Here is a 56,532-nt window from a genome sequence, read left to right as displayed (position 1 = left end):
CTGGATAGCGTGGCCGATGTCGCCGGTGGTGGCGCCGGGCTTCACGGCGGCGATGCCGCGCATCATCGCTTCATAGGTCACTTCGATCAGCCGCTCGGCCTTGCGCGCGATCGGGCCGACCGCATACATCCGGCTGGAATCGCCGTACCAGCCGTCGACGATGAAGGTGACATCGATGTTGACGATGTCGCCTTCCTTCAGCGGACGGTCGCCGGGCATGCCGTGGCAGACCACGTGGTTGAGCGAGGTGCAGGTTGAATAGCGATAGCCGCGATACATCAGCGTCGCCGGATAGGCGCCGTGGCTGAAGGCGAAGTCGCGCACGAACTCGTCGATACGGTCGGTCGGCACGCCCGGGCCGACGATGTCGGTGAGCTCGTCGAGGCACTTCGCCACCAGAGCACCCGCCTTGCGCATGCCGGCAAAGGCGGCCGGCCCATGCAGCTTGATCTGTCCGGTCTTGCGCAGGGAGGTATCGGTGGCTTCGACGTAGCTCATGCGGGCTGGTTCTTCTGGCTCGGGCCCGTTACGGGCGGAAAGGCTTGATTTCAGGCCCTAATTTAATGATTGCGGGCCTTGGTGCAAGCTTGGCTTACCCGCCATGCGCCCGAAAGCAGGCTCAATTCGGGACTTCTACGGTGGTTTCGACCGGCAGCGCCCCGCCGCGGACGCGGATTTCGCGGACGGGGTAGGGAACCCGGATGCCCTCGCGCTTGAAGGCATCCCACAGCGCCAGCATCACGTCGCTCTTGACGGCATCCATGCCGTCGGGGTCCGCAAGCCAGAGCGTCAGCGAGAACTTCATGCCGGCCTCCGCGAACTCGGTCAGCAGGCAGTTCGGCGGCTTGCCCTTTTGCGCGCGCGGATGGGCGGAGGCGGTCTCGATCGCGAGCCTGCAGACCAGCTTGGGGTCGGCGTCGTAATTGGTGCCGAAGGTGATCTTCACCAGCGTGTTCTTGTCGGTATAGGTCCAGTTGACGACCTTCTGCGTCACCAGGTCCTCGTTCGGCACCAGGAATTCGCGGCCGTCGCCGGCGGCGACGGAAATATAGCGCGTCTTCATCGCGCTGATGCGGCCGGTATTGTCGCCGATGGTGACGAGGTCCCCCGGCTTCACCGATTTGTCGGCGAGCAGGATGATGCCGGAGATGAAGTTGGCGACGATCTTCTGCAGGCCGATACCGATACCGACACCGACCGCGCCGGAGAACACCGCAAGCGCCGAGAGGTCGATGCCGACAGTGCCGAGCGCGATCACGATCGCGACCGCAAGCAGCCCGATGCGGATGATCTTGATCAGCAGCACCTGGACCGATGGCGTCAGATCGGTCGTCGAGTTGATCTTGCTCTCGGCGAAATTGCTGGCGATGTTGGTGAGCCAGAGCGCGAAAATCAGCAGTGCGCCGGCCTTGAGTAGCAGCAGCGGCGTCAGCCTGAGTCCGCCGAGCACGATGGCGTAGGAGTCGAGCAGGTCGACCGTGCTGTCGAGCTGGCCGAGGATGGACAGCGCGGCGACGAACCAGGCCACGATCGACACCAGCCTGACGAAGAAGGCATTGCGCAGCACCGAGGTGACGAGCCGGATCGCGAGCCAGGCGAGCCCCAGCTTGGCGGCGACCATCAGGAGATAGGAGCGGCTCGGCCAGGTCGCGTGATACATCACCACCCGCGAGATGATCACCAGCAGCGTGAACACCGCCGTCGAGGCGCTCGAGACCATCACGCGGGCGAAGTGCCGGAGCGGCAGCGGCCAGCGGTTCGCCACCGAGCTCATGTCGACGCGGTTGTGAACGCCGGCGTCCGCCGCATAGGCGATCCCGGCCGCCGCCAGGATCAGCCCGAATTGCAGGTAGAACCAGGGCGAGGAGATCTCCGCTCCCACGCTGCGCGCAGTCGTCTGCACGAACTCCATGAGGTCTTTGAGGTCCATGTCCATTTGGTGGTCTCGGGGAAGCGGTCGGGCGGGTTTGATTCGAAGGCGCTGCAGAATCCCACAAAGGCTGCAGCCGAGCCATCGATACACCGTGAAGTGAAGCGCGTTAAGGCCGCAAAATACGGGCAGATTGCCGCGAGCAGCGAAAATGGGTTGGCGCAGGAGTGTGGCGACGATAAGGATGCAATTCCAGCGATTTGTACCCGGAAGGTGGATGGCCTCCCTCGACTCTTTCAGCATCGCCATTCTGCTCGGCGCCGTCCTCGTCATGGCCGGCATCCTGTCGAGCCTGCTCGCGCTGCGCTTCGGTGCGCCGCTGCTGCTTGTCTTCCTCGCGATCGGCATGCTGGCGGGTGATGCAGGTCCCGGCCAGCTCCAGTTCAACGATGTCGGCACCACCTATCTGGTCGGATCGGTGGCGCTCGCGCTGATCCTGTTCGACGGCGGGTTGAAGACGCGCTTTGCCAGCATCCGCACCGTGCTCGCACCCTCCGTGGTGCTCGCGACCGTCGGCGTGCTGCTGACCGCGCTGATCACGGCGCCGTTTGCGAAATACGCGCTCGACCTCAACTGGACGGAGTCGCTGCTGGTCGGCGCGGTGGTGGCCTCGACCGACGCGGCCGCGGTGTTCCTGCTGGTGCACACCCAGGGGCTGCGCCTGCGCCCGCGCGTCGGCGCGACACTGGAGGCGGAATCCGGCACCAACGATCCCTTCGCGATCTTCCTGACGCTCATGCTGGTCGAATACATCTCGCTGGGGTCGAGCAGCCCAGGCCATGTGGTGATGGAGTTTGTCCAGGAGGCGTTGCTCGGCGCCGTCGTCGGCGTGATAGGCGGACGCCTCGTCGTCATCGGGCTCAACAAGGTCGCGCTGCCGCAGGGCCTGCACGCCCCGTTCGTGACCACGGCTGCGCTGGTCATCTTCGGCGGCTCGCAAATCATGCACGCCTCGGGATTCCTTGCCGTCTATCTCGCCGGCATCATCATCGGCAACCGGCCGACACGCGCGCACAATTCGGTGGTGGCGTTCCTGGATGCCGCGACCTGGCTGGCGCAGATCGTGATGTTCGTGTTGCTGGGCCTGTTGGTGTCGCCGAGCCGGCTGGGCTCCAGCGTGCTGCCGGCGATTGCCGTCTCGCTGGTGCTGATGCTGGTGGCGCGGCCGATCGCGGTGTTCGTGTGCCTTGCGCCATTCCGCTTCAACTGGCGCGAAAAGATATTCATCGCCTGGACGGGCCTGCGCGGCGCGGTCGCGATTTTCCTGGCGTCGATCCCGATGCTGGTCGGCCTGTCCAAGGCCTATCTCTATTTCGACGTCGCCTTCGTCGTCGTGATCATCTCGCTGCTGCTGCAGGGCTGGACGCTGGCGCCCGCCGCGCGCAAGCTGCACGTGGCGCTGCCGCGCGCCGAGCGCGGGCCGCGTCGTGTCGAGCTGGATCTGCCGGGCCAGCTCGAGCAGCAGCTCGTCGGCTATCCGGTGCGGCCGAAGAGCCTGTATTTCCGCCGCGGCCTGATTCCATCCTGGTCGAAGCCGACGCTGGTGATCCGCAACGAGCACATCCTCACGCCCGCGGAAGCCGAGCCGGTCGCGCCCGGCGACTACATCTACCTGCTGGCGCCGCCAGAGAAGGCCGAGGCGCTCGACCGCTTCTTCGTCGACATGCAGCCGAGCACGGCACCCGATCCGCATCTGCTCGGCGACTTCGTGGTCTCGGGCGAGCACACGCTCGCCGAGCTCGCCGAGATCTACGGCGTGAAGGTGACCGAGGACGAGGGCAAGCTCACGCTTGCCGATTATTTCGACGTCCATCTCGACCGCGCGCCGAAGGAAGGCGCGGAGCTGCCGCTCGACGAGATCGTGCTGGTCGCACGTAGCATCTCCGGCGGCCGTGTCAATGTCGTCGGTCTGCGCCTGCCGGAAGACGACGAGACGCCGGCGCCACTGACGCGGCGGCAGGCGCTGCGGAAGAAGCTCGCGGAGATCTGGTCGTCGGTGGCGGGGGTTTAGGCCGCTCTCGTTTTTGGCGAACCGCTTCCACACCCTCGCTGTCATTGTCCGCGAAGGCGGGCAATCCAGTATTCCAGAGGCCGTGCTGGGACACGGAGAGGCCGCGGCGTACTGGATGCCCCGGTCAAGCCGGGGCATGACAGCGGTGAGTGGGGCTGCTGGTGCCTCTACGTCAGCACCTTCACCCCGCCGAACGACGTCACGCGGCCCTGCCTCAGCATCACGATCTGCGTCGCGAGCTGGCGCAATTCGGCGACGTCATGGCTGACATAGACCATGGGGATATTGGCCTCGTCCCGCAGCCGCACCAGGTAGGGCAAAATCTCGAGCTTGCGGGCCTCGTCGAGCGCGCCGAGCGGCTCGTCGAGCAGCAACAGGCGCGGCTTTGACAACAGCGCGCGGCCGAGCGCCACGCGCTGGCGCTCGCCGCCGGAAAGTTTTCCGGGACGACGGTCGAGCAGCGCGCCGATGTCGAGCAGCTCGATCACGCGCGTGTGCTGGGCAGCATCGGGCGCGAGGCGGTTCATCCGCCTTCCATAGTCAAGATTTTGCGCGACGTTGAGATGCGGAAACAGCCGCGCATCTTGGAAGACGTAGCCGATGCGGCGGCGCCAGGTCGGCACATGAATGCCGGCCGCGGTGTCGTCGACCGTCTCGCCGTCGATGATGATGGTGCCGCGGTCGGGCCGCAAGAGGCCGGCGATCATGTTGATCAGCGAGGTCTTGCCGGCGCCGGACGCGCCGAACAGGCCGGTGACGCGGCCCTCGCTGGCGAAGGTCGCGTGCAGCGAGAACTCGCCAAGCTGCTTTTCGACGTCGACACGCAGCATGGTCAATTCCCGTGCAGGCGCGCGGTGGCGCGGCGGGCGAACCATTCGGCGCCGATGAGCGCGCCGAGCGCGAGCACGATCGAGACGATGACAAGGCGGCCCGCCGCCGCATCGCCGTCAGGCGTCTGGATCAGCGAATAGATTGCCGACGAAATCGTCTGGGTCTCGCCGGGAATGTTGGAGACGAAGGTGATGGTGGCACCGAACTCGCCGATCGCCTTGGCAAAGCCGAGCACCATGCCGGCGAGCACGCCGGGCAGCGCCAGCGGCAGCGTCACCGTGAAGAACACTTTGAACGGCGCGGCGCCGAGCGTCTCGGCGGCCTGCTCGAGCTTGCGGTCGATCGCCTCGATCGACAGCCGCATCGGCCGCACCAGCAGCGGAAACGACATCACGCCGCAAGCGAGTGCTGCTCCAGTCCAACGGAAGGCGAAGACGATGCCGAGATGATCGGCGAGGAAGGTGCCGACAAGGCCGCGACGGCCGAAGGTGAGCAGCAGCAGGTAGCCGGTGACGACAGGCGGCAGCACCAGAGGCAGATGCACGATCGCATCGAGCACCGACTTGCCCCAAAAATCCCTGCGGGCGAGCAGCCACGCCAAGGCAATGCCGAATGGCGTTGCCACCAGCGTCGCGATGATTGCGACCCTGAGCGAGAGCAGGATCGCCGTCCATTCAGCGGGAGAGATGTCGAGCACGAAAAATCAGGTCGTCGGGCTGATCAGGAATTTAAAGCCGTATTTTTCAAGAATGGTCTTGGCCGCCGACGTCCGCAGGAAGGCGAGATAGTCGTTCGTCTCCTGCTTCGCGGTGGTGGTTGCCGCGACGGGATAGATGATCGCGGGATGCGAATCCGCCGGGAAGGTGCCGACGATCTTCACGCCGGGCTCGACCTTGGCGTCGGTGGAATAGACGATGCCGAGATTGGCTTCGCCGCGGGCCACCAGCGTCAGCGCGGCGCGCACGCTCTCGGCCATGGCGAATTTCGGCTCAGCGGCCTGCCAGGCCCCCAGCTTCTCCAGCGCGGCCTTGGCGTATTTCCCGACTGGCACGGATTTCACATCGCCGGTCGCGATCCTGCCGTCGCCGGCGAGTTTTGCGAGGTCGAAGCCTTGCGCGATGGTGACGTTGTCGATCTTGGAATCCTTCGGCGCGATCAGCACGATGCTGTTGCCGAGCAGGTTGACCCTGGAAGCCTCGTTGATGGTCTTCCTGGAGGCGGCGTAGTCCATCCAGTCGGTGTCGGCGGAGACGAATACATCGGCCGGCGCGCCTTGCTCGATCTGCTTGGCCAGCACGGAGCTTGCGGCATAGCTGACACTGAACTTGATGCCGGTCTTGGCGGTGTAGGCGGCGTCGATTTCGTCGAGCGCGTTCTTCATCGAGGCGGCAGCGAAGACCGTGATGGTCTTGTCCTCGGCGCTCGCAGGCGCGAGGCTCGCGAGCATGACGAAGGCGGTGAAAAGTCCGGCGATACGATACATGGATGGCGCTCCGTGCGAGCCCGCGCGCGCAAACGTACGCGCAATTCTGGCGTTGGGTGGATGAGGCGACGGGCGGAAGCGCTGTTCCCGCGTCCCCGCAACGGCTTACGGCCGGCGGGGATATCGCAGCTCTCGAAGATAGCAGGTGAAGGCCTCACGTCAAAGCCGACGGTTTGTCTGACCAGACCCGCTTATTGGGCGGCCGGCAGGATCGAAATCGACAGCGAATTGTCCTTGGCGCCGCTGATCTGGAGCACGAACGGCTTGTCCGACAGCTCGTATTTCATGGTCTTGCGGATGCCGTCGCAATCGGTCGCGCCGCTAAAGGCCACAGGCTTGAGGAAATGCCCGTCCTGGACCAGATCGACCCAGGCGCCCGAGGACAGGCTGATCGCGTAGAGCCCGGCTTTCGCCGCCTTGATGCTGGTGAAGCCGGCAAAGGTGCCATCCTTCGGCGCGCGCTCGGGCGGCGAGGGCAGCTTTGCGTCCTGCGGCGCGACCAGCCCCAGCGTGACCGCCGAGGACGGCACCGCCGCCTGCTCGGCTCCCGAGGCGAGCTTGGCACGGTCAGGTGCGGTCAGTGCGGCCCGGTCGCGCTCGATCGGCCATTTGAACTTGTCGCAGCCGCTGGGCTCCTCCGCGGCGAAGGCGGAGGTCGCGCCGATCGAGAGCACGGCAAGGAGAGTGAGGACGCGCATGGCAAATTCTCATCGTTGGCCACGCGTGGGCGCGGCTTGCGGTCAGGTTTTGTCGGAGGCGGGATGCGCATCCCGAAAATGCCGCGGACTTACGGCCGCGCGGCGAGTGCCGATATTAGCGCATTTGAATGGTGCGTACCAACCAACTCATCGTCATCCCGGATCTGCGCGCGCCTGCGGCGCGCTTGTCCGGGACGACGGCGGCGGGTGAGGCGGGACGCTGCCTCCCCACACGCCCTACGGCTTCGCATCGGCCGCGTGCAGCACGGCTTTGCAGGCCGCCGGCATCTGCGCCAGCGTCATCGGCGGTTTCGGCTTCGGCGGCTCCGGCGGCGGCTTGGGGTGCAGCACGCCCTCGCTGAACCAAAACGCGAAGTCGGAGGGCTTGCAGCCCTCGTCCTCGGATTGCGACGGCTGGCCGTGGCAGTCGCTGGCGCCCGCCGGGCAGCGCATGCGGATGTGGAAATGATAGTCGTGGCCCCACCACGGCCGGATCTTCGACAGCCAGGAGCGGTCGCCCTTGGCCTCGCGGCACAGCGCCTTCTTGATTGCGGGATTGACGAAGATGCGCTGCACCGCCGGCTCCTGCGCGGCATCGCGCAGCACCAGCACATGGGCGGGCGTGAACACTTTCGGATCGATGTCGAGGCGATCCTCGCGCACCATCATCACCGCGGACATCTCCTCGCGCTCCTCGCGCGAGAGACGGTGGTCCGGCATCGGCGTCAGCCAGATGTCGGCGTCCAGCCCGATCTGATGGCTGGCATGACCCGACAATGCCGGGCCGCCGCGCGGCTGGCCGATGTCGCCGACCAGAATGCCCGGCCAGCCCGCATCCTTGTGCGCCTTGGCGGCCAGGCGCTTGATCAGCGCGATCATATCAGGGTGGCCGTAGTTCCGATTGCGCGACAGCCGCATCACCTGCCAGGTGTCGCCGTTGAGCGGCATCTGCTCGGCGCCGCCGATGCAGCCCTTCACATAAGAGCCGATCACGTGCGCCGGCCCTTTCGAGGGCAGCAGCTTTCGCGCGAACAGCTCCTTGGCGCCGATCTTGGGATCGTTGGGATTGGCAAGCGGCGGCAGCGGCTTCGGGTTCACGCTGCCCTTGTCCTGGGCCAGCGCGCCGTTGGCGGCCAGGAGCGTCATCACAAGCAGGAGAGGGGCGATGCGGCGGGGACTCATGCTGCATCCTTATAACCCAACGCGGAGCCGATGCCGCATGCGGCGACGCGCCCAACACGACATTTAATTTTCCAATCGGATCATCCCAAAGTCGCATGCCGGGCCGTTCTTTAACGGTGCGATAACGCTATCCTGCATTGACCAAAATTCGTGCGCTGCTCGAGATGCATTTGCGTCCTGCATGCAAGCAGCGTCTGTTCCGGAATTGATTCATGGAGACTGCGCGTTTTTGCAGCTCGGCTCTCGCCGATGGCGAGGCGGAAGCAGGTTCGACGCGCCTGACGACGCTTCTCACGCCTCGCAAACAGGCAAAGCGGTCCTGCGCCAGGCCGCGCCGTCGGTGCCGCCGCTGGCCAAGATTACTTTTCTTTCAGACACTTGGAGCAAGAGTTGCGGCCGCTGGGCGCGGTTAAGGCGTGTGAAGTTGAGTTTGGGGTCCAAAAAAACAAGAAAGCGAAAGCAGGCCGTGATCGCGGGACGACAACCGCGCAAGCCGCGCTTTGCGCGCGCGACTCATCCTTCCGGCGCGCGTGACCAGCTCGTGCAAAGCCGCGCGGAAACTGAAGCCGCCATCGCGGAAGCCCGCAGGTCGCATGAGCGGCTGCGCCAGGCCGTCGATCTCCTGCCGCAAGGCATCGTCATCCTCGATCCCGAAGGCCGCTACGTTCTCTGGAACAAGCAGTATGCCGAGATCTACAGCAAGACCGCCGACCTATTCCGGGAAGGCGCGCGGCTGGAAGACACGCTGCGTGTCGGCGTTGCCCGCGGCGACTATCCAGAAGCGGCCGGTCACGAGGACGAATGGATCGCGGCGCGGCTAAAGAAGCTCTACGAGCCCGGCAAGCGCCACGAGCAGACGTTGTCCGACGGCCGCGTCATCCTGATCGAAGAACGCCGCACCGATGACGGGGGCGTGGTCGGTCTGCGCGTCGACATCACCGAATTGAAGCAGCGCGAGGCCTCGTTCCGCCTGCTGTTCGACGGCAATCCCGTCCCCATGATCGTCTGCGCGCTGGATGACGAGCGCATCCTCGGCGTCAACGACGCCGCGATCGTGCATTATGGCTACAGCCGCGCCGAATTCGAGAAGCTGAAGATCCGCTCGTTGCAGGCCTTCGACAGCGAGCCGCCCTGGACCACCGACGGGTCCAGCGACGAGCAGGCCGCGCGCACGTGGAAGCACGTCAAGGCCGACGGCGCGCTGATCGATCTTGCGATCTATTCCCGCGAATTGACCTATGCCGACCAGCCCGCGGTGCTGCTGGCGCTGATGGACATCACGGAGCGCAAGCGCGCCGAGGCGCGGCTCGCCTTCATGGCCCAGCATGACGCCCTGACCGGCCTGCCCAACCGCAACCTGCTGCGTCAGACCGTGGACGAAATGCTGCTGCACACGCGCCGCAGTCCCGAGAAGGTCGCAGTGCTGATGCTCGGGCTCGACAATTTCAAGTCGGTCAACGACACGCTGGGTCATGCGGTCGGCGACAAGCTGTTGCGCGGCGTCGCCAAGCGGCTGCGCTCGACCCTGCGCGAGGAAGACGCGTTGGCGCGGCTCAATTCCGACGAGTTCGCGATTGTCCAGAGCGGCCTGACGCGGCCCGAGGACGCGGTCGGCCTCGCAAAACGCCTGCTCGAGGCCATCGCCGATCCCTATCTGCTCGATGGCCATTCCGTGGTGATCCGCGCCTCCATCGGCATCGCGATGGCGCCGGGTGACGGCGATGAGTCCGAAAAGCTGCTCAAGAGTGCCGGCATGGCGCTGTCGCGCGCTAAGCTGGACGCGCGCGGCAGCTTCGCCTTCTTCGAGGCCGCACTCGATGCCAAGGCGCAGAGTCGCCGCAAGATCGAGGTCGAGCTGCGCGATGCCATCCAGCACGACGTGCTGCGGCCCTATTACCAGCCGCTGATCGATCTCCAGAGCGGCCGCATCACCGGCTTCGAGGCGCTGGTGCGCTGGCCGCATGCCGAGCGCGGCATGGTCTCGCCGGCCGAGTTCATTCCGGTCGCCGAAGAGACGGGGCTGATTAATCCGCTCGGTGGGCTGATGCTGCGCCGGGCCTGCCTGGATGCTGCGACCTGGCCGGACGACGTCCGCGTCGCCGTCAATCTGTCGCCGCTGCAGTTTCGCAGCGGCAACCTGCTCTCGATGGTGACCGACGCGCTGAAACACTCCGGCCTGCCGCCGCGAAGGCTCGAGCTCGAGATCACCGAGACGCTGCTGCTGGAGAAGAGCGCACAGGTGCTGGCGACGCTGCATGCGCTGCGGGCGCTCGGCGTGCGCATCTCGATGGACGATTTCGGTACCGGCTATTCCAGCCTCAGCTATTTGCGTAGCTTTCCCTTCGACAAGATCAAGATCGACCAGTCCTTCGTGCGCGATCTCGGCGCCAACCGCGAGGCGCAGGCGATCATCCGCTCCATCGTCAGCCTCGGCAAAGGCCTTGGGGTCATCATCACCGCCGAAGGCGTCGAGACCGAAGCAGAGCTGAGCTGCCTCCGCGCCGAGGGCTGCGACGAGGGGCAGGGTTTCCTGTTCAGCAAGGCGCGGCCCAACGCCGAGATCATCAGCCTCCTGGCCGCGCAGCGCGGCATCGACGCCACGGACGAGGAGGACGCCGCGCTGGTGGCGTGAGTTCACCTCTCCCCGCTTGCGGGGAGAGGTCGAATTCGATCGGAGATCGAATTCAGGTGAGGGGGTACAGGTCTCTCGACGATCTCGCGTGGAGAGAGAGGCCCCTCACCCCAACCCTCTCCCCGTAAGAACGGGGCGAGGGAGCGCACCTCTCACGCGGCTGCTATCTCAGCCGACATCATGCAGGCGTCTAGTAGCCGGAGTAGGGGCCGGAGGGCAGGCAGGAATCGTCGACGTAGCGGTAGCCGCCGCCATAACCGTAGCCGCCGCCATAGCCGTAGTACGGCTCAGAGCTGTACGCGGGATAGCCGCCGCCATAGTACCCGCCACCATAATAGCCGCTTCCGTAATAGGCGCTCGCAATTCCGGCGCCGACGACGGCGCCTGCGACACCGTAACCGAGGCGACGGTAGCCATAGCCGCGATAGCCCCAGCCACCGCGATAGGCGAGGCCACCACGATAGCCATAGCCACCGCGATATCCCAACCCGACGCCGCGATAGCCGTAACCGCCGCGGTAGCCGTAGCCCCAGCGCACTTCGGTGGTGGCGGGATCGACCATCGATTTGATCGTCGCCACTGAGGTCGGCATCGGGCCGGCCTGAGCACCCGTGGCGAGCAGGGCACCGGTCGCGGCGAGAACGGCAATACGCAGAGAGTTCGAAAACCTCATGACCATCTCCGTGCTGTGCGGCGGCGCTCTGGCGCGGCCATCGACAGCCTATTCAGAGATAGGCGTGCTGTCGTGTGCTTGATTTAGGTCAAATAGATCGAGGCCGGCTCGCGCGGGCCGCCTTACGCCGCACGAAGCCCGGCCAGGAAAATATCTACGCTCTTTATCAGCACCGAAGCGTGCTGGCCAAGCTCGCCCGAGGCGACCATGACATTGCCGGCGAGCGCCCGCGACTGATCGGCGGCCTGGCTCGCACCGGCGACGTTGGCCGAGACCTCGGTCGTGCCTGTGGAGGCCTGCTGCACGCTGCGGGCGATCTCCCGCGTCGCCGAGCCCTGCTCCTCGACGGCGGCGGCGATCGTGGTGGCGATGCCGCTGATCTCGCGGATGGTGCCACTGATGTCCGAGATCGCGGTGACGCAACTGCCGGTCGCGGCCTGGATCGCGTTGACCTGGGCGGCGATCTCGTCGGTCGCCTTCGCGGTCTGGCTCGCCAGCTCCTTCACCTCGGAGGCGACCACGGCAAAGCCGCGGCCGGCCTCGCCGGCGCGGGCCGCTTCGATGGTGGCATTGAGCGCCAGAAGATTGGTCTGGCTCGCGATCTCGCTGATCAGGCGCAAGACGTCGCCGATGCGCTCGGCGGAAGCCGCAAGGCTCGTGACCATCTCGGTGGTCTCGGTGGCCTTGACCACTGCACCGCTCGCGACCTGGCTGGAATGGGTGACCTGGCGGCCGATCTCGGTGACGGACGAGGCGAGCTCCTCGGTCGCAGCCGCGACCGCATTGACGCTGGTGGAAGCTTCTTCCGATGCGCTCGCTGCGGCGGAGGCGCGCTGCGAGGTGCCGTTGACGCTGGATGTGATCTCGCCGGCGACATGCTGCATGCCCTCGGTCGCCTTGGCGACGGCGGCGACCACGCCCTTGACGTCGGCCTCGAAGCGGTCGGCCATCTGCCGTTGCAGCGCCTGCTTCTCGATCGCGGCCCGGGCCTTGTCGGCCTCCTGCGCCTCGCGTAGCGAGCCTGCCTCGAGCATGCTCTGGCGGAACGTTTCGACCGCCTTCGCCATGGTGCCGAGCTCGTCCGGCCGTTCGCTGCCGGGAATGGTGACGCTGGTGTCGCCGCTCGACAGCCGGTTCATGATCGCGGTGATCGCAGTGAGCGGCCGCGACAGGCCGCGTCCGAGCAGGAACGCCAGCACGATGGCGGCGGCTAGGATTGCGACCGTGCCGAGGATCAGATGGCGCTCGGAGGCCGCGAAGGCGGCCTCATACTCGGTCGTGTCCTTGATGATTTCGAGCACGCCGACCGGTTGCCCGGCATAGTTCTTGATCGGCCCGACATAGACCTCGGCCGGATGGCCGTCGAGCTCGGCCTCGCGCAGCAGCGGCGCGCCTGATATCACGGCCTTCAACTCGTCCGGCTTGGCGACGGCGTTCTCGCCAAAGGTCGAGGACAGCTTGTTGAGCGAGCCGCCGTCGACGGAATAGACCGCAAGGTCGATGCCGAAGCGCTTCTTGGCGCGGTCGACGAACTCCTTGCCGAAGGCGGCGCCGATATCGACATTGGCGATGTTCTTGCCGTCGCGCACGATCGGCGTCATGCCGAAGATGCCGAGCGCTTCGCGGCCCGGCTCGACGCCGACGATCTGGCGGCCGGTCTTGAGCGCCTCGACCACGGTGGCGCGGCGCACGGAGACGTCGTCGCCGAAGGTCTTGGGCGCGTGGACGCGATAGAACGAGATCGCCGGTGGAAGCTGAAAGGTGATCAGCGGGATGCCTTGGGCTTTCAGCGCCTTGTTGGCGTCGCCGAGCAGGGCGCCGAGAGCGTCGCGGTCGCCCCGAGCGATGGAGTCGCCCACTGGCGGCAGCGCCGCGATCACGGCGGAGACGGCGAGTGCCGAACGTCCCTCATAGTCGATGGCTGCGATCACGCTCTCGTATTGCAGCTTGAGCTGCTGATCGAGCGCCATTCGCGTCAGCGCCCGCTGCTGGGTAATCGAGAAGCCGGAGAGGATGGCGCAGGCCACTGCAACGGTCAGTGCAATGGCGAGAATCAGGCGGGCCGCAATCGACTTGAGCTTCAGCATCGAGAATTCCCGGGCATTCCAAAAGATTGATTCTTGGTCTTGCCGAGACGGTCCCAGAAATTGCTTAACAACAATGGCGGTGTGCGTCCGTGTTTCGGCGGAGCCGCCAGCACGCTTTTGCATGACTCATCGCCATGAGCGGACGGAAGTTGCGAAAGCGCTCGGCCTGCATGGTTTGAGATGCCCTGGAACGAGACAAGGCGCCGCAGGCTGCTAGCGATTTTCGGCGAGGATCATCTTACCGACATCCTCAAAATGCGTGTCGCGCGCCTGGATCTGCTGGGTGATGGCGTGCATGTCACGAAACCGTCGCTCGAACGGATGGCTGCGGAAGACGGCGGTGGCGCCGGCCATGCGATAGGCGGTGTCGACCACCGCCGCTGATTGCTGGATGGTCCAGGTTGCGGCGAGCCTGACAGCGCTGCGATGCGCCGGGCTGAAGACGCCAGTCGCCGAGAGGTCGCGCCACATCGCATGCGCTGTCCCGTAGAGATAGGCGCGCGCGGCGCGCAAGTCGCCCTCGGTGCGGCCGATCAGGCCCTGGATCGCCTGGTTGTCGCGCATTGCGCTGGCGGCCAATGACTGATGCTTGGCGCGCGCCAGCGCAATCGCTGCATCCAGCGTCGCGCGCGCGACGCCGAGCGAGACCGCGGCAAAGCCGAGGCTGTAGGTCGAGCCGGTCGGCAGCCGGTAGAGCGGGCCCGGCTCCCGCAGGGCGTCCGGCACGTCGCGGAGCGCGGCGAAGCGATCGGGAATGAAGAGGTCTTTCACCTCGTAGGAATTGGTGCCGGTGCCGGCGAGGCCGATCGCCTGCCAGACGTCGTGCATCACGGCGCTCGCCAGCGGAAACAGCAGGGTGCGCAGCTCCGGCGACCCATCTGCAGTTTTCCGAGGCGTGCCGTCGGCATTGACGATGCGGACATGCGCGCCCAGCCAGCTTGCCTGCGGCGAGCCCGAGGCAAAGTCCCACCGCCCAGTGACGCGGTAGCCGCCCTCGACCGCGCGCGCCTCATGCGCCACCGCGCCCCAGGCGAGAATGCCGGGCGCGGTGTTGAAGATCTCGTTCGCGGTGTCGTGGTCGAGCGCGGCTGCGATCATCGCGCAGACGCTGTTTTGGCCGAGGCACCAGGCGGTGGACGCATCGGCCTTCGCGATCTCCTCAAGCATCTCCATGAAGATCTCGGGCGACGCCTCCGATCCGCCCAGGCTCTGCGGCAGCAGCGCGCGGTAGAGCCCGTTCCCGATCAGCGCGCCCACGACGTCAGGCGTCAACCGTCGCGTCCGCTCGATCTCGTTGGCCTCATCGGCAATCAGCGGCGCGATGGCCCGCGCCCGGGCGACGAGATCGACTTCGACAGTTCCATCCATATCAGCGTTTCCTCGCCCATTCTGCTGTGAGCGGTGAAACCCGATGGTGGTCTATCTGGTGGAGAGGATCAAGGTGGCTCGTGTCCTTCGGCCCCGCGCATAGAGATGAACGACCCGATCTGCTGCCTTGCTGATCAGCTTGTCGCGTGATCAGGATTAATGCTACGTTTTGTAGCATATAAAAGCCCAAGAGGCACGTCATGAAGAAGCCGACCCGCGGCAATGCCGTGCCGCCCGAACTGAGGCTCGAGGACGCGCCGATGAGCGATATCATCGAGGCCCTGGCCGGCGGGCGCGTCACCGCGACGGCGCTCACAAAAGCCTATCTCGCGCGCATCGCGGCCTATGACCGTGGCGGACCGGCGCTGAACTCCGTTCGCGCGCTCAATCCGGACGCGCTCGCAATCGCCAGCGCGCTCGACGGCAGCAGGCCGTCCGTCAAACGGCCGCTGGCCGGCGTGCCGATCCTGGTGAAGGACAACATCGCGACATCGGACAAGCAGCCGACCACGGCGGGCTCGCTGGCGCTGGAGGGCGCGCGTGCGAGGCGCGATGCCACCGTCATCAAGCTGCTGCGCAAGGCCGGCGCGGTGATCCTCGGCAAGGCGAATTTGACCGAGTTCGCCAACATCCTCGCGGTCGAGATGCCCTCGGGCTACTCGTCGCTGGGCGGCCAGGTGAAGAATCCTTTCGTGCCTGATCTGGTGGACGAGCGCGGCATTCCGATCGTGGACCCGGGCGGCTCGAGCTCGGGGTCGGCGGTCGCCGTGGCAGCAGGCCTGTGCGCGGCCTCGGTCGGCACCGAGACCTCGGGTTCGCTGCTGCATCCCGCCAGCCGCAACGGCATCGTCACCGTGAAGCCGACCGTCGGGCTGATCAGCCGCGCCGGCATCGTGCCGATCGCGCACAGCCAGGACACCGCCGGGCCGATGACGCGCTCCGTGCGCGATGCAGCGGTCCTCCTGAACGTTCTGGCCGCCAAGGATCCGCTCGACCCGGCGACGGAGCGGCAGCGTAGGCCGGCCGATTACACCGCCGATCTTACGCGCGATGCGATGAAAGGCGCGCGCATCGGCGTGCCGAGCGATCCCGCCGATCCCTTGAACGATTGCTACTACGGCAAGCTGCCGACTGACGGGGCCAAGCTGATGGCCGAAGCCATCGAGGTGATGGAGGATCTCGGCGCCGTCATCGTGCGCGCCAACATGCCGACGCGCGGCTGGCTTGCCGGCCCTGGCACCAACATGGCCGTGCTCAACCGCAATCCGCTGAGTCCCAACAAGGGCAATCCAACCGGTGCGCCGATCGTGTTCCTCTACGAGCTGAAATACGGCCTCAATCTCTATCTCAGGGATTGGGCGACCAAGACAGACATCAAGACCATGGCCGATGTCATCGCCTTCAACGCCGCGAACCCAGAGAAGGCCTTGCGCTTTGGCCAGGATCTGTTTCTCGCCGCCGACCTCACCAAAGGCGACCTGAGCGAGCGCGAGTACAAATCCGCGCGTGCCATGGATTTGCTCGCGGCCAAGAGGCACGGCATGGATGCCTATATGGACCAGCACAAGGTGGACGCCGTCCTGTTTCCCGGTGCGACTGGCGCTGCAATTGCAGCCAAGGCGGGCTATCCCAGCGTCATGGTGCCCGCAGGCCTCGTCGCGGGCGCCGGCGGCAAGGACACGCCCGATTATCCGCTCGGCATCAGTTTTGCGGGCCGTGCCTGGAGCGAGCACAAGCTGTTGCGGCTCGCCTATGCCTATGAGCAGGCGTCGAATGCGCGGAAGCCGCCGCCGGGCCTGCCGGCGCTGTGAACCTCGGCGGCGGGCGCGCGACCAATGGTGATGCCGATCGTCAGAATTCTCCTGGTCCTGCTCGCATTCGCTTCGCCAGCCTTCGCGCAGGATGGCATCCACGAGCTGAATGCCGCGCGCGATGCCGCCAAGACTTTCAAGGTCTATATCGACGGGATCGCGAAAAAGGGCCAGCGGCCCGACCTGACCCGGCCTGATGTCGGCGCCATGCTCGGCCACATCTACGACCTGGAAGCGCTCGCCGCGCTGCCGCCCCCGGAGGCGAGCGACATGAACTGGCTGCCGGATTGGTTCGACGCTGCCAACACAACCCACAAGCTCTTCATCTTCTACGGCGCAAAGCCGGGACCGCAGCCTGATCTGGCCGCGCTTCAGCGCAACATGATCGAGTATGGCGACCAGTACGCGACCGCGATCAGCTTCATGATCCGCGCCATGGCCCGAGAGGCGGTTGCGATGCCGATGTTCTGGAACGAGCTCCCGCCGGAGCATCGCACCCGCATCCGCGAAGAGGGCATTACGGGCGTTCGCAAGAATAGCGCCCTCTTCATCCTGACCACGGTCTGCGCGGCGATCCAGGGCGCCAGCAAGCCCGCCAACGCCCGCCTGGTCGCGGCTTCGCTGCGCGACACGCGCGAGATTTGGGCGGATTTTCTGTTGCCGGAGGACCGGGCCCGTGTGATCGCCGAACTGGCCGATCTTCCGAAATGGGCGCCGGATGAAATCGCCCGCGCCGATCTCGCCAAATTCACAGCTGCGCTTCAGGCGGTGAATTAGGCGCTCACGAAACCGGGCTGCTCTGCCCGAGGCGCGGCTCCGTGCCTGCCAGCAGCCGCTGAATGTTGGCGCGATGGCGAACGATCACGTAGAGGCTGCCGGCGATCACCAGCAGCCGATAGGGCAGCGGGTGGTCGAAACCGCAGACGAGAGCGATGGCGGTGAATGCCGCGAGCATCGAGCTCAAGGAGACGATCCGCGACAGCGCCAGCGCGATGCCGAAGACTGCCGCTGCCCCCAGTCCCACCGGCCACGACATCGCCAGCAAGACTCCGAGACCGGTCGCCGCGGATTTGCCGCCGGTGAAATTCAGCCAGATCGAGCGGCCATGGCCCAGCAACGCGGCGATGCCGGCGAGGCTCACCGCCCATGGCACCCAGGCTTGCAGATCGGCCGCTGTCGGTGCGCTCGGAGACAGCACGCCATACAGCCAGGGACAGAACGTGCGGGCCACGAAGATCGCCGCCACGCCCTTCAGCACATCGACGACGAGCACCGCCAGGGCGGGCCATTTGCCGAGGGTCCGCAGCACATTCGTCGCGCCAGTCGATCTGGAGCCGTGCTCTCTGATGTCGATACCCCCAAGCAGTTTTCCGGCCAGATAGCCGGTGGGTATCGAGCCGAGCAGATAGGCGATCACCAATCCGGCTGCGCTCGCGATCCAGAAAGTCATAGAGATGTGTCCAATGTCCCGTGAGACCAGTCTATCGCGGACTTCGCTTGATCGCCATGGGGTAGGACCTTGGAGCCACCTTCGCGTTGTAGTAGAAAGCGCCGTGGTTGAGGTGGAAGCTCATGCGTCGCCCGCTCAGGATTTTCGGTGTCGTCGTCGGCCTTTTGGCGCTGACGATCGTGGGGTTAGGCGCCTGGATCGTCATCGCCCGCCAGGACATCTTGCAGCTCGTTACCGCTGGTACGGCGAAGACCGTCTGCTCGAATGTCTTCATGGCCGGGCGCGAGGTGGACGCGATCGTGCAAACCGACCTGCTGGCCCTCGGCTATCGGATCTTTCATCTGGTGAAGGTCGACGTCAGCCCCGCTGAACACCGCGTCGATGCCGCCCTTCTCGGGTTCATCGCCAGGCGTCACGCCCAATATGTCGAGGGCCGGGGTTGCACCAACGTCATGGACGACCAGTCCTGGAAGCGCCCTGCGGCACAGCCGCTTCCGCCCAGGGCGAGCGCGGATGCGCTCTGGCCCGCCGGCGAGAAGGTGGAGCTGTCCGAGAACACACGCTTGCAAGCGGCGGTGAACGATCCGGCCCTGCAAGGCCCGGGCATGCGCGCCATCGTCGTCGTGCAGGACGGGCGTATCATCGCCGAAACCTATGGCGAGGGATTTGGCGCGACAACGCCGCTGCACGGCTGGTCGATGACCAAGAGCGTCACCGCGGCTCTGGTCGGCATGGCCATCAAGGATGGAAAACTGTCGCTCGAGCAGAAGCATCTATTTCCGCAATGGGCCGGAGACGGACGCGCGGAGATCTCGATCGCCGATCTGATGGCCATGACCGCCGGGCTGAAATGGAGCGAAGCCGAGGGCCGCGTCACCGATCCCGGGCGCATGGAATTTCTGGTGCGGGATACCGCAGCTTTCGCGCGGGGGCTTCCGCTGGATACGCCGCCGGGAACGCGATTCAACTATTCCGGCGCCCAGACCGTCCTGCTGACGCGGCTCTGGCAGGACGCGGTCGGCGAGGGCGCTCCCTCCTATCCGCGCGAGCGGTTGTTCAATCCGTTGGGCATGACCAGCGCCGTGCTCGAGGCTGACGAAACAGGCACGTTTCGTGGCGAAGGTTTTCTCTTTGCCACCGCGCGCGATTGGGCGCGATACGGCGAATTTTTGCGCTTGGGCGGGGAATGGAACGGCCAGCAGCTTCTTCCCGTGGGCTTCGTCGACTATATGCGGTCACCCTCTCCCGTATCCGACGAGGGCCACGGCCCGGCCTACGGCCGCGGACAGATCTGGCTGGCCAAGGGCCTGGGCTATGATCTCCCCGCCGACACCTTCATGATGGAAGGGCATCTCCGCCAGGTGATCGCCATCATCCCCTCACGCAAGCTGGTGATCCTGCGCATGGGGATGACGCGCGAGGACATCGGCTTCAGCAACGCCAGACTGCTGCGCGCAATCGTGGCCGCGACCCGCTAGCGCGTGCTGACGGACCGTGTTGCATTCAGCGTCTGCCTGAAATGAAGGCTCTTCCCAAGCCTGCAACGCCGCAAAACGGTCACACAGAACGGCATCCTTGCGACGTCGTCGTGGGGAATGATGGGGGCCTGACATGCGGACATGGACCAGCGTCGTTGCAGCCGTGTGTGCCGTGATCTTCAGCCCCGTCAGAGCCGAGCCTGCACCGGCTTGCGGCATTCCGCACGAAATCCACGATGGATGGACGATGACCGTGCCGGAGAAGCAGGGGCTGAACGCGGCGCTGCTGTGCGCGATGGATGAGGGCATTCGCGGCGGCAAGCTCGCCAATGTCGACGACATCGTCGTCATCAGGCACGGCGTGCTCGTCTACGAGAGCTACTATGACTATCCGCATCAGCTCAATTACGACGCGACCACGCGGCACAACGGCTATTCCATGACCAAGAGCGTGGTCTCGCTGCTGGTCGGCATCGCCATGGATCGCGGTTTGATCAAGGATCTGGACGCTCCGATCGCGTCGTATCTTCCCGACTACAAAGGCTTCCGTGAAGCGGACAAGGATCGCGTCACGCTCCGCCATCTTCTAACGATGTCGGCGGGCTTGGGCACTGACCGGGCGCTCGGCGTCAGGTTCGAGTACAACAGCGTCGAGACGGAATTGGTTGGCACGATCCTGAAGAAGGTCACCGGGAAGGGCGTCGACGTGCTGGCGCAGGAGAATATCTTCGCGCCGCTCGGGATCGAGGATGTCGCCTGGTACAAGGATCCCGTCAGCGGCCTTCCAACGTCGTCCCGCGGGCTGAGCCTGCGTCCTCGCGACTGGGCGAAGATCGGCCAGCTTGTTCTCAATCGGGGCGCCTGGGACGGCAGGCAGATTGTTTCGGCGTCCTGGATCGATCAATCGACGGCCGAGCACATCAAGACGGACAAGGCCGCGTTCAGCTATGGCTATCAATGGTGGATAGGGCATTCGTCGGACACGAGCGGCTCCCTGCAATGGGCCGCTGCACTCGGCTTCAATTCCCAGAAGACCATCGTCATCCCCGCGCTCGACATGGTCGTCGTCTTCAACGCCGGGCGGGAATCCAGGAACATGGTCGCGCCCGAGCTCGACCTGCTGGATCGCTACATCCTGCCGGCGACCTCGCGGGATTGATCGGGGTGCGGCGGCGGTCCAATCGGCGGCTTCTTCGCGTGATCGCAGGGCGCGAGCGGATCGGCCAGGCCGCGATCATTTGCGCCGCCATGATTCGACCAAGGCCGCGAGCCGCGCGTCGAGCGTCTCGTCACCGTCTGCCAGGTCGCCTTGGTATTCGAACCAACGGCTGCCCACGTGCGCGCTGTGCGTGCAGAACTTGCCGTTGTCGAGCCGGCACTCGACGAGCCGCGTGAGCTCTCCGTTCGAATTCATGCGTACGAAGTAATGCTGGATTTGCCCAGGCCCGTCGGCTTGCACCCTGTAGCTCTGGTCGAAGGATTGATACCCGTCGTAGTCCGAGCCGGGTCTCATTTGAGACCGGTGCTCGCGCCATGCTTTCAGGCCGAGATCAGCGTCGACTGGCTCCTTGGAGAGAACACGGAGCTGTTGAAAGAGGCTGCAGTCAGGGTCGGTACGCCCATGAAGGTTGGAGAAGCAGAGATAGGCAATGAAGCCATCTTCGCTTGATACTTCGAGCGGAGAGCCCCCAAAGCCAACATCGACATACTTCCAAGGCACCAGGAAGGTCTCCGCGCCGACATGCCGCTCGTAGTAGTCGGGTCCGGGTTTGACAAAGGAGCGAGCGACCTGGTTGCCGGCGATGATCGTGGGCCAAGTCACGATTACCAGCAGGGATGCAGTGGCTCGGAATTTCAAGGCAAGTACAATCGATGAAGTCACGGCAGCAAGGGCGCCGACAGCAAGAGTGACGTATGACGCTCTGATATCGTACGCGTCCAATGTCGCCTGCGGGTGTGCCGGGAAGTAAAACTTGTTGAAACCGGCCAACGCGGCGATGCCGAGGTATACCGGGACCGACACCACAAAGAAGATCCAGCCGATGACGACGAACGTCTTGGCGCGCCTCCAAAGAATTCCCACGACCTTGCCGGCATCCAAAAGTTGCAGATAGATTTCGCGCAATCCTAGCCGAGACTGCCGGCGAATAGCCAGTCGTGCCCCAGAGCCTTGGCAAAAGGCGGTTACTACGCCATTGAAACCCTCCGGGATTTGAACCTGCCCGGCCTCCAGACGCACCAAACCGCTGAAGTCCCTGACATCTGCGGCGAAGGAGCGCGCGATGAAAGCCCTGAAAGCATCGATTTGTGTTGCCGTTGCCGCGCTCGCGCTGAGCTTGTCGCTGGGCACGCCGTCTTATGCGGACGAGGATGAGGCGGGCACGCTCACCCGGCAGATGAAAGAGCTCTATCAGGCCGGCAAGTATAGCCAAGCGCTGCCGCTCGCCCAGAAGGCCTTGGCTCTTCGCGAAAAGGAGTTCGGCACCGATGATGCCATGGTCGCGATGCCGCTGAACGATCTGGGCACCATCCACTACAATCTGGGCCAATACCCTGTTGCCGAGCTGCTGTACAAGCGTTCACTGGCCATCAGGGAGAGGACGCTCGGTCCGAATTCCACGGAAGTCGCAACCGTCTTGAACAATCTGGGCGAGCTCTATCGGGCGGAAGAGCACTACACGGAAGCCGAGCCGCTGCTCAAGCGGTCGATCGCCATTCGCCAGAAAACGCTCGGTCCCAACGATCCCTCGATCGTGATGGCGATGAGCAACCTTGCTGCGGTCTACAGCAGTCAGGGCCGCTACGACCAATCCGAGCCGCTGTTCAAGCGTGGGCTTGCCATTCTCCAGAAGGCGAACGGCCCCGACGATCCCGAGGCCACTGTCTTGATGAGCAATCTCGCCGACGCCTACATCCACCGGCGTCGCTACGCCGATGCCGAGCGGCTGCTGAAGCGCGCGATAGCGGTGACCGAGAAGGCGTATGGGCCCGACCATCCCGACATCGCGCAGGCGCAGAACAATCTGGCGACGCTCTATGCGCGGCAGGGGCGTAACGCCGATGCGGAGCGATTCTACAAGCAGTCGGTGGCGACCTTCGAGAAGACCCTCGGTCCCGACCATCCCGATCTTGCCGACATTCTCAACAACCTGGCCGCGTTCTACAAGGATCAGGGTCGCTACGCCGATGCCCAGCAACTGTTCAAGCGGTCGGCCGCTATTCGCGGGAAGACCGGGCCGATCTGAACGGGCCTGTCGAGACGTCCCTGTCTGAGGATTATCGCGGATCGCGTTGAGAGGTTGCCAGAGGTTGCCATGACGACGCCTGCAAGACTGCTCGGACTTGTCGTTGCCCTGTCGTGGCTCGGATTGTCTACCGCAACGGCGGCCGGCGGCCCGTCGAAGGACGTCATGGGCGGCGCATGGACGCTCGAGATGGACCGCTACGATCGGCCATGGCTCACCTTCAACGATACGAACCACAAGACCGTGTTTCGCTTCGGCTGCGGGACGCATTACGAGCTCGATGCGGTCTATCCGGGCGAAGCGCCGAAGCAGGACCACACCGAAGCCACGATCACGATCGGCAACGGCAAGACGCAAATGGATTTTGCCGGCTTCACCTACGCCGCCCCCGAAAACTTCCCGCCGAATACCTCGTGGTTCAACCAGGCCGATCTCGGCCATCCCGAGCTCACCGATGACAAAAGGGGTGCGCTGGAAGATCAATTCCTGGATCTTCTGGCCTCCGGCCAACCCCTGACGGTCTCGGCCGAGGGCAAGAGCTACGTTCTGCCGCCGACCAAGGCGTCGCGCTGGCGCGCACGCTTCCAGAAGGTCTGCTGACGTGCCGGCCGCAAGCAGGCCGGTCTTCCCGACGGCACATTTTCGTATTTTTTATCACGACCGTGTCGGCATGGTCGGGTCTCCACCGTCCTTGGGTGGACACGTCGCGGCAGTGCTGTAAACGAATCCCGCGCATGGGCCGCGATGTCGTCACCTCGAGCCGTCAAATATCGAACTGGAGCAATACCCCCATGAGAATCTCCGTCGAAACCAGCGTCGCCGCCCCGATCGATCAGGTCTGGCGTGCCTACACGACGCCTGCCGACATCGTGAAGTGGAACGCCGCATCGGACGACTGGCATACGACCAAGGCGACGGTCGATTTGCGCGAAGGCGGCCTGTTCTCGTCCCGCATGGAAGCCAAGGACGGCAGCATGGGTTTTGACTTCGCGGGCACCTACACGAAGATCCTCGAGCACAGGCGGATCGAATATGCCTTCGGCGATCGCAAGGCCGAAGTCGATTTCGTGCCGGGCCCCAAGGGCGTTGTCGTCCGCGTTGCCTTCGATGGCGAAACCACCCACTCGGTCGAGCAGCAGCAAGCCGGCTGGCAGGCGATTCTTGACAGCTTTGCGCGATACGTCGAAGCAAAGCAGAAGGCGTCGTAAGGGCCAAGACAACAAATAAGATAACAAATAAGTCAGAAAAGAAGACACGAAAGAGGCTGCCGAGCACGGCTCAGCAGCCTCTTTTTTCCGTCAGATCGCGCATGCGGACGTTCCTAAACCGATAGTGATCCCCGGTGATAGGTGAGGAACGATGTCGTGCGCCGCAGGATTGATGCTTGCCCTTTTAGGGAACAATTCGTAAGCCATGTGCAGCCGACCGGCGACCTCGTCAGGCTCCAGCATCTGGCGGCGCGGTTCGGCTGACGTGATGGAGGATCTCATGCGAATCGCCATTCTGGTTGTCGTCATGGTGGTGGGGCTTTCTTCCGCAGCGCGCGCTGACCGTGACTATCCCTGGTGCGTCATGGGCGGAGAGCTCGGCTATTCCGGCGACTGCATGTATGAGACGCGAGAGCAGTGCCTGGCCTCGGCATCCGGACGATGGAACCTCTATTGCGACATCAACCCGCGTGTGAGGTTCAAACAACAACAGCAGCAGGTCCAGCCTCCGCGCCGGACGCAGAGATCACAGTAAGTCCGGCAAGCGGTAGTCCGCCGCTGCAAGCCGGATTCGAAAATCCCTGGAGTGACATGATGCGCGTGCTTCTCTTCATCCTCATGGCCTGGATCGCAGTGTCTGCGACCACTCCAGCCTCGGCCCAGCGGTTCAGCGGCAATTATCCGGTGTGCCTTCAGACATGGGAGTGGGGCGGCGGCACCTACATCTCATGCCAGTATAGTTCGTGGGAGGAGTGCAAGGCGGCCGCTGCAGGCCTTTCCGCCATGTGCTTGACGAACCCTTACGTGCAGCAGCGGCCGTCTCAGCCGGTCGGCGGTCCGCGTCCCCGATAGGTGCGGTTGCGGCGGCCGCGGCCGGCGGCATGCGCTTCAGTCCAATCAGCACCCGCGGCAAATGCCGCTGGTCTTGCGATCGATGATCGCATCCTCCTGATCGAGGAAATCCAGCGGTCCCATGCTCGTTGCGGGAACGTCTGATATGTGCGGCTGGCGGTGCCCGACCGGTGCCGTCCACGGTCTGGTGGTCGTTTCCTTGCCGATTGCCGATGGGTGGAAGGATTGCGCCGACACGGCGCCCATCGTCGATACCAGCGCGAGCGCAACCAGCAGCTTCGAGGTGATCATGAACGCCTCCAAATGCCATCCCGCGCGCGATGCGCGGTTCTGACATCAGGATTTGCGTCGAGCATCTGCTATTCCGCCGATAGCGGAGGCGTGATGTCGCAGTCGCGAAGGCCTTGCGGAATGAGGTTTGTCAGGCCGGCGCTTTGCGGCCGATCAGGCCGAACGCGATCATCGCGAGGCTGATGCCGCCGACGACGCCGGAGACTTCGCCGACAGTCCGCATCAAGGCGACGGGATCATTGGACCACAGCGTCATGTCGCGCATCGACAGGAAGAACAGCACGGCCAGCACCAGCAGCACCGTGCCCACCGCGATCAAGCGCCAGTTCCGTCGTCGCATGAGAAATCCTCCCCGTATCGCCCGCGGACGGGCAGGTCGTTCCTCTGCTGGGGATAGTGTCGTCGTATCAGGATCGGGTTCGATCGGAGCGGCGGTCTTTCCAGCAGATACCGGCCCATCAGTTGTTGTGATGACCGGTGTCCGCGTTTTCGTCTACGATCCGGATCGTTCATATTGAAAGGCTCGAGAATGCAAACCATTGGCTTGATCGGAGGCATGAGCTGGGAGAGCACCGCGCTCTACTACAAGCTCATCAACGAGCGCGTCCGTGATCGCATGGGCAAGCTGCATTCGGCTCCGCTGCTGATGTATTCCTACGACTTCCAGGGCATCAAGGAGATGCAATATGCCGGCCGCTGGACGGAGGCCGCGGCAAGCCTGGCGGAGGTAGCCAAGCTGCTCGAAAGCGCCGGCGCCCGCGCGATCGTTCTGTGCACGAACACGATGCACAAGCTGGCGCCCGACATCATCGCGAAAATGACCATTCCGTTCATTCACATCGGCGACGCAACGGCGCGGCGCATTCGGGCCAAGGGATATCGTCGGGTCGGGCTGCTCGGCACGATCTTCACGATGGAGGAGGATTTCTACATCGACCGGCTGCGCGCGCATGATCTCGATGTCCTCATTCCGTCCGCCGGCGAGCGCGCCGACGTGAACCGCATCATCTACGATGAGCTATGCCTCGGAATCGTCGCCGACGCCTCGCGCCGCCGCTATCAGGAGGTGATGGCCGCGCTGGTCGCGCGAGGCGCCGACTGCATCATCCTCGGCTGCACCGAGATCACGATGCTGGTGGGGGCCGCCGATACGTCGGTCGAGACGTTCGACACCACGGCGATTCACGCCGAGACTGCGGCGGATTTCGCGATCGGGTCTTGATGAGGATTTTGCGTTGACGCGTAGAATGGGTCGAGCAAATTGTCCGCTGTAGCTCGCAGAGCGAAGGTGGAAGCGAAATCCACCTTCATTCGGTGTCCGACGAAAGCTCCAAGAATGATGCTCGTAACCAAGAATAGCGGTGCAGCCGATGCGCTGACGGGATCGACCCTTTGCACGCAGCTATTCCTGCGGTGTCTGTTGTTGAGGACCTCGATGCATTCGCCGGCGGCATGATGAATGACGGTCGCGGTCAGTTCCTCCCGCCGGCGCTCACTACGGTGTACACACGACGGTTGCGCCGCCCATTATTAGTCCTGCTTCTATGCCTCTCGTGAAGGCATGCCAGGCTTCCGTCTGATTGTTCCGATATCCGCCACTCACGGCATCCAAGTCCTCAGCCATCAATTCCCGCGGCGTGATTTCGCTCGCATCGCTGATTTCGTTGTTGCGCCTAGCCATCTCCGTCTCCTCCGTTGGTGGGGCCGCCTAACGACCCTCGTTATGATAAATGTGTCCAACAACCGATGCCGCCTTGTTCCGCAAAGCCTTTCGCCATCCCGAGTTGGAACCAGGCCCATGCTTCGGTCTGATTGTTCTTAAGCCCACTGCTGACGCTATCCAGCTCTTCGGCCGTGAGCTCGAACTCATTGATTTCAGTCTGGTCTCTTTCCATGTCCGCTGCCTGCTGGGCTTGGAGGGACCATTCCCTCCCAATCTGTAAGTGCAGGATTACGCGATCCGGTCCCTGATCGCCGTGATCCTCATCACACTTTAAATGGGACCACGGCGCATCCATTTGGACGTGTGTGCTGGGTTCTCTCGGCGCGGTCTAGGCGGGCCTTAGTGTTCCGGCTTAATGTTCAGACATGTCGCTCACCAGTCCGATCAAGCCCGTATGACCCGATGTGGCAGCAACAATACGCGGCAGAAGAGGCGCGTTGGCGCCGAGATCGGATGCTTGCGGTCTCTGGAACGCTTGCTGTGAGGCCCGTCAAACGTCTGACATCGGAAGCATCTCGAGCTTGGCAGACGATCTTTCCAGCATCCAGGCTTGAGCCGTTCGTCGCGGATCAATCCGATATCGCTGGAAGTCCGCGTCGGATGCGAAGCTGACGATGTGGATTTCGATCGTGCCGTCGGAGTTGCGAAGCCGTCGCTCCAGACGCCCGTTGAACTCGGGCAAGAGCGGGAGCACGGCATCCTCGTAGGCTGTGAAGTCCGCAACGCCCGCTGCGGGTATTCGGGCGATGAGCGCAAACGTGACGGGGATGGCTTGATAGGACATCGTCGCTTGCCGGCTGCACCACTGCCATGATGCCACCATATCCCTGTTTTGCCCGACGGAGCAAGTCAAATTCGTGAAAATCGAAAAAGCGCAGCGCCGCCGACGCGTCGGCTACTGTGCATGGGGTTGTTTTCGAGATTTGCGTCGTTCGGCTCCGAGAATTTCGGACCGGAGCCTGGACGGCCTCAGCTGTCGACCTTCAGCGCGGCAATGAAGGCTTCCTGCGGGATGTCGACCTTGCCGAACTGCCGCATCTTCTTCTTGCCTTCCTTCTGCTTCTCCAGAAGCTTGCGCTTGCGCGTGATGTCGCCGCCGTAGCACTTCGCGGTGACGTCCTTGCGCAGCGCGCGCACCGTCTCGCGCGCGATCACCTTGCCGCCGATCGCCGCCTGGATCGGGATCTGGAACATGTGCGGCGGGATCAGCTCCTTCATCTTCTCGACCATGGCGCGGCCGCGCCCTTCCGCGCGGGTGCGGTGGACCAGCATGGAGAGCGCATCGACCGGCTCGGCATTGACCAGGATCTGCATCTTGACGAGATCGGCCGGCTTGTAATCGGTCAGATGATAGTCGAACGAGGCGTAGCCCTTGGAGACCGACTTGAGGCGGTCGTAGAAGTCGAACACGACCTCGTTGAGCGGCAAATCGTATTTCACCATCGCGCGGGCGCCGACGTAAGTCAGCTCCTTCTGCGAGCCGCGGCGGTCCTGGCACAGCTTCAGCACGCTGCCGAGATATTCGTCGGGGGTGAGGATCGTCGCCTCGATCCAGGGCTCCTGGATCTCCTCGATCTTCACGACGTCAGGCATGTCGACGGGATTGTGGATCTCGAGCTCGGTGCCGTCGGTGAGCTTCATCTTGTAGATGACGCTCGGCGCGGTCGCGATCAGATTGAGGTCGAACTCGCGCGACAGCCGCTCCTGGATGATTTCGAGGTGGAGCAGGCCGAGAAAGCCGCAGCGGAAGCCGAAGCCGAGCGCGGCCGAGGTCTCCATCTCGAAGGAGAAGCTGGCGTCGTTCAGCCTTAGCTTGCCCATCGCGGCGCGCAGCGTCTCGAAGTCGTCGGCGTCGACAGGGAACAGGCCGCAGAACACCACGGGGATCGCCGGCTTGAAGCCCGGCAGCATCTCGGTAACCGGCTTGCGGTCGTCGGTGATGGTGTCGCCGACGCGGGTGTCGGCGACTTCCTTGATCGCGGCGGTGATGAAGCCGATCTCGCCGGGGCCGAGCTCGTCGACCTGCTGCATCTTCGGCGTGAAGAAGCCGACGCGCTCGACGTCGTAGGCCGCGCCGGTGCCCATCATGCGCACGCGGCTACCCTTCTTCATGACGCCGTCGACGACGCGGATCAGAACCACGACGCCGAGATAGACGTCGTACCAGCTGTCGACCAGCAGCGCCTTCAGCGTGGCGTCACGATCGCCCTTCGGCGGCGGCAGGCGGGTGACGATGGCTTCCAGCACATCAGGGATGCCGAGGCCGGTCTTGGCCGAGATCATCACCGCGTCCGACGCATCGATGCCGATGACGTCCTCGATCTGCTGCTTGACCTTCTCGGGTTCGGCCGCGGGAAGGTCGACCTTGTTCAGGACCGGAACGATCTCGTGATTGTTGTCGAGCGCCTGGTAGACGTTGGCGAGCGTCTGCGCCTCGACGCCCTGGCTGGCGTCGACCACCAGCAGGGAACCTTCGCACGCCGCCAGCGACCGCGAGACCTCGTAGGCGAAGTCGACATGGCCGGGCGTGTCCATCAGGTTGAACACGTAATCCTTGCCGTCCTTGGCGTGGTACTGCAGGCGCACCGTCTGCGCCTTGATGGTGATGCCGCGCTCGCGCTCGATGTCCATGGAATCGAGCACCTGCTCCTTGCCCGCCATTTCGCGGTCGGTGAGGCCGCCGGTCATCTGGATCAGGCGGTCGGCCAGCGTCGATTTGCCATGGTCGATATGGGCGACGATGGAGAAATTGCGGATGTTGGAAATGGGGACGGTCGTCATGGGCGCGGGATACCACTCACATCCCCGTGCGGCAACCATATTGCTGTATTTTCAGGGCCTTTCTTCACGCCAAGCTGATTCCACGGCGGCCCAAAACGCGCTACGCAACGGCCATGTCAACGACCTCGATCCCCTCTGCCCGAACGCGCGTAAAATCCCGGGTCAGCTTTGACCGTTTCCGGGCCTGGCTGGTCGCCTACGCGACCGACCCCTCGGCCCGGCTCTGGCTGGTGATCCAGCTCGCCATCCTGCACGCGGTGATCTGGACCTTCATCCTGATCAATCTCAAGGCAGCGCAGGACGTTCACATGGACGTCGCAGAAGCCTGGGGCTGGGGCCAGAAATTCCTGTGGGGTTATGGCAAGCACCCGCCGCTGTCAGGCTGGATTGCCGGGCTCTGGTTCAAGGTCTTTCCCGCGACGGACTGGGCGACCTATGCGCTGGCGATGGCGACCGTCAGTGTCGGCATGGTGATCTGCTGGCTGGTGGCAATGCGTGTGGTCGATCCACGCCGCGCGTTTCTGGTCGTGGTGATGGTCGCGCTCTATCCGATCTTCAATTTCAAGGGTTTCAAGTACAACCCCGATCTGCTTCAGCTCGTCACCCTCCCGCTCGTCGTGCTCGCTTATCTCGACGCGTTCGAGAAACGGAGCTGGCTATCAGGCATCTGGCTGGGGCTCGCCGGTGCGTTGGCGCTGATGACCAAATACTGGGTGCTGACCATGTTCGGCGCCATCGGCCTCGCCGCGCTGATCCATCCGGAGCGGATGAGGTTCCTGCTGTCGCCGGCACCCTGGGTCGCAATCGCGACGATGGCCGTTGCAATGATTCCGCACATCATCTGGCTGGCGGATTCGCATTTCGTGCCGTTGGCCTATGCCGGCGATACTTATAGCGTCGACGACGCCGGTCTCGTGCATCAGCTCGTGCTCGGTTACGTCCTGCACAATGCCGGACTGCTGGCTCTCCCCGTCGCGCTCGCAGCACTCGCGATGGCGCTGGTGCCGCCGTGGCGGACCCTGCTGTTGCGCGCGCCCTCGCGCATCGTCACGCGGGCCTGGGCGCGCGGCGTCAATCCCGGCGTCAATGTTTCGCAGGCGCTGAACGTCTGGATCATCCAGACCATCGTTGCAGCCGGACCGCCGCTCGGCGCGCTCGCCTTCAGCATCTATTTGAAGACCGACTGGGGCATTTCGCTGTTCTTCCTGGTGCCGCTCGCGCTGGTCGCGATTCCGGCGCTGCGGGTGCAGAGCGCGGTGCTGTTCAACATCGTAGCGATCTGGCTCGTGCTCAGCGTCGCGACGCTTGTCGCCTCGCCCTGGATCGCCGCGCGCGAGATGGCGGCGAACAGGGACAACACGGCGACCTACGGCGCGCGCTCCGAGCTCGCGCGCGAGCTGACGCAAGCCTGGCACTCCCGCTTCGCCTCGCGCTGGGCGATCGTCACCGGCACGATGGACTCGATCCAGCCGATGGTGTTCTACAGCCCCGACCATCCGGTTGCGTTCATCCCGAACGAGGCCTGGAGCTCCGGACTGACGACACTCGATGAGGTCAAGAAGGACGGCTTCATCGGCGTGTTCGATCCGACTGACGGCCGTCTGCCGGCGTTCGAGAAATGGGTGTCGGAGATCGCGCCCAACGCTGAGCGCATAGTGATGACCACGCGCCGCTTCACCCACGGCAAGGCCGGGCCGGCGATGACCTGGAATATCTACATCGCGCCGCCGGCCAAGTGAGGCTTTCGTCGTTCCGGGGCGTGCGAAGCGTGACCCGGAACCTCGAGAATCCGGGTTCGATGCTGCGCATCGCCCCGGAATGACGGATGGAGGGTTAAACCCCCTCTTCGTTGAACTTGCTTTCGACGAGCTCGGTGATCGCTTCAATCGCGGCTTCGGCATCAGTGCCGGCCGCCGCGACCGTGATCGTCGTGCCGGGTCCTGCAGCTAACATCATCAGGCCCATGATCGAGGTGCCGCCGACGGTCTCGCCGCCACGCGTCACCCACACCTGCGCGTTGAAACGCTCGACCGCCTGGACGAATTTCGCCGAGGCGCGGGCGTGCAGGCCGCGCTTGTTGATGATCAGGAGCTCCTTGGAGATCGCGCCTGCCGGCACGCCAGCCCCGGCTTGTGGCGCGTCGTCGCTCATTTGCCGGCGAGCACGCGACTGGCAATGGTGACGTATTTGCGGCCCGCTTCCTGAGCCATCGCGATCGCGTCCGGCAGCGGGCGCTCCTCGCGGACCTTGGCGAGCTTCACCAGCATGGGCAGGTTGATGCCCGCGAGCACTTCGACCTTGGGCCGGCTCATGCAGGAAATCGCAAGATTCGACGGCGTGCCGCCGAACATGTCGGTGAGGATCGCGACGCCATCGCCGGAATCGACGCGGTTAACCGCCTCGATGATGTCGCTTCGACAGAGATCGGAATCATCTTCAGCGCCGATCGTAATCGCTTCGATTTGCTTTTGTGGACCCATCACGTGCTCAAGCGCCGCCTTGAATTCGTCGGCAAGGCGCCCGTGGGTCACAAGTACTAGACCAATCATCGGAAAACTCCCGCGGGCGCTTTTGGTGCGCCGCACGAACGCGCCACTTTGACCATCCAGAGCCCCCGCGCAAGAGGGGATGTTGCGCATCTCCCTGAATCTAGACGGATGGATGAGGGGAGCTGCGCCGGTCTACTCGGTCGCGAGTGTGTGGCTCATATGGTTACCATTTCCCTTCAAACAATCGCCTCAGGCGTTAGCCGAAGGTTAACTCTTGGTAGTGGTCAAGGCCGCGACAACCAAGGGGAGGGGCGAATAGTCGCGGCCAACAGGGATTCGCGGTATTTCGACACCGAAAACCAGGGTTTTCAACGATTCCAGCGGCGGCAGGCGTTCGGCGTCGTCGGCGTCCAGATCGACCACGAGGCCGACCGTCGCACGCTCCACGAAGTCGCAGCGGCGGATCCCCAGCCCCCGAATCTCGATCAGGCCGGCGAGGACAGGCACGGGGCGCACCTCAATTTCATGGCCGACTGTCGCCAGATGGACACGGTCGTCGCCGACCAAAACGGCGCTTTCGAGCATCCCCGCGCGGCCCGCCATGATTAAATCGAAGGCAAGGCGCGATTTGCCGGCGCCCGACGGCCCGCGGATCAACACCGCCAGGGATCCGACCTTCACCGCTGATGCGTGAACGCTCGGCCGGCCGTCGTTCAACCTGCCTTGGCTCATAGCGCCGGCAGCCTCACCACGAAGCGCGCGCCGGCAACCGTCGGTGCGCCGTCTTCGTCAGTGGGGCCAGCGCGGTTCTCGGCCCAGATGCGCCCGCCATGGGCGTCGACGATCTGCTTGGAGATCGAGAGGCCAAGCCCCGAGTTCTGGCCGAAGCCCTGATGCGGCCGGTCCGTATAGAAGCGCTCGAAGATGCGCTCCAGCGCGTCGTCGCGGATGCCGGGGCCGTCATCGTCGACGACGATCTCGATCTCGCCGCGGGTCCGGCGGCAGGTCAGGCGCACCTTGGCTCCGGCTTCCGAGAAGGATTGGGCGTTGGAGAGCAGGTTGGAAACCACCTGCCCGAGCCGCGAATCATGGCCCGTCACCGAGAACGTGTCGGTCGGACTGCGGCCCTCGAAGCGCGCCTCGACGGCGACGTCGTGGCCGAGCTTGGTTTCATTGGCGACCGCAACCAGCGTTCCGAGCAGCCGCTTGAGATCGACCGGGATCGCATCCTGCCGCTGCAATTCGGCATCGAGCCGGCTTGCGTCGGAGATGTCGGAGATCAGCCGGTCGAGCCGCTTGACGTCATGCTCGATCACCTCGAGCAGGCGGGCGCGGCTGTTCTCGTTGCGCGCCAGCGGCATGGTCTCGACCGCGGAGCGCAGCGAGGTCAGCGGGTTCTTCAGCTCGTGGGCGACGTCGGCGGCGAACATCTCGATCGCCTCGATCCGCTTGTAGAGCGCGTTGGTCATGTCGCGCAACGCGCCGGAGAGGTGGCCGATCTCGTCGCGGCGACGCGTGAAGTCGGGAATCTCGACGCGGGTCTTGATGCGGCGGCGGACGCGTTCGGCGCTGTCTGCGAGCCGGCGCACCGGGCCCGCGATCGTGCTTGCCAGCAGCAGCGACAGCATGATCATGACAGCTGCGGCGACGCCGCCGACCTTGAGGATCGCGAGGCGCTCGGCCGTGACCATCTGGTCGATCTCGTCGCCCTGGGTCGACAGCATCAGCGCGCCGTGAATCGCGCGTGAACGCTGCACGGGGACGGCAACCGAGACGATCACCTCGCCGCGCGAATTGACCCGCACCATCGAGCGCTTCTGGCCCTGCAGCGCATCGGCGACTTCGACATAGCCATTGCCGTTTTCGCGCCCGAGTTCGCGATAGAGCGGCAGGTCGCCGCGGTTCAGCCAGGTGCGCACCGCGGACTTGACGCGCTCGACCACGCCCGGCTTTTCCGACAGCGGCGGCAGCGGAATGCCCCGCACGATATCGAGATCACGGCTGTCGAGCAGCACGCTCCCGTTGGGATCGAAAATCCGCGCGCGGGTCTTGGTTGGCGAGATCAGCGTGCTCAGCACCGGCGCCACGCGCTCCGGATTGATCGGAAAATCCAGCGAATCATCCACTCCGCCGTAGCTCTCGCCCAGCTTCAGGTCGAGCAGCCGTTCCGGATCGACGGTGATCGCATTGGTCTGCACCGTTGCGGATGCGCCGATGGCGCCGGCAATGATCTCGGCCTGCACCAGGAGGCTCTGCGCGCGCGCGTCGATCAGGCCGGCGCGGAACTGCGACAGATACAGGATGCTCGCGACCAGCGCGACGAGGCCGGCAAGGTTGAGCGAGACGATGCGGCGAGTCAGGCTCGAGAACGACAGCGCGAAAAAGAACTGTCCGGCGCGCTTGAGCCAGTTCAGCGGCCCCCAGCCTCTTGCAACCGGCTTGTCCTCATGGTCCGAGGCGCCGTGGGATGCGATGTCCTCGGCGTTCGAACTCGAATCAGGCTGCGTTCGGTCAAGCAATGCTTACGCCCGCGTTAGGACAGCTCGTTGCGACGGTCCCGCATCCTAGAGCATGCCCGGTTCTGATGGAATCAGAACCGGGCTTGAGCTCTTTGTGAAGGCGCGTCGCGCCTCAGGCTTCCTTGAAGCGGTAGCCGACGCCGTAGAGCGTCTCGATCATCTCGAAATCGTTGTCGACCACCTTGAACTTCTTGCGCAGCCGCTTGATGTGGCTGTCGATGGTGCGGTCGTCGACATAGACCTGGTCGTCATAGGCCGCGTCCATCAGCGCGTTGCGGCTCTTGACCACGCCGGGCCGGGTCGCCAGCGCCTGGAGGATCAGGAATTCGGTGACCGTCAGGGTCACCGGCTCGTTCTTCCAGGTGCAGGTATGCCGTTCCGGATCCATGCGCAGCAGGCCGCGGTCGAGTGCCTTGGCATCGTTCTCCTTCGGTGCGACGGTCGGATCCTTCGGCGCCGAGCGCCGCAGCACGGCCTTGACGCGTTCCACCAGGAGGCGCTGCGAGAACGGTTTGCGGATGAAATCGTCCGCGCCCATCTTGAGGCCGAACAGCTCGTCGATCTCCTCGTCCTTGGAGGTCAGGAAGATCACCGGCAGGTCGGACTTTTGCCTGAGGCGGCGCAGCGTCTCCATGCCGTCCATGCGCGGCATCTTGATGTCGAGGATGGCGAGATCAGGCTGGGTGGTGCGGAAGCCGTCCAGCGCCGAGGCGCCGTCGGTATAAGTCATGATGCGATAGCCTTCGGCTTCCAGCGCGATCGAGACGGATGTGAGAATGTTGCGGTCGTCGTCGACCAAAGCGATTGTGGGCATGAGCCTCTGCTTTCTGCTTTCCGTTTGGGTCGTGGCTTAAAACGGCGAGCAATCCAGTGATGCGCCGCATACATGGGTGCCGAATTGGCGTTCGAACCTTGTCACCGAGCAATGCAAGCTGGGCTGAAGTGTGACCAAGTTCCACGAAACACGGCGGATTCGCCGCATATCGACCCATAACCGGGTTCGGGTTTACCCGAAAAAAGGCCCGCCTTGCAACCACCTGAGCCGAGAAAGCCCATGCAACCGACCCCCGATTTTGTTCCCCAAAAGCTCGCCAAATCGCTGCTCAGGCGCTCACGGCAGGGTGCGCTGGCAACTCTCATGGCTGGCAGCGGCGATCCCTATTGTTCCCTGGTCAATCTGGCCAGCCACCCCGACGGTTCGCCGATTCTGCTGATCTCGCGGCTGGCGGTCCACACCAGGAATATCCTCAGCGACTGCCGGGTCTCCCTGATGCTGGACGAGCGCGCCCCGGGCGATCCGCTGGAAGGTGGCCGGATCATGCTGTCCGGCCGGGCCGAGCAGGCCGAGGGTGAGAAGGATTTGCTCCAGCGGCGGTATCTCAATGCTCATCCTTCGGCGGAAGCCTTTGTTTCATTTAAGGATTTTTCGTTCTTCCGGATCATCCCTTCGGGAACCCATCTGGTCGCCGGTTTCGGCCGGATTGTCGATCTCAAGCCGGAGCAGTTCCTCACGGACCTGGCCGGCGCCGACGACCTGCTGGCGGCGGAGGAGGGCGCTATTGAGCATATGAATGCCGACCACCGCGAGGCCATGGCCCTTTATGCAGCGAAGCTGCTGGGTGCGGCTGAGGGCGATTGGCGCTGCACCGGCTGCGACCCCGAAGGCCTCGACATGCAGGACGGCCAGACCGCGCTGCGCCTCGATTTTCCGGAGCGGGTCACCACCGGTCAGGCGCTGCGCAAGATGCTGGTACGTCTGGTGGGCGAAGCGCGCGCCAAGGTGAACCAAAAAGCGGACTAGCTACGACACATTGAACGTCGCCTCCCATCGCTGCGACCCAAGATCGTGATCGGTCCGAGGTTGGCAGCGAGGGTTCATGGCACGTCGTCGTTTGGCATTGGTCGCTGGCCTTGCGCTTGCGATCACGGCATCTCATGCCACGCTCGGCCTCGCCCAGACGGGCGGCCTTGCCGCGCAGAGCGCGCGCATCAATGCGCTGAGAACCGCCGGCAAATATTCCGAAGCCTTGCCGCTGGCGCAGGCCATGGTGGCCGCGCTCGAGAAGACCAGCAACAACCGCGATCTCGCCGCCGCACTCAACAATCTCGCGCAGATCTATGCCGACCAGGGACACGACGATCAGGCCGAGCCGATCTACAAGCGCGCCATCGCGCTGATGGAGAAGGGGACGGGCCTCGACAGCGTCGAGATTGCGCCGGTGCTGAACAATCTCGCCGCGCTCGATCAGCGGCAGGGCCGCTTCGCGGATGCCGAGCCGCTGTTCAAGCGCGCGCTGGCCGTCCGCGAGAAGGCACTGTCGCGCGAGCATCCCGATGTCGGCCAGTCCCTCAACAATCTCGCCACGCTCTATGTGAAGCAGGAGCGCTTTGCGGAGGCCGAGCCGCTTTTCCAGCGGGCGCTCGCGATCTTTCAGAAGGTCGGCGGTCCCGAGCACCCCGCGGTCGCGACGCTCTTGAACAATATCGGCCAGCTTGATCGCGATCTCGGTCGTGATGCAGAGGCCGAGGCCCCGATCAAGCGGTCGCTCGCGATCCGCGAGAAGGTGTTGGGAGCGGATCATCCCGACGTCGCGCGCTCTCTCAACAATCTCGCCGGACTTTACGAGCACGAGCGGCGCTATGCCGATGCCGAGCCGCTGTATCGCCGCGCGCTTGCCATCCGCGAGCGTGCACTTGGGCCCGATCATCCTGATGTCGCGACATCGACCAGCAATCTCGCTTATTTCCTCTACGTGTCCGGGCGAATTGCGGACGCGTTGCCGCTCGCGGAAAAAACCTTTGCGGGTGATCGCGCGCAGCTGCGTGTGGTGTTGCCGATCCTGTTTGCTGCGCGTCAGCAATCCCTGCTGCCTGATGACAAGGCGCTGGACAAGGCGCTCGCCGCGATCCAGCGTGGCACCCAATCTTCCGCAGCCTCGGCCGTGAACAAGCTTGCCGTAAGGCTCGCTGCAGGCACCGACCGGCTCGCCGAGCTGGTGCGCAAGGACCAGGATCTCGCGGCTGAATCCGACGCGCTCGACAAGGCGATCATCGCGGCCGTGTCGAAGTCATCGGCGCAACGCGACGTCGCCTCCGAGCAGCGGAGTCGGGCGCGGATCGCGGCGATCGCAAGCGAGCGCACCGCGTTGCAGAAGACGCTCGCCGTCGAGTTTCCCGACTACGCCTCGCTCTCCAACCCGCTGCCTTTGACGGTGAAGGATGTGCAGTCTCTCCTGTCGGCCGACGAGGCGATGGTGCTCCATTCCGTCGTCGACAAGCGAAGCTATGTCATCGCCATCACGCGCGAGAGCGCGGACTGGAAAGAAATCCCGCTTGGCGCGGACGCGCTGGCGCAGAAGGTGACCGCATTCCGCAGAGGTCTCGATGTCGGCAAGGCCCGCGATGGCTCCGGCAAATCAGGCCGCTTTGATCTCGCGCTCGCCAACGAGCTCTACGTCACGCTGCTCGGCCCGGTCGAGGCGCTGATCAAGGACAAACGCAGTCTGCTCACGGTGCCATCTGGCGCCCTGACCGCGCTGCCGTTTCACTTGCTCGTCACGGAGACACCGCCGGCTGCGATTCCGGACACGCTTGAAGGCTATCGCAGTGCGGCCTGGCTGCTGCGGCGACAGGCCATCTCGGTGCTGCCATCGGTCGTCAGCCTGAAGTCGCTGCGGGCCTTCGCGCGCAGGGACGAGGGCGTCAAGCCGATGACAGGCTTCGGCGACCCAGTTTTCAATCCCGCCGAGGGCGGCCCTTCCGACCGGCGCGCAGCAGCCGGAAAAGTCGCCGCGCGCAATATCGCTACATCAGCCTATACCGATTTCTGGCGCGGCGCAGGCGTCGATCGCGCGCGGCTCGCGCAGGCGCTGCCGCAGCTTCCCGACACCGCAGACGAATTGAATGCTGTAGCGAAAGACGTCGGCGCGGCTGATGCCGACATCCATCTCGGCCGCGATGCCAGTGAAGCGACGCTCAAGCGTGCACCGCTTGCTCAATACGGCATCATCTACTTTGCGACTCATGGCCTCGTTGCCGGCGATATCAAGGGTGTGGGCGAGCCGTCGCTTGCGCTCTCGATACCCGATCAGCCGTCCGAGCTCGACGACGGTCTGCTCACAGCGAGCGAGGTTGCGCAGCTCAAGCTCAATGCAGGCTGGGTCGTGCTGTCGGCCTGCAACACGATCGCCGGCGACAAGCCTGGCGCCGAAGCGCTGTCCGGACTGGCGCGCGCCTTCTTCTATGCCGGCGCACGCGCGCTGTTGGTTTCGCATTGGGCAGTGGATTCAGAGGCTGCCACCCGCTTGACCACTTCGACTTTCGATTTGCTCAAAAACGAACCAGGAATCGGCAGAGCCGAAGCCCTTCGGCGCGCGATGTTAACGTATGCTGATGACACCTCGTCGCCCCGCAATGCGTATCCCGCAATGTGGGGGCCGTTCGCGCTCATCGGCGAAGGCGCGGTACGATAGAACGGCGCGCCATTGTGCGTCGCAAAACATTCGATAACGCCGAAAGCTGCGTTTGGTTGCGCGATCATTGGTGATTTTCGATGCGCGCGTTCAGAGCTGACATGCGCGACGTTTGGCGCGGTCCTTGAATAAACCAAAACCTGCGGGATCAGCTTGGCAACGCCAGCGTTCATCAGTATTAGGTCATCCAGCCGAGGCCAACCGGCCTGTAATTCACGGTGACTGCGATGGCGCCAAAGCTTGGTCGCGCTTGATGTCGCGGGTTCTAGGAGGATTCTTCGTGCAAGAGACGGGCGTGCGAAACGGTGCCTTCGGCGCCGACAAATTCGGCTTAAAGAATCTCAAGCAGGTTCACTGGAATCTCGGCGCGCCGCAACTCTATCAATACGCGCTCTCCGCGGGCGAAGCGGTGCTGTCCGCTGACGGTTCGCTCTGCGCTGATACCGGTGAGTTCACCGGTCGCAGCCCGAAGGACAAGTTCACGGTGCGTGACGCCACCACCGACAAGAAGATGTGGTGGGCCGGCAATCAGTCGATCACTGCTGAGCAGTTCGAGACGCTCTATCAGGACTTCCTCAAGCATGCCGAAGGCAAGAGGCTGTTCGCGCAGGATCTCTATGGCGGCGCCGATCCGGCCTACCGCATCAAGACGCGTGTCTTCACCGAGCTCGCCTGGCACTCGCTGTTCATCCGCACGCTGCTGATCCGCCCCGAGGCGATCGAGCTGTCGACCTTCGTGCCCGAACTTACCATCATCGACATGCCGAGCTTCCGCGCAGATCCCAAGCGCCATGGCTGCAGGTCGGAGAACGTCGTCGCGATCGACTTCGCCCGCAAGATCGTGCTGATCGGTGGCTCCTACTATGCCGGCGAGATGAAGAAGTCGGTCTTCACTACGCTGAACTATTACCTGCCCGAGCGCGGCGTGATGCCGATGCACTGCTCGGCGAACGTTGGCGCCAATGGCGACACCGCGATCTTCTTCGGACTGTCGGGGACGGGCAAGACCACGCTCTCGGCCGATCCGAACCGCACGCTGATCGGCGACGACGAGCACGGCTGGGGCCCGAACGGCGTCTTCAATTTCGAGGGCGGCTGCTACGCCAAGTGCATCAAGCTCTCGAAGGAGGCCGAGCCGGAGATCTACGCGGCGTCGACCCGCTTCGGCGCGGTGCTCGAGAACTGCGTGCTCGACGAAGACACCCGCGTGGTCGATTTCGACGACGGCTCCAAGACCGAGAACACGCGTTCGGCCTATCCGCTCGACTTCATCCCGAACGCGTCGCGCACCGGTCGCGCGCCGCAGCCGAAGAACGTGGTGATGCTCGCCGCCGACGCTTTCGGCGTGCTGCCGCCGATCGCAAAACTCTCGCCGGCGCAGGCGATGTATCACTTCCTCTCCGGCTACACCGCGAAGGTCGCCGGCACCGAGCGCGGCCTCGGCAACGAGCCGCAGCCGGAATTCTCGACCTGCTTCGGCTCGCCCTTCCTGCCGCTCGATCCATCCGTCTACGGCAACATGCTGCGTGATCTCATCGCCCAGCACAATGTCGACTGCTGGCTGGTCAACACCGGCTGGACCGGCGGCAAGTATGGCACCGGTTCGCGCATGCCGATCAAGGTGACGCGCGCGCTGCTCACCGCCGCGCTCGACGGTTCGCTTCGCAACGTCGAATTCCGCACCGACAGATATTTCGGCTTCGCGGTCCCGACAGCGCTGCCGGGCGTGCCGAGCGAGATCCTCAACCCGGTCAACACCTGGAAGGACAAGGACGAGTTCGACAAGACCGCGCGCGCGCTGGTCGGCATGTTCCAGAAGAACTTTGCCAAGTTCGAAGCGCAGGTGGATGCAGAGGTGCGTGCGGCGGCTCCGGACGTGAAGCTCGCGGCGGAGTAAACGCTCTGTCTTCAATGCAAAAGGGCGGCCGCGAGGCCGCCCTTTTTGTTTGTGGCACGATCTCTCCCCTCGTCATTGCGAGCGCAGCGACGCAATCCAGGCTGTCTCCGCGGACAGACTCTGGATTGCTTCGCTGCGCTCGCAATGACGGGGAAGCAACTACGCCTTGAAATACGCAATCTGCGTCGTGGTCGCGAGCAGCCGTCCGTTCGGCGACCACAGCTCGGCGTTCTGGTCGGCGTAGCTCTTGTGCATGATTTTCGAGTCGGCCGTCGCCAGCACGCGCGTGACGTCCTCAGCCGCGAGCTCTTCGCTGTCCGTATGGAAATACGTCGTCAGCGACACCGTGCCGAACGGCACCAGCTCGCGCCGGACATGGAAGATGCGACCGAAGAAGGCGTCCGACATCGACGTCAGCGACAGCATGTCGAGCTTGCGCGGTTCGCGATCGCGGATCCAGATTTTCGAGTAGGTGCTGGCGAGCTCGGCCTGCGGCGGGCCGAGCCGCATCTCGCCCTCGACGAAGCGGAATTCGTACTGATTGGCCCAGGATGCCTGGATCTTCGGGAATGGCAGCGTCTGCTCGAACGGCTTTGCATCAGGGTATTGCGCGACCCTGTGCTCCCAGGACGGCCGGCGCTCGGCGAACACTGCGGTGGCGAGCGTTGCGACCTCGCCGCCGCCCTGCGACAGTTCGACGCTCCAGTGCTGGCTGGAGCGGTTGGCCTTCACCAGGCGGATATCGAGGTCGAACGGGCCTTTGGCAATCGGCGCGCAGTAGTTGACGGTCAGCGCCAGCGGATCGCCGGCGGCTTGCGGATGCTCGATCAGCGCGCGCAGGATGGTCGCGGCGGTGGCGCCGCCGAATGGACCGACGAAGGCCCAGTAGTCGTCGCTGGTGTGCCCCTGCCAGCTCGAGTCACCGGCGGTGATGCGGGTCGCGTCATCGAAAGGGTGTGGGAGCTTGGCGTGCATGGTGATGTCCGGCGTTCAATGACGAACGTCATATCACGTCCATCGCCGGCTTGCGCAATTACCTCAGACGTAGCCGCTTCCACGCCGCGGAAATATCAGCCGGTTGCGTCGCGCCGATCTTCGGCTGTCTGGAATGGCGGCGTGATCGGATTGACCGGCACGTTCCAGATCTCCTCGGCATATTCGCGGATGGTACGATCGGACGAGAACCAGGCCATGCGCGCGACATTGAGGATGGAGGCTCTCGTCCAGGCCGGCGCCACCTGCCAGCGCGCGTCGACAGCGCGCTGCGTCTCGTAATAGGAATCGAAATCGGCGCTGACCATGTAATGGTCGAGATAGCGCAGCGCATGCGCGATCGATTCGAAGCGGCCGGGATCGCCGGGCGAGAACTCGCCGGCGCCGATCGCGTTGATGGCGCGCTGCAGCTTCGGCGAATTGCGGATCACGTCCGAGGCGTCCAGCCCCTGCTTGCGACGGATCATGACGTCGCCGGCTTCCATGCCGAAGATCGCGATGTTCTCCACGCCGACCTGGTCGCGAATCTCGATATTGGCGCCGTCGAGCGTGCCGATGGTGATGGCGCCGTTGAGCGCCAGCTTCATGTTGCCGGTGCCGGAGGCTTCCATGCCGGCGGTGGAGATCTGTTCGGACAGGTCGGCCGCGGGAATGATCACTTCGGCGAGGCTGACATTATAGTCGGGCAGGAAGACGACCTTCAGCTTGCCGCCGATCGTGGAATCGTTGTTGACGACTTCGGCGACGTCGTTGATCAGCTTGATGATCAGTTTTGCGTAGCGGTAGCTTGCCGCCGCCTTGCCGGCAAAGATCTTCACCCGCGGCACCCAATTGCCGTTGGGATCGTCCTTGATCGACTGGTACAGCGCGACCGTCTCGATGATGTTCAGGAGCTGACGCTTGTATTCGTGGATGCGCTTAATCTGCACGTCGAACAAAGCGGTCGGGTCCACCTTGATGCCGAGCCGCTCGCCGATCAGGCGGGCCAGCGCCGTCTTGTTGTGGAGCTTGACGCTGCGGAATTTCTTCTGGAATTCGGCGTCGCTGGCGCGCGCCTCGATCAGCGAGAGCTGGGTCGGGTCGTCGAGCACGGCTTCGCCGCAGGTCTCGCGCAAGAGATCGGTCAGCCTCGGGTTCGCCAGCATCAGCCAGCGGCGGAAGGTGATGCCGTTGGTCTTGTTGGTGATGCGGCCGGGATAGAGATGGTTGAGATCGTGGAACACGGTCTCGCGCATCAGGTCCGAATGCATCGCCGAGACGCCGTTGATGCGGTGCGAGCCGACGAAGGCGAGCTGGCCCATGCGCACGCGGCGGCCGCTCCTCTCGTCGATCAGCGAGACCGAGGCACGGAAGTCGATGTCGCCGGGCGCGCGCGCTTCGGCAAGCGCGAGATGCTGCACGTTGATGCGGTAGATAATCTCGAGATGGCGCGGCAAGAGCCGCTCGAACAGCTCGACCGGCCAGGTCTCCAGCGCTTCGGGCAGCAGCGTGTGGTTGGTGTAGGACAGCGTCGCGACGGTGATCTTCCAGGCCTCGTCCCAGCGGAAATTATGGAGGTCGACGAGGATGCGCATCAGCTCGGTGACGGCAAGGCTCGGATGGGTGTCGTTGAGCTGCACTGCGACCTTGGCCGACAGGCTGCGCAGCTGGCCATCGGATGACAGGTGCCGCTTGATCAGATCCTGCAGCGAGGCCGAGACGAAGAAATATTCCTGCCGCAGCCGCAGCTCGCGGCCCGCCGGGCTCTCGTCGTTCGGATAGAGGAATTTGCAGATCGCCTCCGCGCGCGATTGCTCGGCGCTGGCGCTGACATAGTCGCCCATGTTGAAGGCATCGAGCTTGAGCGGATCGGGCGAGCGCGCCGACCACAGCCGCAGCGCATTGACGTGCTGGCCGCGCCAGCCGACGATCGGCGTGTCATAGGCTATCGCTTGCACGGTCTCGCCCGGATGCCAGATCGCGCGGTCGCGGCCCTTGTCGTCGACATGCTCGACGCCGCCGCCGAAATTGACGTCGTAGATCACTTCCGGCCGCTGCAATTCCCAGGGATTGCCGAAGCCGAGCCATTCGTCCGGATATTCCTGCTGCCAGCCTTGATTGATGATCTGGCGAAACAGACCGTAATCGTAGCGGATGCCGTAGCCGATCGCGGGGATCGACAGCGTCGCCATGCTCTCCATGAAGCAGGCGGCGAGACGGCCGAGGCCGCCATTGCCGAGCGCCGCATCCGGCTCGCATTTGCGCAGCTCGGGCAGCGAAACGCCGAGATCGCCGAGCGCGACCTCGAAGATCTTCAAGAGCCCCATGTTGTTGAGTGCGTCGGTGAAGAGACGGCCGATCAGGAATTCGAGCGAGAGATAATAGACGCGCTTGCGGCCCGCGTCGTAGCTGCGCTTCTCGGCCGAGAGCCAGCGGTGCACGATACGGTCGCGCAGCGCCAGTGCCGCGGCCTGGTACCAGTCGTGCCTGGTTGCCATGCCCGCGTCCTTGCCGATGGCAAGGCGCAGCTTCGCCAGGATCGCGCCCTTGATCTCCGCCAGCGCGAGCTCGTCGATGGGCTGACCGGGGGCTGGGAAACTTGACTGGAACGATTGATCTTGCAAGGCCGTCACTTCCTGGTCGACTGAAACACCACTAAACCCTACGCGTCTTGTAACTCTAAAGGTCTTGCCCCTGCACCGGAACCATCGCTGGCGCGGCAGTGCACTGCGCTGGCGTAAAATTATGCAAGGAACGGGCCGCTTTGGGAACCCGGACCAGCACGGAGAAACGCTGATTTGGTGCTACAGTGAGCGCAGATTCAGCCATCACTGTGGAGGAGACGCCTCATGAGACTGCTGATCGAAATCGCGGCCGCAGCGCTTCTCGTCATCTGCATCGCCAGTTCGAGCGCCGCCTTCGCCGCCGGCAAGCGCAGCGCTGATGGCCTCAGCTGCGGCTTCTCCCTCCCGCAAAACGCCACGCCTGCGCAGCGCTGCGCCGCCATCAAGCGCCAATGCGGCGGCAAGTTTTACGCCAGCGCGTGCGGGGACAGGTTGATGTCGGCGGCGAATTGAGGCGAGCTGGGGCGAAGCGAACTGCCGCCCATCGTCGTCCTGGCGAACCCTATGACGGGTCACTTTCGACGAGGTCTATTCTTCGTCGCTAGGCGCCTGCATGACCGCTTCGATGTCTTCGGGGGTCATGGTGGTTGTTGGCAACAAGTCGTTGAGTTGATCGAATGTGATGATACCCATCGGACGGCCTAGTTCGAGTGCCATTCGGATTGCATCCTGTCGTCTCACGTGTAGGTCCTCCAACAAGCTCTTCTACAAAGAGAAAAGACCTTCGACTTCGTATTGCCATTCCCTTGGAACAAATTAAGAACACTTTAGCAAGTCTTTGATATATCATTGTGATTCGGCGCATTGCCGACACAATATCTAGGGTCTGACAGCCGTCGCGAGGACTACATGTCCACCATTGCCTTCGATCAGTTTGCACTCACCCGGATCGCCGATTTCGCGCGGTCGCTGTCGCGGCTGCACCAGGCGGCGCGGCGTCATGCGGTCGACGACGACCAGTTCGACCGCGAGTTCAACGCGGTGTGCCAGTCGATCTGGGGCTACACCATCGACGACATCAGCGACGATCTGTTCGCGCCCGAGGATCATCATTTCCTCGACACGCTGGACGAAGCCCATGCGCGCATCTTCGCAGCCGAGCAGGGCTATGACCTCGTCGGCGAGACCGGCATGCTGACCGATTGGTGGGGCTTCTGCTGGATGATTTTGGCCGAGAAGCGCGGCCTGCTGACGGCCGAAAATCGCGCCGCCGCGCGCGCTGCGATCGAGGAGAAATATCTGGCCGCGCCGAATGTGATCGGGGTGATCATCGGGCGGTAGTGCGACCACCGTCATCGCTTCGCTACGTTCGCAATGACGGTGTGGAAACAGTCGGGCCTTAATCCAGCCCCGCCCGCTTCGCCGATTTCGCCGTTGCCTTCGGCACGGCCGTCACGTCAGGCAGCGTCTCGCGTACGATCTCGGCGGCCGGGGCATCGGCCGCCACTGTCTCCGCGCGCACCGGCGCCACCTTCATCTCGCCGAGGCGAGCGCGAACCTGTGCGGTGAGGCCGGGATAGGACGCGACCGGAGTGAACTCCGCGGTCTGCTCCTGGCCGAGGCGGATGCCGGTATAGGCAACGAGACCATCGGTGGTGGCGATGACATCGCCGGCCTTCAGCGAACCGTCGAGCGTCAGATCGACCGGTGCCAGCCCGGCCGGCTCGCGGCCGTTGCAGGTGCAGTCCGCGCGCAGCGCCTTGCGGTAGGCGAAGGCGTTCTCGCTGTCGGCGTAGCGCTCGCCGGTCTGTGAATAAGCGCCGTCGATCGAGGAGCCGAAATACACTTTTGTCGCGGTGGCAGGGCAGAAGGCCTGACACATCTGCGCCGGCGAAGCGAGGCCGCGCATCAGCGGAAAATATTTGCCGTCGCAGCTACGCACGCAGAACGCAGGGCCGGAGCCGCCCGCCGCCGCCGTGCGTGTCGGTGGCACATATTGGGGCTGGCCTTGGGTCTGCTGACTGGCGAAGGGATCGACGAAGGAGCTCGCCTGCGGCGGCACGTCGCGCTGGGGCCGCTGCTGCTGTAGTCCGCCGAAGAAGAAGTCGAACAGGCCCTCGGCTGAAACCGGGGCGGGGGCTGCAAGCAGCGGGCCTGCGAGAATGGCGGCCACAAGCATCGCGCGACGCCGCCGGCGCGCATGGGACACAATGGTACGCAACGCTTACTCCACCCGACGCTACTGAACCGGCCGGGACCGTCAGGTCTCAGCACATGATTCACCATAAAGCGGGATGGTAAATGAGCGGTTGAGGGGGCGCAGCGCGGCCGCTTAGGCCTTCAGGAATTCCGACGCCTTGTACAGCGAGCGGAACGGCAGGCCGGCTGCGCCAAAGGTGTCGGTGGCGCCTTCCTCGCGGTCGACCATGGTCAGCACCAGCACGACTTCGGCACCGGTCTCGCGCACGGATTCCACGGCCTTCATGGCCGAGCCGCCTGTCGTGGTGACGTCCTCGACGATCACGACGCGCTTGCCGGCGAGCGTCTCGCCTTTGGGCAGGCCTTCGATCGCCAGCTTGGCGCCATGCTCCTTCGGCTTCTTGCGCACGAAGAAGGCCGCGATCGGGTGGCCCTTGATCCAGGAGATCTGCGCCAGCGCACCGGCGAGCGGCACCGCGCCCATCTCGAGCCCGCCGATGAAATCGAGATTGTCGTCCTTCAGCGTCTCATAGGTGAGCTCGGCGAGCAGCGTCGCGCCCTCGGGGTCGAGCATGGTCGGCTTGAGGTTGAAATAGAAATCGCTCTTGCGGCCCGACGCGAGCGTCACCTCGCCCCGGCCGAAGGAGCGGCGGCGGATGATTTCGAACAGGCGGGCACGGGAGGCAGATTTCGACACGGTGGTCCCTCGAACAGCGTTTTTGAGAGGTGGCGGAATTTATCCGCGACCGCCACGACATTCCAGTGGGGGTGTCTACCGTCAACAGGGATCGGCCATCCCGCTCCGCCGGTTGTGGGGGTGCAAGCTCCTGGAGTAGGTGGATGCCCGATATCGCGGGCAAGAAACTGGGCAAGAAACCGGGTAAGGAAACAGGCAAATGACCATCGAGCTGCACACCTGGAACACGCCGAACGGCCGCAAAATCTCGGTCGCGCTGGAGGAAATGGGGCTGCCCTACAAGGTGGTTCCGGTGAACATCACCAAGGGCGAGCAGATGGCGCCCGGGTTCCTCAAACTGTCCCCCAACAACAAGATCCCCGCGATCCTCGACCCGGAGGGCCCGGACGGCAAGCCGGTCAGCATCTTCGAATCCGGCGCGATCCTGCTCTATCTCGGCGAAAAGACCGGCAAATTCCTGCCCAAATCGCTTGGCGAGCGCATTCCGGTCTACGAATGGCTGATGTGGCAGATGGGCGGCTTTGGCCCGATGCCCGGCCAGGTGCATCATTTCATTGCGCTCGAGAACGAGCAGGACCGCGCCTATGGGCTCAAGCGCTACATGGCGGAGACCCGCCGGCTTTACGGCGTGCTCGACCGTCGCCTCGATAGCCGCGAGTTCGTCGCCGGCAACCTCTCGGTCGCCGATTTCGCCATCCTCGGGTGGGCCTGGCGCCATCCCCGCCACAAGGTGGATCTGGCCGATTTCCCCAACGTCAAGCGCTGGTACGAGACGCTGATGGCGCGTCCGGCCGTGAAGCGGGGGATGGAGGCGAAGCTGGATTGAGGCTTCTCTTCTCTCTCTCCCCGTTGTTACGGGGAGAGGGTTGGGGTGTGGGGGCCTGTCTCCGCAGATGAGATGCCCGTGAGACCTGTGCCCCCTCACCCGGATTGCTCCGCAATCCGACCTCTCCCCGCAGGCGGGGAGAGGTGAAGATCACACCTTCTTCGCTTCCACGGCCATCCGCACGGCAAGGCCCGCCAGCACGGTGCCCATCAGCCAGCGCTGGACCAGCATCCAGCTCGGCCGGCTCGCCAGGAACAGCGCGATCGATCCGGCCGCGAGCGCGATGATCGCATTGACGCTGACGCTGATCGCGATCTGGATCGCGCCCAGCGCCACCGACTGGGTCAGCACGCTGCCGGCCGTGGGGTCGATGAACTGTGGCAGCAGAGCGAGATACAGCATCGCGATCTTCGGATTGAGCAGATTGGTGACGAGCCCCATCGTGAACAATTTGGGCGGGCTGTCGATCGCGAGCTGCTTCACCTGGAACGGCGAGCGGCCGCCCGGCTTCACCGCCTGCCAGGCCAGCCAGAGCATGTAGCCGGCGCCGGCAAAGCGCAGCGCGTCATAGGCGAAGGGAATGGCGAGCAACAGCGCCGTAATGCCGAACGCCGCACACAGCATGTAGAACACGAAGCCCAGCGCAACGCCGCCGAGCGAGACGATGCCGGCCGCCGGTCCCTGCGTGATCGAGCGCGAGATCAGATAGATCATGTTCGGCCCAGGCGTGAGCACGAGACCGAGGCAGACGAGGGCGAAGCCGAGCAGAGCGGAGGTGTGGGGCATGGCTGAACCGGTGCGGGAGATGCAGCGGTTCTAATAGGCGCGGGACCGCGCGGCCATCGCGCAATTGCACGGAGGACAATTCGGTTCGGTTCTACGTCCCCGCCTGCGCGGTGCGGATAAACGCAGCGAAGCGCTCCACCGCCAAACGTAAAGGCTCCGCGAGGACAGGATCGGCGGCGATGCCATGTTCGTCCCAGGCGCCGCCCAGCAGCGGCAGGGTCACGCAGGCCTCCGTGGCGAGCCGCGCCGACATCGTCTCCAGCGTCAGCGTCAGGGCGGCCAGCGCGTGCGTTGCGCGCGGTGAGGTGTTGATCAGCGCGACGGGCTTGTCAGGGAATTCATGACTCCCCACCAGCCAGTCGAGCGCGTTCTTCAATACGCCCGCGACGCCGCGGGCATATTCGGGACTCGAGATCAGGAGCCCGTCGACGCGTCCGATCAGCTCCCGCATCGCGCCGACAGGCGCAGGCACATCGTCGCCATCGAGATCCGGATTGAAGAAAGGCAGGCCGGCAATTCCCTCGAACAGGATCACCTCGACGCCAGCAGGGGCAAGCTGCGCGGCTGCGCGCAACACGGCTGTATTGCTCGAACCGGCCCGCAGGCTTCCGGAGATGGCTGCGATCTTCATGGGATGGCCGTCAGTGCGCCTCGTCCCAGTTCTTCGCCGCGCGCGCGTCCACATGCAGCGGCACCGACAGCAGCACGGCCGGGAACGGCGCGTCCTGCATCACGTGCTGGACGACGGGAAGCGTCTTCTCGACCTCCGCGTCCGGCACCTCGAAGATCAATTCGTCATGCACCTGGAGCAGCATCTGCGCCGAGAGCTTCTTCTCGGCGAGCGCGTCCTCGACGCGCGTCATGGCGCGGCGAATGATGTCGGCGGCGGTGCCTTGAAGCCGGGCGTTGATCGCCGCGCGCTCATTGAAGGCGCGCACCGAGGCGTTGGACGCCTTGATATCAGGGTAGTGGCACTTGCGGCCGAACAGCGTGGTGACGTAGCCGTGGCTTCGGCAGAAGTCGCGCGTCTCGTCCATATAGGCGCGGATGCCGGGGAAGCGCTCAAAATACTTCTTGATGTAGGCCGAAGCCTCTTCGCGGGCGATGCCGAGCTGGTTGGCGAGGCCGAACGCGGAGATGCCGTAGATGATGCCGAAATTGATCGCCTTGGCGCGGCGGCGGATTTCGCTCGGCATGCCCTTGATCGGCACGCCGAACATTTCCGACGCCGTCATCGCGTGGATGTCGAGGCCGTCCTTGAATGCCTGCTTCAGCACGGGAATGTCCGCGATCTCCGCCAGCAGGCGCAATTCGATCTGCGAATAGTCGGCGGAGACCAGCTTGTGTCCGGGTGTCGCAATGAAGGCGCGGCGAATTTTTCGGCCGTCCTCGGTGCGTACAGGGATGTTCTGAAGGTTCGGCTCGTTCGACGACAGCCGGCCCGTGGTGGTCGCGGCCAGCGCGTAGGTCGTGTGCACGCGATGGGTCTGCGGATTGACATAGGTCGGCAGTGCATCGGTATAGGTCGATTTCAGCTTCGAGACCTGGCGCCACTCCAAGATCTTCCGCGGAAAATCATGGCCCTGCTCGGCGAGCTCGTCGAGCACCTGCGCCGTGGTCGACCACGCGCCGGTCTTGGTCTTGGTGCCACCTGGCAGGCCCATCTTGCCGAACAGGATGTCGCCGATCTGCTTGGGGCTGCCGACATTGACGGGCTCGCCGGCGATCTCCTGGATCTCGGCCTCGACGCGCGCGGCAGTCTGGGCAAAGTCGCCTGATAGACGCGACAGCACCTGGCGGTCGATCGAGATGCCGCGACGCTCCATGCGTGCGAGCACCGAGACCAGCGGCCGCTCCAGCGTTTCGTAAACCGTGTTCATGTGTTCTGCGACGAGGCGCGGCTTCAGCACGCGCCAGACCCGCAAGGCGATGTCGGCGCCCTCTGCCGACAGCGGCGCTGCCTTGTCGATCGGCACCTGATCGAAGGTGATCTTGCTCTTGCCGCCGCCGAGCAGCTCGCTCTCCTTCAGCATGGCGTGGCCGAACCAGCGCTCGGACAGCGATTCCAGCGCGTGCGAGCCGCGGCCGGCATCGAGAACATAGGAGATCAACTGCGCATCGTCGGCGTTGCGCAGGGTGATGCCGTGCTGCGCCAGCATCACGGCGGCGAATTTGACGTCGAAGCCGATCTTGATGATGCCGGCTGATTCAAGCACCGGTCGCAGCGCCTCGATTGCATCGGTGTGCTTGACCTGATCCGGCGCGAGGCCGGCGTCGAACAGTCCGGCGCCGCCGCCGGACTGCTTGTGTGCCAGCGGCACATAGCAGGCCTCGTTCGGTGCCAGCGCCAGCGCCACGCCGCAGAGATCGGCCTGCATGGGATCGATCGAATTGGCCTTGATCTCGATCGCGACATGGCCGGAATCATGGATGCGTGCGATGAAGGCGTTGAGCTCTTTCAGCGATTTGATCGTTTCGTACTTGGCTCGGTCAACCGGAAGCTTGCGCAGCGCTTCCTCGCGCGAGGCGGCGAGCGAGATCGGTGCGCCCTTGAGGCTCGCCGATTTGTCGCCCTTGTCGCCGCCCTTTGCGATGGCAACTGGAGCTGCGAACAGATCGCCGGAGGTTTCGCTCGGTTTAGCCTTCGCTGCGTCGCCACCTCTCGCGCCGCTGCTGTTCGAGGCATCAGCATCGATATTGGCGGGATCGATCTGCGAATAGTCGGCGACGCGGCGCGTCAGCGTCGTGAATTCCATGGCCTTCAGGAAGGCGATCAGCTTGCGCGCATCGGGCTCGTGGACGGCGAGGTCGTCGAGCGGCACCTCAAGGTCGACCTTGTCGTCGAGCAGGACGAGTTGGCGCGAGATCCGCGCCTTGTCGGCATTCTCGATCAGCGCTTCGCGGCGCTTCGGCTGCTTGATCTCGGTGGCGCGGAACAGGAGCTGTTCGAGATCGCCATATTCGACGATCAGCTGCGCCGCGGTCTTGATACCGATGCCGGGCACGCCGGGCACGTTGTCGGTGGAATCGCCGGCCAGCGCCTGAACTTCAACCACCTTCTCCGGCGGCACGCCGAATTTCTCGATCACTTCAGGGATGCCGATGCGACGATCCTTCATGGTGTCGTACATGACGATCTTGTCGTTCACGAGCTGCATCAGATCCTTGTCGGAGGACACGATGGTCGTGGTGGCGCCGCGTTCGCTCGCCTGCCGCGCATAAGTGGCGATCAGGTCGTCCGCCTCGAAGCCGCCTTGTTCCAGGCAGGGGAGGTCGAAGGCGCGCACGGCCTCGCGGATCAGGGCAAATTGCGGGATCAGATCGTCAGGCGCCGGCGGCCGGTGCGCCTTGTACTCGGGATAGATCTTGTTGCGGAAGGTGACTTCCGACTTGTCGAACACGATCGCCAGATGCGTCGGCCGGTTGTCGGCCGGCATGTCACGCAAAAGCTTCCACAGCATGTTGCAGAAGCCGAGCACGGCATTGACCTGCAAGCCGTCGGACTTGCGGTTCAGCGGCGGCAATGCGTGATAGGCGCGGAAGATGTAGCCGGAACCATCGACCAGGAAGATATGGTCGCCTTTGCCGGCCGCCTTGGCCGCGACCGGTTTGGCAGCAGCTGTCGCAGCAGTGGGCTTGGTGTCGGCTTTGGCGGAGGTCTTCGGGGATGTCGTTTGGGAGCTCTTGGGCATGGCCGCAATGTATGAATTTTTGCGGCAAAAGACAGCCTCGGCGGATCGCTATTTTGCCGACTCGCACAGCAAATCGTGGCCTCAGGCCAGGCAGTCCTCGATGAAACCTGCAACAGCGCGTATCGTGGGCGTGCGGCGCAGGTCGCGATGGACAACCAGCCAGACCTCGCGCCCGACGGGACGGCCGCCGACGTCATAACGTTCCAGCTGCGGATCCGCCTCGCCGAGGAATTTCGGCAAGGCCGCCAGACCCATTCCCGTCCTTGCGGCCGCCGCCTGGTTCTCCAGATCGCTGGTGCGAAGCACGATCTCGCGCGATGCCGCGAAGCGCATCAGCCATCGCTGCTGAGGCGCTTCGTCCATGCTGGAATCGTAGGCGACGAATGCGAAAGCATGCGGTGGCGTCCTCTTCAGATAGTCCGGCGAGCCATAGAGGGCGAACTCGAAATAGCCGATCTTGCGCGCGATCAGCCCTGGTTCCGTCGGACGCGACAGCCGAAGCGCGAGATCCGCCTCGCGACGGTTGAGCGAGGCCGTGCGCTTCTCGCCGATCAGCTTGATTCTGATGCCGGGATGCTGTTGTCGCAGCCGGATCAGCTTCGGCGCGATCAGGACGTTGGCCAGCGAAGGTGGCGCGCTGATCGTGATCTCGCCGCCGATCCCGGACTTCGAAGCCTGCACGGCGCGCTCAACCGCAAATGCCGTCTCGGCCATCGGAGCTCCGATCTTGGCGATGCGCTTGCCGTTCTCTGTGAGTTCATAGCTGCGCGGCCTGCGGTCAACGAGCTTGAGCGACAAGGATGCTTCCAGGGCAGCGACGCGGCGGGCCACGGTGACATGGTCGACGTTGAGGCTCCTCGCCGCGGCGGACAGGGTGCCCTCGCGTGCGAGTGCCAGGAAATGCTGCAGGTCGGTCCAGTCCATTTGTGCGAATTCTCACATCAGGATCTCAATCTTGGGCAGTTTCGCAGATTGTGGCGTCATTCCATAGTCCCTCCGTCATCGACAGGAGGACCCGATATGGCCGTGTTCGTGAGATTGAAGAGCCCCGGCGGCGTAGACCAGCTCGAGCTGGTGAGCGCAGACCTGCCGCCGCCAGGCCGCGGCGAAATCCGGTTGCAGCAGACCGCAATCGGTGTGAATTCCATCGACATTTATCAGCGCAAGGGTCTCTACGCGCTTCCACCCGAGCGCATTCCAGGCGTTGAGGCGGTGGGCGTCATTGCGGCGCTGGGGCCGGAAGTGACCGGTCTCGAGGTGGGCGACCGCATCGCCTATGCGGGTGCGCCGGTCGGCGCCTACGCGTCCGAGCGCAATTTGCCGGCCTGGCGCTGTGTGAAGCTTCCCGCCGGCATTCCGGATGAGGCGGTCGCCTCTGCGTTCGTCAAGGGCATCACGGCCGACATGCTGCTCAATCGTGTTTTCCCGGTTGGCGGCGGCACGACAATTCTCGTCCATAGCGCCGCAGGAGGGCTCGGACAGCTTCTGACGCGCTGGGCCAGCGTAACAGGGGCGATCGTGATCGGGACCGTCGGATCACAGGCCAAGGCCGAGATCGCCCGCGCTGCCGGTGCGTCTCATGTGATCATTGGGCGGGATGCCGATTTTGCCGCAGCCATCGCCGATGTCACCGCCGGGCGCGGCGTCGATGTCGCCTATGACGGCGTCGGCGGGACGACGCTGCAGAAGACGCTTGGCTGCGTGCGGCCCTTCGGCGTCGTGGCCAGTATTGGCCAGTCGGCCGGGCCGATCCCATCGGTCGATGTTCACGATCTCGGGCCGCGGCGGAGCCTGATGCTGGCGCGGCCGAGCGTCATGGCGCACATGAACGATGCCGATGCGTATCGCCGTTCTGCCGAGCGGGTGCTTGCCGCGATCACCGATGGTGTGCTGCAAGTGGGCGGCACAGCCTACAGCTTGCAGGACGCGGCGCGGGCTCAGGCCGACCTCGAGGCCGGGCGGACGACGGGCGCTTTGTATCTGCGCCCCTGAAGCGGTCTATTCCGCCGCCTGCAACACCGGTCCGACCTTCTTTGGCGCGATCCAGAATGCGTCGGGTCGCTCGAACAGGAAGTCGGCGTGCAGTCGCAGCGCGATCTGCCAGATCGCGAGCGATCCGAGCACGCCGACGATGGTGACGATCAGCGACATCGCGCCGATATCGGGAATGATGCCTGTGTGCAGCAGCAGCGTTCGCGTCGCCGCCATCGGCAGGAAGAAGGCGAGATAGATCACGATCGAATGCTCGCCGCAGAACCGCAGGAAATTGCACCATCCAGCGCGCGCCAGCAGCGTGCCTGATGTGATGATGGCGCAGGCGCCGGCGAAGCCGAGCAGGAGCGAGACGATCTTCCACTCGCTGGCGCCTGATGCGACGATGCCGGCATTGACCAGCGCCCAGGTCGCGAGCGCCGCGAGTGCAAGCGCGGGATGGCTTCTTGCGCGGTCCGACAGTGCAAACACGTAGGGCGCGAACAGATAACCGGAATAGAAATAGACGAAGCGCGCGCAGAACTCGTCGATCGCGGTCCAGCCTGTCGTGATGCGGGCCGTCTCCAGCGCTGCTGCGACGATCCAGATCGCGGCCGAGGGGATTCGCCGTGTCAGTTTTGTGACAACGAAGAAGACCGGCAGCAGATAGATGAACCAGAGCGTGCCGAACGGCTCGATGAAAGATTCCAGATACAGCAGGCCGACGTCGCGCCAGCCGGTTTCGGCCGCGAAGGCGGGGGCCTTGAAGCCGAACTGGATTGTCACCCAGACGACATAAAAATAGGCGAAATGCACCACCTTGCGGTCGAGATAGGTTCGCCAGTCCCGATCGATCACCAGTGGCAGGAACAGACCAGATATCAGGAAGAAGTCCGGCATCCGGAATGGCTTTGCGAAGGCCACGAGCAGATGCATGAACCCGGGTTCACCGGCGGCGAGCTCGACCCCCAGCACCGAATGCATCATCACGACCATGATGATGCAGATACCCTTGGCGTAGTCGACCCAGTCGACACGCGCGGCGGGCGAGGCGCTAGGTCCCCGGCTCGCGGCTGATGTGCCTGGTGATGCCATGGTGTCCCTTTTCGAGGCGTATTCCGCCCGGTTCTGTACGGGCGTGGGGCAGTGTGCAGCCCCGTGGCTTAGGATTTCTTTACTTCTACAATTCGCATGCCGGTTTTCGCGTCCGGACGGTTTCCTTCTGTCGAGAAAATGCTAAACCGCCCTATATCCGGGGTTTCGTTAACCAAGCCAGAGCAGGGATTTTCATGCGAATCGCGATGATCGGAACAGGCTACGTCGGACTGGTGTCTGGGGCCTGCTTTGCGGATTTCGGTCACGACGTCACCTGCGTCGACAAGGACGAGAAGAAGATCGCAGCGCTGCATCGTGGCGAGATCCCGATCTACGAGCCGGGCCTGGACGAGCTGGTCGCCAACAACGTCAAGGCCAAGCGGCTCGGCTTCACCACCGACCTGTCCAAGCCGGTTGCGGATGCCGACGCCGTGTTCATCGCGGTCGGCACGCCGTCGCGCCGCGGTGACGGTCATGCCGATCTCTCCTATGTCTACGCCGCCGCGAAAGAGATCGCGCAGTCGCTCTCCGGCTTCACCGTCGTGGTGACGAAGTCGACCGTGCCTGTCGGCACCGGCGACGAGGTCGAGCGCATCATCCGCGAGACCAATCCGTCGGC

At 64.1% G+C, this 56,532-nt stretch carries 53 protein-coding genes and 1 pseudogene (1 of these 54 only partly in view); 21 read left to right on the top strand and 33 right to left on the bottom strand.

Translation table 11 applies throughout. The annotated features are described in order from the left end of the window. Window positions 1–498: the 5' portion of a type I methionyl aminopeptidase gene (gene map / locus L6637_RS23990; RefSeq protein ID WP_237859911.1), read on the bottom strand. Its footprint begins 321 nt before the window's first position; only the first 498 of its 819 coding nucleotides appear in the window; the start codon lies at window positions 496–498; its stop codon lies beyond the left edge, outside the window. Between the two features lie 121 nt (window positions 499–619). Further along, window positions 620–1,936, bottom strand: coding sequence for a mechanosensitive ion channel family protein (locus L6637_RS23985; RefSeq protein ID WP_237859909.1), 1,317 nt, complete (start codon window positions 1,934–1,936; stop codon window positions 620–622). Between the two features lie 211 nt (window positions 1,937–2,147). Here L6637_RS23985 and L6637_RS23980 point away from each other — a divergent pair, with 211 nt between their 5' ends. After that, window positions 2,148–3,941, top strand: coding sequence for a potassium/proton antiporter (locus L6637_RS23980; protein WP_237859907.1), 1,794 nt, complete (start codon window positions 2,148–2,150; stop codon window positions 3,939–3,941). 167 nt (window positions 3,942–4,108) lie between these two features. Here the strand turns inward: L6637_RS23980 and modC are convergent, their stop codons facing one another. The 5 genes from modC to mepA form a co-directional block, all read right to left on the bottom strand. Beyond that, complete coding sequence (modC, locus tag L6637_RS23975; protein ID WP_237859905.1) at window positions 4,109–4,771, bottom strand: molybdenum ABC transporter ATP-binding protein; 663 nt, start codon at window positions 4,769–4,771, stop codon at window positions 4,109–4,111. Between the two features lie 2 nt (window positions 4,772–4,773). After that, a complete protein-coding gene (gene modB, locus L6637_RS23970) occupies window positions 4,774–5,469 on the bottom strand; it encodes a molybdate ABC transporter permease subunit (protein WP_237872149.1) in 696 nt (231 codons plus the stop codon). 6 nt (window positions 5,470–5,475) lie between these two features. Further along, window positions 5,476–6,255, bottom strand: coding sequence for a molybdate ABC transporter substrate-binding protein (gene modA, locus L6637_RS23965; RefSeq protein WP_237859899.1), 780 nt, complete (start codon window positions 6,253–6,255; stop codon window positions 5,476–5,478). A 191-nt stretch (window positions 6,256–6,446) separates the two neighbouring features. After that, entirely contained in the window at window positions 6,447–6,953 is a 507-nt protein-coding gene (locus tag L6637_RS23960) for a hypothetical protein (protein WP_237859897.1), read from the bottom strand. Window positions 6,954–7,190: 237 nt separating this feature from the next. Beyond that, window positions 7,191–8,135 carry a penicillin-insensitive murein endopeptidase gene (mepA, locus tag L6637_RS23955; protein ID WP_237859895.1) on the bottom strand — a complete coding sequence of 315 codons (945 nt, stop codon included), beginning with the start codon at window positions 8,133–8,135 and terminating at the stop codon, window positions 7,191–7,193. Between the two features lie 466 nt (window positions 8,136–8,601). Here mepA and L6637_RS23950 point away from each other — a divergent pair, with 466 nt between their 5' ends. Beyond that, window positions 8,602–10,767, top strand: coding sequence for a putative bifunctional diguanylate cyclase/phosphodiesterase (locus tag L6637_RS23950; RefSeq protein ID WP_237859893.1), 2,166 nt, complete (start codon window positions 8,602–8,604; stop codon window positions 10,765–10,767). 190 nt (window positions 10,768–10,957) lie between these two features. On the opposite strand, the gene L6637_RS23945 is transcribed toward L6637_RS23950, so the two are convergent. The 3 genes from L6637_RS23945 to L6637_RS23935 form a co-directional block, all read right to left on the bottom strand. Then, entirely contained in the window at window positions 10,958–11,440 is a 483-nt protein-coding gene (locus L6637_RS23945) for a hypothetical protein (RefSeq protein WP_237859891.1), read from the bottom strand. Between the two features lie 122 nt (window positions 11,441–11,562). Beyond that, entirely contained in the window at window positions 11,563–13,527 is a 1,965-nt protein-coding gene (locus L6637_RS23940; RefSeq protein WP_237859889.1) for a methyl-accepting chemotaxis protein, read from the bottom strand. 213 nt (window positions 13,528–13,740) lie between these two features. Next, on the bottom strand, window positions 13,741–14,895 hold the full coding sequence (locus L6637_RS23935) for an acyl-CoA dehydrogenase family protein (protein ID WP_237859888.1): 1,155 nt from the start codon (window positions 14,893–14,895) through the stop codon (window positions 13,741–13,743). Window positions 14,896–15,095: 200 nt separating this feature from the next. Here L6637_RS23935 and L6637_RS23930 point away from each other — a divergent pair, with 200 nt between their 5' ends. Further along, entirely contained in the window at window positions 15,096–16,706 is a 1,611-nt protein-coding gene (locus L6637_RS23930) for an amidase family protein (protein WP_237859886.1), read from the top strand. Window positions 16,707–16,736: 30 nt separating this feature from the next. Then, the gene (locus L6637_RS23925) at window positions 16,737–17,483 is read left to right on the top strand and encodes a hypothetical protein (RefSeq protein WP_237859884.1); all 747 of its coding nucleotides are present in this window, start codon (window positions 16,737–16,739) and stop codon (window positions 17,481–17,483) included. Window positions 17,484–17,487: 4 nt separating this feature from the next. Here the strand turns inward: L6637_RS23925 and plsY are convergent, their stop codons facing one another. After that, window positions 17,488–18,156, bottom strand: a complete 669-nt coding sequence (plsY, locus tag L6637_RS23920) for a glycerol-3-phosphate 1-O-acyltransferase PlsY (protein ID WP_237859880.1) — start codon at window positions 18,154–18,156, stop codon at window positions 17,488–17,490. Window positions 18,157–18,278: 122 nt separating this feature from the next. Here plsY and L6637_RS23915 point away from each other — a divergent pair, with 122 nt between their 5' ends. Together L6637_RS23915 and L6637_RS23910 are read left to right on the top strand one after the other, a co-directional pair. Beyond that, window positions 18,279–19,634: a serine hydrolase domain-containing protein gene (locus L6637_RS23915; RefSeq protein WP_237859877.1), complete on the top strand. Its 1,356-nt coding sequence runs from the start codon at window positions 18,279–18,281 to the stop codon at window positions 19,632–19,634. Between the two features lie 133 nt (window positions 19,635–19,767). Continuing rightward, on the top strand, window positions 19,768–20,793 hold the full coding sequence (locus L6637_RS23910; protein WP_237859875.1) for a serine hydrolase domain-containing protein: 1,026 nt from the start codon (window positions 19,768–19,770) through the stop codon (window positions 20,791–20,793). A gap of 75 nt (window positions 20,794–20,868) precedes the next feature. On the opposite strand, the gene L6637_RS23905 is transcribed toward L6637_RS23910, so the two are convergent. Next, the gene (locus L6637_RS23905; protein WP_237859873.1) at window positions 20,869–21,984 is read right to left on the bottom strand and encodes a hypothetical protein; all 1,116 of its coding nucleotides are present in this window, start codon (window positions 21,982–21,984) and stop codon (window positions 20,869–20,871) included. On the opposite strand from L6637_RS23905, the gene L6637_RS23900 reads away from it, so the two are divergent. The 5 genes from L6637_RS23900 to L6637_RS42605 all read left to right on the top strand — a co-directional run bounded on the left by L6637_RS23900 (window position 21,917) and on the right by L6637_RS42605 (window position 24,939). Next, complete coding sequence (locus L6637_RS23900) at window positions 21,917–22,879, top strand: tetratricopeptide repeat protein (protein WP_237859871.1); 963 nt, start codon at window positions 21,917–21,919, stop codon at window positions 22,877–22,879. The genes L6637_RS23905 and L6637_RS23900 overlap by 68 nt on opposite strands. Window positions 22,880–22,948: 69 nt before the next feature. Then, window positions 22,949–23,479, top strand: coding sequence for a hypothetical protein (locus tag L6637_RS23895; protein WP_237859869.1), 531 nt, complete (start codon window positions 22,949–22,951; stop codon window positions 23,477–23,479). A gap of 191 nt (window positions 23,480–23,670) precedes the next feature. Beyond that, entirely contained in the window at window positions 23,671–24,087 is a 417-nt protein-coding gene (locus tag L6637_RS23890; RefSeq protein WP_237859867.1) for an SRPBCC family protein, read from the top strand. 280 nt (window positions 24,088–24,367) lie between these two features. After that, on the top strand, window positions 24,368–24,622 hold the full coding sequence (locus tag L6637_RS23885; protein WP_237859866.1) for a DUF3551 domain-containing protein: 255 nt from the start codon (window positions 24,368–24,370) through the stop codon (window positions 24,620–24,622). Then, complete coding sequence (locus L6637_RS42605) at window positions 24,529–24,939, top strand: DUF3551 domain-containing protein (RefSeq protein WP_338076525.1); 411 nt, start codon at window positions 24,529–24,531, stop codon at window positions 24,937–24,939. Before L6637_RS23885 ends, L6637_RS42605 begins: the two co-directional genes overlap by 94 nt. A gap of 45 nt (window positions 24,940–24,984) precedes the next feature. Here L6637_RS42605 and L6637_RS23875 read toward each other — a convergent pair whose 3' ends face one another. Together L6637_RS23875 and L6637_RS23870 are read right to left on the bottom strand one after the other, a co-directional pair. Further along, window positions 24,985–25,230 (bottom strand): hypothetical protein, encoded by a 246-nt coding sequence (locus L6637_RS23875; RefSeq protein WP_237859864.1) that lies wholly within the window; start codon window positions 25,228–25,230, stop codon window positions 24,985–24,987. A 130-nt stretch (window positions 25,231–25,360) separates the two neighbouring features. Then, window positions 25,361–25,570, bottom strand: coding sequence for a hypothetical protein (locus L6637_RS23870; protein WP_237859862.1), 210 nt, complete (start codon window positions 25,568–25,570; stop codon window positions 25,361–25,363). Between the two features lie 189 nt (window positions 25,571–25,759). On the opposite strand from L6637_RS23870, the gene L6637_RS23865 reads away from it, so the two are divergent. Beyond that, a complete protein-coding gene (locus tag L6637_RS23865; protein ID WP_237859859.1) occupies window positions 25,760–26,452 on the top strand; it encodes an aspartate/glutamate racemase family protein in 693 nt (230 codons plus the stop codon). Window positions 26,453–26,725: 273 nt separating this feature from the next. On the opposite strand, the gene L6637_RS23860 is transcribed toward L6637_RS23865, so the two are convergent. From L6637_RS23860 to lepA, 4 genes are all read right to left on the bottom strand, one after another. Beyond that, window positions 26,726–26,911, bottom strand: a complete 186-nt coding sequence (locus tag L6637_RS23860) for a hypothetical protein (RefSeq protein ID WP_237859856.1) — start codon at window positions 26,909–26,911, stop codon at window positions 26,726–26,728. A gap of 40 nt (window positions 26,912–26,951) precedes the next feature. Further along, on the bottom strand, window positions 26,952–27,125 hold the full coding sequence (locus L6637_RS23855) for a hypothetical protein (RefSeq protein ID WP_237859855.1): 174 nt from the start codon (window positions 27,123–27,125) through the stop codon (window positions 26,952–26,954). A 318-nt stretch (window positions 27,126–27,443) separates the two neighbouring features. Next, window positions 27,444–27,737, bottom strand: coding sequence for a hypothetical protein (locus tag L6637_RS23850; RefSeq protein ID WP_237859853.1), 294 nt, complete (start codon window positions 27,735–27,737; stop codon window positions 27,444–27,446). 185 nt (window positions 27,738–27,922) lie between these two features. Continuing rightward, window positions 27,923–29,734: a translation elongation factor 4 gene (gene lepA / locus L6637_RS23845; protein WP_237859851.1), complete on the bottom strand. Its 1,812-nt coding sequence runs from the start codon at window positions 29,732–29,734 to the stop codon at window positions 27,923–27,925. A gap of 113 nt (window positions 29,735–29,847) precedes the next feature. On the opposite strand from lepA, the gene L6637_RS23840 reads away from it, so the two are divergent. Then, window positions 29,848–31,473, top strand: coding sequence for a glycosyltransferase family 39 protein (locus L6637_RS23840; RefSeq protein ID WP_237859849.1), 1,626 nt, complete (start codon window positions 29,848–29,850; stop codon window positions 31,471–31,473). A gap of 94 nt (window positions 31,474–31,567) precedes the next feature. Here the strand turns inward: L6637_RS23840 and L6637_RS23835 are convergent, their stop codons facing one another. The 5 genes and pseudogenes from L6637_RS23835 to L6637_RS23815 all read right to left on the bottom strand — a co-directional run bounded on the left by L6637_RS23835 (window position 31,568) and on the right by L6637_RS23815 (window position 35,556). Further along, a complete protein-coding gene (locus L6637_RS23835) occupies window positions 31,568–31,885 on the bottom strand; it encodes an HPr family phosphocarrier protein (protein ID WP_237859847.1) in 318 nt (105 codons plus the stop codon). Then, window positions 31,882–32,283: a PTS sugar transporter subunit IIA gene (locus L6637_RS23830; RefSeq protein ID WP_007597752.1), complete on the bottom strand. Its 402-nt coding sequence runs from the start codon at window positions 32,281–32,283 to the stop codon at window positions 31,882–31,884. Before L6637_RS23830 ends, L6637_RS23835 begins: the two co-directional genes overlap by 4 nt. 189 nt (window positions 32,284–32,472) lie before the next feature. Next, a pseudogene (locus L6637_RS23825) lies at window positions 32,473–32,940 on the bottom strand (HPr kinase/phosphorylase). Between the two features lie 11 nt (window positions 32,941–32,951). Next, window positions 32,952–34,742 (bottom strand): sensor histidine kinase, encoded by a 1,791-nt coding sequence (locus L6637_RS23820; RefSeq protein ID WP_237859845.1) that lies wholly within the window; start codon window positions 34,740–34,742, stop codon window positions 32,952–32,954. Between the two features lie 112 nt (window positions 34,743–34,854). Continuing rightward, a complete protein-coding gene (locus L6637_RS23815) occupies window positions 34,855–35,556 on the bottom strand; it encodes a response regulator transcription factor (RefSeq protein WP_027535781.1) in 702 nt (233 codons plus the stop codon). 240 nt (window positions 35,557–35,796) lie between these two features. Between L6637_RS23815 and L6637_RS23810 the strand changes: the two genes are divergently transcribed. The 3 genes from L6637_RS23810 (at window position 35,797) to L6637_RS23800 (ending at window position 41,111) form a co-directional block, all read left to right on the top strand. Beyond that, complete coding sequence (locus L6637_RS23810) at window positions 35,797–36,543, top strand: HugZ family pyridoxamine 5'-phosphate oxidase (RefSeq protein ID WP_237859844.1); 747 nt, start codon at window positions 35,797–35,799, stop codon at window positions 36,541–36,543. A gap of 76 nt (window positions 36,544–36,619) precedes the next feature. Next, the gene (locus tag L6637_RS23805; protein ID WP_237859841.1) at window positions 36,620–39,214 is read left to right on the top strand and encodes a CHAT domain-containing protein; all 2,595 of its coding nucleotides are present in this window, start codon (window positions 36,620–36,622) and stop codon (window positions 39,212–39,214) included. A gap of 280 nt (window positions 39,215–39,494) precedes the next feature. Continuing rightward, complete coding sequence (locus tag L6637_RS23800; RefSeq protein WP_237859839.1) at window positions 39,495–41,111, top strand: phosphoenolpyruvate carboxykinase; 1,617 nt, start codon at window positions 39,495–39,497, stop codon at window positions 41,109–41,111. A 159-nt stretch (window positions 41,112–41,270) separates the two neighbouring features. On the opposite strand, the gene L6637_RS23795 is transcribed toward L6637_RS23800, so the two are convergent. Both L6637_RS23795 and L6637_RS23790 read right to left on the bottom strand, forming a co-directional pair. After that, window positions 41,271–42,086, bottom strand: a complete 816-nt coding sequence (locus tag L6637_RS23795; protein ID WP_237859838.1) for an acyl-CoA thioesterase — start codon at window positions 42,084–42,086, stop codon at window positions 41,271–41,273. Between the two features lie 95 nt (window positions 42,087–42,181). Then, on the bottom strand, window positions 42,182–44,707 hold the full coding sequence (locus tag L6637_RS23790) for a glycogen/starch/alpha-glucan phosphorylase (RefSeq protein WP_237859836.1): 2,526 nt from the start codon (window positions 44,705–44,707) through the stop codon (window positions 42,182–42,184). 225 nt (window positions 44,708–44,932) lie between these two features. Between L6637_RS23790 and L6637_RS23785 the strand changes: the two genes are divergently transcribed. Continuing rightward, on the top strand, window positions 44,933–45,160 hold the full coding sequence (locus L6637_RS23785) for a hypothetical protein (RefSeq protein ID WP_237859834.1): 228 nt from the start codon (window positions 44,933–44,935) through the stop codon (window positions 45,158–45,160). Window positions 45,161–45,235: 75 nt separating this feature from the next. Here L6637_RS23785 and L6637_RS23780 read toward each other — a convergent pair whose 3' ends face one another. Next, window positions 45,236–45,388 (bottom strand): RNA polymerase sigma factor region1.1 domain-containing protein, encoded by a 153-nt coding sequence (locus L6637_RS23780; RefSeq protein ID WP_271608031.1) that lies wholly within the window; start codon window positions 45,386–45,388, stop codon window positions 45,236–45,238. A 168-nt stretch (window positions 45,389–45,556) separates the two neighbouring features. On the opposite strand from L6637_RS23780, the gene L6637_RS23775 reads away from it, so the two are divergent. Continuing rightward, window positions 45,557–45,988, top strand: a complete 432-nt coding sequence (locus tag L6637_RS23775; RefSeq protein ID WP_237859829.1) for a hypothetical protein — start codon at window positions 45,557–45,559, stop codon at window positions 45,986–45,988. A gap of 58 nt (window positions 45,989–46,046) precedes the next feature. Here L6637_RS23775 and L6637_RS23770 read toward each other — a convergent pair whose 3' ends face one another. Together L6637_RS23770 and pyrE are read right to left on the bottom strand one after the other, a co-directional pair. Further along, window positions 46,047–46,826, bottom strand: coding sequence for a DUF2865 domain-containing protein (locus L6637_RS23770; RefSeq protein WP_237861290.1), 780 nt, complete (start codon window positions 46,824–46,826; stop codon window positions 46,047–46,049). 153 nt (window positions 46,827–46,979) lie between these two features. Then, complete coding sequence (pyrE, locus tag L6637_RS23765) at window positions 46,980–47,543, bottom strand: orotate phosphoribosyltransferase (protein ID WP_237859827.1); 564 nt, start codon at window positions 47,541–47,543, stop codon at window positions 46,980–46,982. 199 nt (window positions 47,544–47,742) lie between these two features. On the opposite strand from pyrE, the gene L6637_RS23760 reads away from it, so the two are divergent. After that, complete coding sequence (locus L6637_RS23760) at window positions 47,743–48,369, top strand: glutathione S-transferase family protein (protein WP_237859824.1); 627 nt, start codon at window positions 47,743–47,745, stop codon at window positions 48,367–48,369. A gap of 150 nt (window positions 48,370–48,519) precedes the next feature. On the opposite strand, the gene L6637_RS23755 is transcribed toward L6637_RS23760, so the two are convergent. The 4 genes from L6637_RS23755 to L6637_RS23740 all read right to left on the bottom strand — a co-directional run bounded on the left by L6637_RS23755 (window position 48,520) and on the right by L6637_RS23740 (window position 53,771). After that, entirely contained in the window at window positions 48,520–49,155 is a 636-nt protein-coding gene (locus L6637_RS23755; RefSeq protein WP_237859822.1) for a LysE family translocator, read from the bottom strand. Window positions 49,156–49,246: 91 nt separating this feature from the next. Continuing rightward, complete coding sequence (locus L6637_RS23750) at window positions 49,247–49,786, bottom strand: NADPH-dependent FMN reductase (RefSeq protein WP_237859820.1); 540 nt, start codon at window positions 49,784–49,786, stop codon at window positions 49,247–49,249. 10 nt (window positions 49,787–49,796) lie between these two features. Then, on the bottom strand, window positions 49,797–52,847 hold the full coding sequence (gene polA, locus L6637_RS23745) for a DNA polymerase I (RefSeq protein ID WP_237859819.1): 3,051 nt from the start codon (window positions 52,845–52,847) through the stop codon (window positions 49,797–49,799). A gap of 81 nt (window positions 52,848–52,928) precedes the next feature. Further along, window positions 52,929–53,771 carry a LysR family transcriptional regulator gene (locus L6637_RS23740; protein WP_237859817.1) on the bottom strand — a complete coding sequence of 281 codons (843 nt, stop codon included), beginning with the start codon at window positions 53,769–53,771 and terminating at the stop codon, window positions 52,929–52,931. Window positions 53,772–53,867: 96 nt separating this feature from the next. Here L6637_RS23740 and L6637_RS23735 point away from each other — a divergent pair, with 96 nt between their 5' ends. Next, window positions 53,868–54,839: a quinone oxidoreductase family protein gene (locus tag L6637_RS23735; RefSeq protein ID WP_237872148.1), complete on the top strand. Its 972-nt coding sequence runs from the start codon at window positions 53,868–53,870 to the stop codon at window positions 54,837–54,839. A 6-nt stretch (window positions 54,840–54,845) separates the two neighbouring features. Here the strand turns inward: L6637_RS23735 and L6637_RS23730 are convergent, their stop codons facing one another. Further along, on the bottom strand, window positions 54,846–55,913 hold the full coding sequence (locus L6637_RS23730) for an acyltransferase family protein (protein ID WP_237859813.1): 1,068 nt from the start codon (window positions 55,911–55,913) through the stop codon (window positions 54,846–54,848). A 194-nt stretch (window positions 55,914–56,107) separates the two neighbouring features. Here L6637_RS23730 and L6637_RS23725 point away from each other — a divergent pair. After that, on the top strand, window positions 56,108–56,532 hold a 425-nt coding region (locus tag L6637_RS23725), incomplete at its 3' end, for a 2-dehydropantoate 2-reductase N-terminal domain-containing protein (RefSeq protein WP_338076864.1).

Origin of the sequence: Bradyrhizobium zhengyangense (assembly GCF_022012435.1) — a bacterium.
Lineage (GTDB): Bacteria > Pseudomonadota > Alphaproteobacteria > Rhizobiales > Xanthobacteraceae > Bradyrhizobium > Bradyrhizobium zhengyangense.
The sequence above is the reverse complement of the archived record's forward strand: the minus strand, read 5'-3'. Positions and strand labels throughout refer to the sequence as shown.

Coding starts and splice junctions, on each gene's coding strand:
- L6637_RS23795 (WP_237859838.1), bottom strand. CDS start 42,086: ATGCACGCCAAGCTCCCACACCCTTTCGATGACGCGACCCGCATCACC.
- L6637_RS23810 (WP_237859844.1), top strand. CDS start 35,797: ATGCAACCGACCCCCGATTTTGTTCCCCAAAAGCTCGCCAAATCGCTG.
- L6637_RS23850 (WP_237859853.1), bottom strand. CDS start 27,737: ATGTCCTATCAAGCCATCCCCGTCACGTTTGCGCTCATCGCCCGAATA.
- L6637_RS23730 (WP_237859813.1), bottom strand. CDS start 55,913: ATGGCATCACCAGGCACATCAGCCGCGAGCCGGGGACCTAGCGCCTCG.
- modC (WP_237859905.1), bottom strand. CDS start 4,771: ATGCTGCGTGTCGACGTCGAAAAGCAGCTTGGCGAGTTCTCGCTGCAC.
- L6637_RS23900 (WP_237859871.1), top strand. CDS start 21,917: ATGAAAGCCCTGAAAGCATCGATTTGTGTTGCCGTTGCCGCGCTCGCG.
- modA (WP_237859899.1), bottom strand. CDS start 6,255: ATGTATCGTATCGCCGGACTTTTCACCGCCTTCGTCATGCTCGCGAGC.
- plsY (WP_237859880.1), bottom strand. CDS start 18,156: ATGACTTTCTGGATCGCGAGCGCAGCCGGATTGGTGATCGCCTATCTG.
- L6637_RS23865 (WP_237859859.1), top strand. CDS start 25,760: ATGCAAACCATTGGCTTGATCGGAGGCATGAGCTGGGAGAGCACCGCG.
- L6637_RS23770 (WP_237861290.1), bottom strand. CDS start 46,826: ATGCTTGTGGCCGCCATTCTCGCAGGCCCGCTGCTTGCAGCCCCCGCC.
- L6637_RS23860 (WP_237859856.1), bottom strand. CDS start 26,911: ATGGCTAGGCGCAACAACGAAATCAGCGATGCGAGCGAAATCACGCCG.
- L6637_RS23935 (WP_237859888.1), bottom strand. CDS start 14,895: ATGGATGGAACTGTCGAAGTCGATCTCGTCGCCCGGGCGCGGGCCATC.
- L6637_RS23775 (WP_237859829.1), top strand. CDS start 45,557: ATGTCCACCATTGCCTTCGATCAGTTTGCACTCACCCGGATCGCCGAT.
- L6637_RS23895 (WP_237859869.1), top strand. CDS start 22,949: ATGACGACGCCTGCAAGACTGCTCGGACTTGTCGTTGCCCTGTCGTGG.
- lepA (WP_237859851.1), bottom strand. CDS start 29,734: ATGACGACCGTCCCCATTTCCAACATCCGCAATTTCTCCATCGTCGCC.
- polA (WP_237859819.1), bottom strand. CDS start 52,847: ATGCCCAAGAGCTCCCAAACGACATCCCCGAAGACCTCCGCCAAAGCC.
- L6637_RS23915 (WP_237859877.1), top strand. CDS start 18,279: ATGCGTCGCCCGCTCAGGATTTTCGGTGTCGTCGTCGGCCTTTTGGCG.
- L6637_RS23980 (WP_237859907.1), top strand. CDS start 2,148: ATGGCCTCCCTCGACTCTTTCAGCATCGCCATTCTGCTCGGCGCCGTC.
- L6637_RS23830 (WP_007597752.1), bottom strand. CDS start 32,283: ATGATTGGTCTAGTACTTGTGACCCACGGGCGCCTTGCCGACGAATTC.
- L6637_RS23885 (WP_237859866.1), top strand. CDS start 24,368: ATGCGAATCGCCATTCTGGTTGTCGTCATGGTGGTGGGGCTTTCTTCC.
- L6637_RS23875 (WP_237859864.1), bottom strand. CDS start 25,230: ATGATCACCTCGAAGCTGCTGGTTGCGCTCGCGCTGGTATCGACGATG.
- L6637_RS23925 (WP_237859884.1), top strand. CDS start 16,737: ATGCCGATCGTCAGAATTCTCCTGGTCCTGCTCGCATTCGCTTCGCCA.
- L6637_RS23940 (WP_237859889.1), bottom strand. CDS start 13,527: ATGCTGAAGCTCAAGTCGATTGCGGCCCGCCTGATTCTCGCCATTGCA.
- L6637_RS23740 (WP_237859817.1), bottom strand. CDS start 53,771: ATGGACTGGACCGACCTGCAGCATTTCCTGGCACTCGCACGCGAGGGC.
- L6637_RS23930 (WP_237859886.1), top strand. CDS start 15,096: ATGAAGAAGCCGACCCGCGGCAATGCCGTGCCGCCCGAACTGAGGCTC.
- L6637_RS23870 (WP_237859862.1), bottom strand. CDS start 25,570: ATGCGACGACGGAACTGGCGCTTGATCGCGGTGGGCACGGTGCTGCTG.
- L6637_RS23840 (WP_237859849.1), top strand. CDS start 29,848: ATGTCAACGACCTCGATCCCCTCTGCCCGAACGCGCGTAAAATCCCGG.
- L6637_RS23855 (WP_237859855.1), bottom strand. CDS start 27,125: ATGGAAAGAGACCAGACTGAAATCAATGAGTTCGAGCTCACGGCCGAA.
- L6637_RS23755 (WP_237859822.1), bottom strand. CDS start 49,155: ATGCCCCACACCTCCGCTCTGCTCGGCTTCGCCCTCGTCTGCCTCGGT.
- L6637_RS23805 (WP_237859841.1), top strand. CDS start 36,620: ATGGCACGTCGTCGTTTGGCATTGGTCGCTGGCCTTGCGCTTGCGATC.
- mepA (WP_237859895.1), bottom strand. CDS start 8,135: ATGAGTCCCCGCCGCATCGCCCCTCTCCTGCTTGTGATGACGCTCCTG.
- L6637_RS23735 (WP_237872148.1), top strand. CDS start 53,868: ATGGCCGTGTTCGTGAGATTGAAGAGCCCCGGCGGCGTAGACCAGCTC.
- L6637_RS23985 (WP_237859909.1), bottom strand. CDS start 1,936: ATGGACATGGACCTCAAAGACCTCATGGAGTTCGTGCAGACGACTGCG.
- L6637_RS23945 (WP_237859891.1), bottom strand. CDS start 11,440: ATGAGGTTTTCGAACTCTCTGCGTATTGCCGTTCTCGCCGCGACCGGT.
- L6637_RS23910 (WP_237859875.1), top strand. CDS start 19,768: ATGCGGACATGGACCAGCGTCGTTGCAGCCGTGTGTGCCGTGATCTTC.
- L6637_RS23760 (WP_237859824.1), top strand. CDS start 47,743: ATGACCATCGAGCTGCACACCTGGAACACGCCGAACGGCCGCAAAATC.
- L6637_RS23890 (WP_237859867.1), top strand. CDS start 23,671: ATGAGAATCTCCGTCGAAACCAGCGTCGCCGCCCCGATCGATCAGGTC.
- L6637_RS23960 (WP_237859897.1), bottom strand. CDS start 6,953: ATGCGCGTCCTCACTCTCCTTGCCGTGCTCTCGATCGGCGCGACCTCC.
- L6637_RS23835 (WP_237859847.1), bottom strand. CDS start 31,885: ATGAGCGACGACGCGCCACAAGCCGGGGCTGGCGTGCCGGCAGGCGCG.
- L6637_RS23785 (WP_237859834.1), top strand. CDS start 44,933: ATGAGACTGCTGATCGAAATCGCGGCCGCAGCGCTTCTCGTCATCTGC.
- L6637_RS42605 (WP_338076525.1), top strand. CDS start 24,529: ATGGAACCTCTATTGCGACATCAACCCGCGTGTGAGGTTCAAACAACA.
- L6637_RS23815 (WP_027535781.1), bottom strand. CDS start 35,556: ATGCCCACAATCGCTTTGGTCGACGACGACCGCAACATTCTCACATCC.
- L6637_RS23750 (WP_237859820.1), bottom strand. CDS start 49,786: ATGAAGATCGCAGCCATCTCCGGAAGCCTGCGGGCCGGTTCGAGCAAT.